The sequence below is a fragment of the Leifsonia tongyongensis genome (assembly GCF_010686705.1).
Classification (GTDB): domain Bacteria; phylum Actinomycetota; class Actinomycetes; order Actinomycetales; family Microbacteriaceae; genus Diaminobutyricibacter; species Diaminobutyricibacter tongyongensis.
Genome location: NZ_JAAGWY010000002.1, coordinates 686486 through 743084, shown reverse-complemented (window position 1 = coordinate 743084; position 56599 = coordinate 686486). Strand labels below are relative to the sequence as shown.

57 protein-coding genes and 2 tRNA genes (1 of these 59 only partly in view) are annotated in these 56599 nt (G+C 67.3%); 48 read left to right on the top strand and 11 right to left on the bottom strand.

All coding sequences use genetic code 11. From position 1 onward, the window contains the following. Nucleotides 1-1061, bottom strand: partial view of a hypothetical protein gene (locus tag G3T36_RS11505; protein WP_163289908.1) — the 5' portion only. Its footprint begins 55 nt before the window's first position; only the first 1061 of its 1116 coding nucleotides appear in the window; the start codon lies at nucleotides 1059-1061; its stop codon lies off the left edge, out of view. 161 nt (nucleotides 1062-1222) lie between these two features. Here G3T36_RS11505 and G3T36_RS11500 point away from each other — a divergent pair, with 161 nt between their 5' ends. Then, complete coding sequence (locus tag G3T36_RS11500; protein ID WP_163289907.1) at nucleotides 1223-1870, top strand: DUF1990 domain-containing protein; 648 nt, start codon at nucleotides 1223-1225, stop codon at nucleotides 1868-1870. Between the two features lie 3 nt (nucleotides 1871-1873). Next, nucleotides 1874-3103, top strand: coding sequence for a radical SAM family heme chaperone HemW (hemW, locus tag G3T36_RS11495; RefSeq protein ID WP_163289906.1), 1230 nt, complete (start codon nucleotides 1874-1876; stop codon nucleotides 3101-3103). On the opposite strand, the gene G3T36_RS11490 is transcribed toward hemW, so the two are convergent. After that, nucleotides 3100-3474 (bottom strand): DUF4870 domain-containing protein, encoded by a 375-nt coding sequence (locus tag G3T36_RS11490; protein WP_240148440.1) that lies wholly within the window; start codon nucleotides 3472-3474, stop codon nucleotides 3100-3102. The two genes, hemW and G3T36_RS11490, sit on opposite strands and share 4 nt — an antisense overlap. 9 nt (nucleotides 3475-3483) lie before the next feature. After that, complete coding sequence (locus G3T36_RS11485) at nucleotides 3484-4038, bottom strand: DUF4870 domain-containing protein (protein ID WP_163289905.1); 555 nt, start codon at nucleotides 4036-4038, stop codon at nucleotides 3484-3486. A 213-nt stretch (nucleotides 4039-4251) separates the two neighbouring features. On the opposite strand from G3T36_RS11485, the gene hrcA reads away from it, so the two are divergent. The 15 genes from hrcA (at nucleotide 4252) to leuA (ending at nucleotide 22116) form a co-directional block, all read left to right on the top strand. Then, the gene (hrcA, locus tag G3T36_RS11480) at nucleotides 4252-5274 is read left to right on the top strand and encodes a heat-inducible transcriptional repressor HrcA (protein WP_163289904.1); all 1023 of its coding nucleotides are present in this window, start codon (nucleotides 4252-4254) and stop codon (nucleotides 5272-5274) included. 26 nt (nucleotides 5275-5300) lie between these two features. Next, the gene (gene dnaJ / locus G3T36_RS11475) at nucleotides 5301-6404 is read left to right on the top strand and encodes a molecular chaperone DnaJ (protein ID WP_163289903.1); all 1104 of its coding nucleotides are present in this window, start codon (nucleotides 5301-5303) and stop codon (nucleotides 6402-6404) included. A 7-nt stretch (nucleotides 6405-6411) separates the two neighbouring features. Further along, nucleotides 6412-7140: a 16S rRNA (uracil(1498)-N(3))-methyltransferase gene (locus G3T36_RS11470; protein WP_163289902.1), complete on the top strand. Its 729-nt coding sequence runs from the start codon at nucleotides 6412-6414 to the stop codon at nucleotides 7138-7140. Nucleotides 7141-7178: 38 nt separating this feature from the next. After that, complete coding sequence (locus G3T36_RS11465; RefSeq protein ID WP_163289901.1) at nucleotides 7179-7532, top strand: HIT domain-containing protein; 354 nt, start codon at nucleotides 7179-7181, stop codon at nucleotides 7530-7532. Nucleotides 7533-7590: 58 nt separating this feature from the next. Further along, on the top strand, nucleotides 7591-8601 hold the full coding sequence (locus G3T36_RS11460; RefSeq protein ID WP_240148504.1) for a PhoH family protein: 1011 nt from the start codon (nucleotides 7591-7593) through the stop codon (nucleotides 8599-8601). A gap of 9 nt (nucleotides 8602-8610) precedes the next feature. Beyond that, entirely contained in the window at nucleotides 8611-9072 is a 462-nt protein-coding gene (ybeY, locus tag G3T36_RS11455; RefSeq protein ID WP_163289899.1) for an rRNA maturation RNase YbeY, read from the top strand. A gap of 8 nt (nucleotides 9073-9080) precedes the next feature. Beyond that, complete coding sequence (locus G3T36_RS11450) at nucleotides 9081-10379, top strand: hemolysin family protein (protein WP_163289898.1); 1299 nt, start codon at nucleotides 9081-9083, stop codon at nucleotides 10377-10379. Further along, nucleotides 10376-11266 (top strand): GTPase Era, encoded by an 891-nt coding sequence (gene era, locus G3T36_RS11445; RefSeq protein ID WP_163289897.1) that lies wholly within the window; start codon nucleotides 10376-10378, stop codon nucleotides 11264-11266. Before G3T36_RS11450 ends, era begins: the two co-directional genes overlap by 4 nt. A gap of 32 nt (nucleotides 11267-11298) precedes the next feature. Then, on the top strand, nucleotides 11299-13170 hold the full coding sequence (locus G3T36_RS11440; protein WP_163289896.1) for a sensor histidine kinase: 1872 nt from the start codon (nucleotides 11299-11301) through the stop codon (nucleotides 13168-13170). Beyond that, nucleotides 13167-13850: a response regulator gene (locus G3T36_RS11435; protein ID WP_420811041.1), complete on the top strand. Its 684-nt coding sequence runs from the start codon at nucleotides 13167-13169 to the stop codon at nucleotides 13848-13850. Before G3T36_RS11440 ends, G3T36_RS11435 begins: the two co-directional genes overlap by 4 nt. A gap of 64 nt (nucleotides 13851-13914) precedes the next feature. Beyond that, complete coding sequence (locus G3T36_RS11430; protein WP_163289895.1) at nucleotides 13915-14712, top strand: ABC transporter ATP-binding protein; 798 nt, start codon at nucleotides 13915-13917, stop codon at nucleotides 14710-14712. Further along, complete coding sequence (locus tag G3T36_RS11425) at nucleotides 14709-16124, top strand: ABC transporter permease (RefSeq protein WP_163289894.1); 1416 nt, start codon at nucleotides 14709-14711, stop codon at nucleotides 16122-16124. Before G3T36_RS11430 ends, G3T36_RS11425 begins: the two co-directional genes overlap by 4 nt. Before the next feature lie 249 nt (nucleotides 16125-16373). Then, entirely contained in the window at nucleotides 16374-17654 is a 1281-nt protein-coding gene (locus G3T36_RS20170) for an alpha/beta hydrolase-fold protein (RefSeq protein WP_163289893.1), read from the top strand. Continuing rightward, nucleotides 17651-20200 carry a bifunctional lysylphosphatidylglycerol flippase/synthetase MprF gene (locus tag G3T36_RS11415; RefSeq protein ID WP_338031557.1) on the top strand — a complete coding sequence of 850 codons (2550 nt, stop codon included), beginning with the start codon at nucleotides 17651-17653 and terminating at the stop codon, nucleotides 20198-20200. Before G3T36_RS20170 ends, G3T36_RS11415 begins: the two co-directional genes overlap by 4 nt. Before the next feature lie 140 nt (nucleotides 20201-20340). Next, the gene (leuA, locus tag G3T36_RS11410) at nucleotides 20341-22116 is read left to right on the top strand and encodes a 2-isopropylmalate synthase (RefSeq protein WP_163289892.1); all 1776 of its coding nucleotides are present in this window, start codon (nucleotides 20341-20343) and stop codon (nucleotides 22114-22116) included. A gap of 176 nt (nucleotides 22117-22292) precedes the next feature. On the opposite strand, the gene G3T36_RS11405 is transcribed toward leuA, so the two are convergent. Then, nucleotides 22293-22991: a trimeric intracellular cation channel family protein gene (locus G3T36_RS11405; protein WP_163289891.1), complete on the bottom strand. Its 699-nt coding sequence runs from the start codon at nucleotides 22989-22991 to the stop codon at nucleotides 22293-22295. A gap of 62 nt (nucleotides 22992-23053) precedes the next feature. Between G3T36_RS11405 and recO the strand changes: the two genes are divergently transcribed. The 4 genes from recO to G3T36_RS11385 all read left to right on the top strand — a co-directional run bounded on the left by recO (nucleotide 23054) and on the right by G3T36_RS11385 (nucleotide 25529). Further along, nucleotides 23054-23839, top strand: a complete 786-nt coding sequence (recO, locus tag G3T36_RS11400) for a DNA repair protein RecO (protein WP_163289890.1) — start codon at nucleotides 23054-23056, stop codon at nucleotides 23837-23839. After that, nucleotides 23836-24639, top strand: a complete 804-nt coding sequence (locus tag G3T36_RS11395) for an isoprenyl transferase (protein WP_163289889.1) — start codon at nucleotides 23836-23838, stop codon at nucleotides 24637-24639. Before recO ends, G3T36_RS11395 begins: the two co-directional genes overlap by 4 nt. A 66-nt stretch (nucleotides 24640-24705) precedes the next feature. After that, on the top strand, nucleotides 24706-25377 hold the full coding sequence (locus G3T36_RS11390) for a DsbA family protein (protein WP_163289888.1): 672 nt from the start codon (nucleotides 24706-24708) through the stop codon (nucleotides 25375-25377). Further along, on the top strand, nucleotides 25374-25529 hold the full coding sequence (locus tag G3T36_RS11385; protein ID WP_163289887.1) for a hypothetical protein: 156 nt from the start codon (nucleotides 25374-25376) through the stop codon (nucleotides 25527-25529). Before G3T36_RS11390 ends, G3T36_RS11385 begins: the two co-directional genes overlap by 4 nt. 53 nt (nucleotides 25530-25582) lie before the next feature. On the opposite strand, the gene G3T36_RS11380 is transcribed toward G3T36_RS11385, so the two are convergent. Both G3T36_RS11380 and G3T36_RS11375 read right to left on the bottom strand, forming a co-directional pair. Next, nucleotides 25583-25900 (bottom strand): DUF559 domain-containing protein, encoded by a 318-nt coding sequence (locus G3T36_RS11380; protein ID WP_163289886.1) that lies wholly within the window; start codon nucleotides 25898-25900, stop codon nucleotides 25583-25585. Between the two features lie 716 nt (nucleotides 25901-26616). After that, nucleotides 26617-27129 carry an aminoacyl-tRNA deacylase gene (locus G3T36_RS11375; protein ID WP_163289885.1) on the bottom strand — a complete coding sequence of 171 codons (513 nt, stop codon included), beginning with the start codon at nucleotides 27127-27129 and terminating at the stop codon, nucleotides 26617-26619. Nucleotides 27130-27162: 33 nt separating this feature from the next. Here G3T36_RS11375 and dusB point away from each other — a divergent pair, with 33 nt between their 5' ends. The 15 genes from dusB (at nucleotide 27163) to G3T36_RS11300 (ending at nucleotide 43969) form a co-directional block, all read left to right on the top strand. Next, entirely contained in the window at nucleotides 27163-28353 is a 1191-nt protein-coding gene (gene dusB / locus G3T36_RS11370) for a tRNA dihydrouridine synthase DusB (protein WP_163289884.1), read from the top strand. 3 nt (nucleotides 28354-28356) lie between these two features. After that, nucleotides 28357-29628 carry a deoxyguanosinetriphosphate triphosphohydrolase gene (locus G3T36_RS11365; RefSeq protein ID WP_163289883.1) on the top strand — a complete coding sequence of 424 codons (1272 nt, stop codon included), beginning with the start codon at nucleotides 28357-28359 and terminating at the stop codon, nucleotides 29626-29628. 97 nt (nucleotides 29629-29725) lie between these two features. Next, nucleotides 29726-30745, top strand: coding sequence for a DUF4282 domain-containing protein (locus G3T36_RS11360; RefSeq protein WP_163289882.1), 1020 nt, complete (start codon nucleotides 29726-29728; stop codon nucleotides 30743-30745). A gap of 60 nt (nucleotides 30746-30805) precedes the next feature. Next, nucleotides 30806-32728: a DNA primase gene (gene dnaG / locus G3T36_RS11355; protein WP_163289881.1), complete on the top strand. Its 1923-nt coding sequence runs from the start codon at nucleotides 30806-30808 to the stop codon at nucleotides 32726-32728. 150 nt (nucleotides 32729-32878) lie between these two features. Then, entirely contained in the window at nucleotides 32879-34513 is a 1635-nt protein-coding gene (locus G3T36_RS11350) for an ABC transporter substrate-binding protein (RefSeq protein WP_163289880.1), read from the top strand. 94 nt (nucleotides 34514-34607) lie between these two features. After that, complete coding sequence (locus G3T36_RS11345; RefSeq protein WP_163289879.1) at nucleotides 34608-35702, top strand: ABC transporter permease; 1095 nt, start codon at nucleotides 34608-34610, stop codon at nucleotides 35700-35702. 139 nt (nucleotides 35703-35841) lie between these two features. Then, nucleotides 35842-36816 carry an ABC transporter permease gene (locus G3T36_RS11340; RefSeq protein ID WP_420811048.1) on the top strand — a complete coding sequence of 325 codons (975 nt, stop codon included), beginning with the start codon at nucleotides 35842-35844 and terminating at the stop codon, nucleotides 36814-36816. Next, nucleotides 36813-38504 (top strand): dipeptide ABC transporter ATP-binding protein, encoded by a 1692-nt coding sequence (locus tag G3T36_RS11335; RefSeq protein WP_163289877.1) that lies wholly within the window; start codon nucleotides 36813-36815, stop codon nucleotides 38502-38504. The genes G3T36_RS11340 and G3T36_RS11335 overlap by 4 nt, the downstream gene beginning before the upstream one ends. A 9-nt stretch (nucleotides 38505-38513) precedes the next feature. Further along, nucleotides 38514-39392: an ATP-binding cassette domain-containing protein gene (locus G3T36_RS11330; RefSeq protein WP_163289876.1), complete on the top strand. Its 879-nt coding sequence runs from the start codon at nucleotides 38514-38516 to the stop codon at nucleotides 39390-39392. Beyond that, entirely contained in the window at nucleotides 39389-40399 is a 1011-nt protein-coding gene (locus tag G3T36_RS11325; protein ID WP_163289875.1) for a D-isomer specific 2-hydroxyacid dehydrogenase family protein, read from the top strand. The genes G3T36_RS11330 and G3T36_RS11325 overlap by 4 nt, the downstream gene beginning before the upstream one ends. 93 nt (nucleotides 40400-40492) lie before the next feature. Beyond that, nucleotides 40493-40565: transfer RNA gene (locus G3T36_RS11320), tRNA-Asn, on the top strand. Between the two features lie 116 nt (nucleotides 40566-40681). After that, nucleotides 40682-41902 carry a sensor histidine kinase gene (locus G3T36_RS11315; protein WP_163289874.1) on the top strand — a complete coding sequence of 407 codons (1221 nt, stop codon included), beginning with the start codon at nucleotides 40682-40684 and terminating at the stop codon, nucleotides 41900-41902. After that, entirely contained in the window at nucleotides 41899-42561 is a 663-nt protein-coding gene (locus G3T36_RS11310) for a response regulator (protein ID WP_163289873.1), read from the top strand. Before G3T36_RS11315 ends, G3T36_RS11310 begins: the two co-directional genes overlap by 4 nt. Before the next feature lie 156 nt (nucleotides 42562-42717). After that, nucleotides 42718-43020, top strand: a complete 303-nt coding sequence (locus tag G3T36_RS11305; RefSeq protein WP_163289872.1) for an SHOCT domain-containing protein — start codon at nucleotides 42718-42720, stop codon at nucleotides 43018-43020. Nucleotides 43021-43078: 58 nt separating this feature from the next. Continuing rightward, on the top strand, nucleotides 43079-43969 hold the full coding sequence (locus tag G3T36_RS11300; RefSeq protein ID WP_163289871.1) for a sensor histidine kinase: 891 nt from the start codon (nucleotides 43079-43081) through the stop codon (nucleotides 43967-43969). Between the two features lie 6 nt (nucleotides 43970-43975). Here G3T36_RS11300 and def read toward each other — a convergent pair whose 3' ends face one another. Continuing rightward, the gene (def, locus tag G3T36_RS11295) at nucleotides 43976-44542 is read right to left on the bottom strand and encodes a peptide deformylase (protein WP_163289870.1); all 567 of its coding nucleotides are present in this window, start codon (nucleotides 44540-44542) and stop codon (nucleotides 43976-43978) included. Between the two features lie 40 nt (nucleotides 44543-44582). On the opposite strand from def, the gene G3T36_RS11290 reads away from it, so the two are divergent. The 3 genes from G3T36_RS11290 to G3T36_RS11280 all read left to right on the top strand — a co-directional run bounded on the left by G3T36_RS11290 (nucleotide 44583) and on the right by G3T36_RS11280 (nucleotide 47003). Next, nucleotides 44583-45566: a DMT family protein gene (locus G3T36_RS11290; protein ID WP_338031556.1), complete on the top strand. Its 984-nt coding sequence runs from the start codon at nucleotides 44583-44585 to the stop codon at nucleotides 45564-45566. Between the two features lie 122 nt (nucleotides 45567-45688). Next, on the top strand, nucleotides 45689-46921 hold the full coding sequence (locus G3T36_RS11285) for a glycosyltransferase (RefSeq protein ID WP_338031555.1): 1233 nt from the start codon (nucleotides 45689-45691) through the stop codon (nucleotides 46919-46921). Nucleotides 46922-46929: 8 nt separating this feature from the next. Then, nucleotides 46930-47003 (top strand) — tRNA-Ile (locus G3T36_RS11280). A gap of 71 nt (nucleotides 47004-47074) precedes the next feature. Here G3T36_RS11280 and G3T36_RS19595 read toward each other — a convergent pair. Beyond that, complete coding sequence (locus G3T36_RS19595; protein ID WP_205245054.1) at nucleotides 47075-47548, bottom strand: hypothetical protein; 474 nt, start codon at nucleotides 47546-47548, stop codon at nucleotides 47075-47077. A 347-nt stretch (nucleotides 47549-47895) separates the two neighbouring features. Between G3T36_RS19595 and G3T36_RS11270 the strand changes: the two genes are divergently transcribed. The 3 genes from G3T36_RS11270 to G3T36_RS11260 all read left to right on the top strand — a co-directional run bounded on the left by G3T36_RS11270 (nucleotide 47896) and on the right by G3T36_RS11260 (nucleotide 49800). After that, nucleotides 47896-48363 carry a hypothetical protein gene (locus G3T36_RS11270; RefSeq protein WP_240148439.1) on the top strand — a complete coding sequence of 156 codons (468 nt, stop codon included), beginning with the start codon at nucleotides 47896-47898 and terminating at the stop codon, nucleotides 48361-48363. A 268-nt stretch (nucleotides 48364-48631) separates the two neighbouring features. Continuing rightward, the gene (locus G3T36_RS11265) at nucleotides 48632-49252 is read left to right on the top strand and encodes an RNA polymerase sigma factor (protein WP_240148438.1); all 621 of its coding nucleotides are present in this window, start codon (nucleotides 48632-48634) and stop codon (nucleotides 49250-49252) included. Further along, the gene (locus G3T36_RS11260) at nucleotides 49249-49800 is read left to right on the top strand and encodes a hypothetical protein (RefSeq protein WP_163289866.1); all 552 of its coding nucleotides are present in this window, start codon (nucleotides 49249-49251) and stop codon (nucleotides 49798-49800) included. The genes G3T36_RS11265 and G3T36_RS11260 overlap by 4 nt, the downstream gene beginning before the upstream one ends. A 175-nt stretch (nucleotides 49801-49975) precedes the next feature. Here G3T36_RS11260 and G3T36_RS11255 read toward each other — a convergent pair whose 3' ends face one another. Then, nucleotides 49976-50365: an MmcQ/YjbR family DNA-binding protein gene (locus G3T36_RS11255; protein WP_163289865.1), complete on the bottom strand. Its 390-nt coding sequence runs from the start codon at nucleotides 50363-50365 to the stop codon at nucleotides 49976-49978. A gap of 126 nt (nucleotides 50366-50491) precedes the next feature. Here G3T36_RS11255 and arfB point away from each other — a divergent pair, with 126 nt between their 5' ends. From arfB to G3T36_RS11225, 6 genes are all read left to right on the top strand, one after another. Further along, nucleotides 50492-50932: an alternative ribosome rescue aminoacyl-tRNA hydrolase ArfB gene (gene arfB, locus G3T36_RS11250; protein ID WP_163289864.1), complete on the top strand. Its 441-nt coding sequence runs from the start codon at nucleotides 50492-50494 to the stop codon at nucleotides 50930-50932. A gap of 273 nt (nucleotides 50933-51205) precedes the next feature. After that, nucleotides 51206-51652, top strand: coding sequence for a hypothetical protein (locus tag G3T36_RS11245; protein WP_163289863.1), 447 nt, complete (start codon nucleotides 51206-51208; stop codon nucleotides 51650-51652). A 315-nt stretch (nucleotides 51653-51967) separates the two neighbouring features. Then, entirely contained in the window at nucleotides 51968-52168 is a 201-nt protein-coding gene (locus G3T36_RS11240) for a hypothetical protein (RefSeq protein WP_163289862.1), read from the top strand. A gap of 280 nt (nucleotides 52169-52448) precedes the next feature. Further along, nucleotides 52449-53378 (top strand): LysR family transcriptional regulator, encoded by a 930-nt coding sequence (locus G3T36_RS11235; RefSeq protein WP_163289861.1) that lies wholly within the window; start codon nucleotides 52449-52451, stop codon nucleotides 53376-53378. Then, nucleotides 53375-53737 (top strand): hypothetical protein, encoded by a 363-nt coding sequence (locus G3T36_RS11230; RefSeq protein ID WP_205245053.1) that lies wholly within the window; start codon nucleotides 53375-53377, stop codon nucleotides 53735-53737. The genes G3T36_RS11235 and G3T36_RS11230 overlap by 4 nt, the downstream gene beginning before the upstream one ends. Nucleotides 53738-53867: 130 nt before the next feature. Continuing rightward, a complete protein-coding gene (locus tag G3T36_RS11225) occupies nucleotides 53868-54548 on the top strand; it encodes an SDR family NAD(P)-dependent oxidoreductase (protein WP_163289860.1) in 681 nt (226 codons plus the stop codon). Here the strand turns inward: G3T36_RS11225 and G3T36_RS11220 are convergent. Next, the gene (locus G3T36_RS11220; RefSeq protein ID WP_163289859.1) at nucleotides 54535-55626 is read right to left on the bottom strand and encodes a DUF3533 domain-containing protein; all 1092 of its coding nucleotides are present in this window, start codon (nucleotides 55624-55626) and stop codon (nucleotides 54535-54537) included. The two genes, G3T36_RS11225 and G3T36_RS11220, sit on opposite strands and share 14 nt — an antisense overlap. A gap of 13 nt (nucleotides 55627-55639) precedes the next feature. After that, entirely contained in the window at nucleotides 55640-56566 is a 927-nt protein-coding gene (locus G3T36_RS11215; RefSeq protein WP_163289858.1) for an aldo/keto reductase, read from the bottom strand. Nucleotides 56567-56599 lie beyond the last annotated feature (33 nt).

Genomic DNA, 56599 nt, shown 5'->3' with positions numbered 1-56599 from the left:
GTGAGGTCGCCCGCGATCGTGACGAGGGCATGATCGATGTAGCCCTCGGTCCAGCAGGCGGTCGCGTTGGATGCGTCGCAGAGGTCCCGGGCGCCTGCGACGCCGGGGATGCTGACGGCGACGGGCGTCGTCGAATCCGAGGTGTAGACGATGGGTGCGGTGTCGTCCGCACCGGGCACGATGGTCACCTGGGCCTCCGTGTCGACGCAGTCGAAGGCGCCGGACTGCGCCACGGCCGCGCGGAACACCGGATCGTACGCATCCGTGAAGTCGAGAGCCCGTTTCTCGGCGGTGCCGCCGGTCGACCCGGTGATCGACTGCACGGCCGTGTCGACGACAGTGCAGCCACCGGACTGCCAGCGTGACGGTGGCTGCTGCTGAGCGGCCACGAGCGGACCGGCAGCGTCCAGCGCCGCGAGGGTCGAATGGGTGATCGCCTCGAGGTGCGCCCTGATCGCCGGGGCCGTCGTGGCCGAGATGTCACCCTCGGATTCCGTGACGGTCACCCAGGTGGTGCCGGAAAGCGTGCTGATCTCGCAGGACGGACCGTCGCCGTTCATGCAGCCGCCGACAGACTTGTCAGCCTTACCGAGCCCGGCGAAGAGCGCCCACGACGCGATGTCGTAGTGGGTCGACCTCCAGTGCGCGTCGAACGCAGCGGAGCCGGCCGGCAGGACGGAGACCCGTACGTAGTTCGTTGACGGGGTGTCACGCCACTCGCAGTCGAAGTAGCCCGCCTGCAGTCCCGCGAGCACGGTGGTCGCCGAAGGCGGGTAGACGGCTGTCATGAATACGGCCCTGGCGCTCGGGGCCGCGTTCTCGGCCGGCGGTGCGATCGAGTAGTTTGTGGCGGGCTGCACCACGAGCTGCGGGGCGATGGCCGCGAGCGTCGAGGGCGGGGCCATCGTCGCGCAGGTCGGGTGGACGGCAGCGGGCGTCGGAGCGGTCGATGCCACAGGGTCGGCCGTGTGAGCGGGCGGCGGCGACGATGTGCATCCGCTCAAGAGCAGTGCGGCCGACAGCGCGCCGAGCGCGACGATCGTTCCCCCTCGACGTGACATCGTTCCCCCTGGCCCCGCGGTCGTGAGGCCCACGATCGCGGACCGGTGACCCCACGCTAGCGGTGGGCACCGATCCCATCCAGCTTTCATCTACCCCTAAAGGGAGATGTTATCGATTCGACGCCGACGCCGTGCACTGCAGACTCTCGTACAGTGGGATCATGCGCCGCACCACCTTCACCGATCAGCCCGTCACGTACGGCGCGGTCGGTGGAACGCAGGCAGCCGACCTGCTCTACTACCCGCCGAAGGGCTACCGGCCCGTGATTCGCGAGGCACGCCTCGGCAGCGGCGAGGAGCGATTCAAGACGGCCGCCGCCTCCCTGATGACGTGGGGCGTTCAGCGCGGCAGCGGGATCAGAGTGACGGAGGCGCGTGAAGGCACGGGCGTCCAGTACGCCGGTGTCATGTTCAATCCCGACGGCAGCCCCGCAAAGCTGCAGGAGCACCGCCAGTCGGAGGCGGTGTTCGCCGAGGACGGTTCGCCGTACATCGTCAACGGGATGACCGCTGTGCTGAAGATCCCGTTCTGGCCGTTCCGCGTTTCCGCCCCGCTTCGGGTCGTGTATGTGATCGACGAGCAGAACCGGGTCGGATTCGCGTACGGAACGCTTCACGGTCATCCGTTGAGCGGTGAGGAGGCGTTCCTGGTCGAGCACCGTGAGGACGGGTCGGTGTGGTTCGTCGTGCGGGCCTTCTCGCGCCCCTCGAACGGCTTCTACCGCGCGACGTCCCCGATCCTGCGTCTCGCACAGCGGCACTACACGAACAAATACCTGCGTTCGCTCCTGCCCGCCCGGGCGGCCTGAGGCATGCCGAGCGCTCTTCCCCTCGGCGACCCTGCGCCCGCCGACGGACTGCTTCCCGCAACCGCCGCGATCGACGCATCCTCCCGCAATTTCGGCGTGTACCTGCACGTTCCGTTCTGCCGGGTGCGGTGCGGCTACTGCGACTTCAACACCTACACGGCCGCCGAGATCCGCGGCGTCTCCCAGAGCGACTACGCGGGCCACGCTGTCCACGAGGTCGAATTCGCCCGACGTGCGCTCGAGCGGAGCGGGCTGCCGGCTCGGCCCGTGTCGACCGTGTTCTTCGGGGGCGGCACGCCGACCATGCTGCCGTCGAGCGACCTCACGACCATGCTCGGGGCGGTGCGCGATGCGTGGGGTCTCGCTCCCGGCGCCGAGATCACGACCGAGGCGAACCCCGACTCCGTGGATGCGGACTACCTGCGCCGGCTGGCCGACGGAGGCTTCACCCGCGTCTCGTTCGGGATGCAGTCAGCGGTGCCGCACGTGCTCGCCACGCTCGAGCGCACCCACGACCCCGAGCGCGTCCCGCTGGTCGTCGAGTGGGCTCGTGACGCCGGCCTCCAGGTGAGCCTGGACCTCATCTACGGCACACCGGGGGAGTCGCTCGACGACTGGAGCCGCTCGCTCGAGTCCGCCGTCGCGTGCCGCCCCGACCACCTGTCGGCGTATTCCCTGATCGTCGAACCCGGCACGAAGCTCGCGCGCCAGATCAGATCGGGGGTCGTCGCCGAGCCCGACGAGGACCTCCAGGCCGACATGTACGAGACGGCGGATGCGCGACTCTCCGCCGCCGGCTACGACTGGTACGAGGTGAGCAACTGGGCCACAGATGACAACCACCGCTCCCGGCACAACCTCGCGTACTGGCAGGGCCACGACTGGTGGGGAGTGGGACCGGGCGCCCACAGCCACGTCGGCGGCGTGCGCTGGTGGAACGTCAAGCATCCGGCCGCCTACGCGGCGCGGATCGTGGCGGATGAGTCTCCCGCCGCCGGCCGCGAGACCCTCGACGCCGAGACCAGGCGTGTCGAGCGCATCCTGCTGCTCACGCGCATCCGCGACGGTCTCGCGACGAGCGAACTCGACGCCGACGGCCGCCGTGAGGTCGCCGGCCTCATCGCGGATGAGCTCATCGACGCGAAAGCCGCCCTGCGCGGGTCGGTGGAACTGACCCTGCGAGGGCGGCTTCTGGCCGATGCTGTCGTGCGCCGGCTGCTCGCGTCGAACTAGCTGACGAACTTGATCGCGAGTGGGTAGACGTACGGCTGGCCCGCGTTGGCTTTCACGGCGGCGATGATGCTGAAGACGATGTTCACCACCCAGACCGCCAGGAGGATCAGCAGCCCGATGCCGACGACGATCAGCACCCAGCCGACTGCGTACGCGATCGCCAGGGTGATCTGGAAGTTCAGGGCGGTCGCGGTGTGTTCGCGAACGAACGGTCCGCGATCCTTGAGGACCAGGTAGCCGACCAGTGCGGGGATGAAGCTGAAGAAGATTCCGCCGATGTGGACGAGGGTCGCCCAGAGCCGCTCGTCGGCGGGGTTCATCTGCGGCGTGGGCTGGTATGGCTGAGAGGGAGGGGGTGTGGCGCCTGACATCGTGCCTGCCTATTTGATGAAGCGGAAGTTGAACGGATAGCGGTAGGTGCCTCCGCCATTGACCCTGACGAACCCGAGGATCGAGAACACGAGGTTCACGATGTAGAGCACCCAGGGGATCAGGAGCGAGAAGAGGAACGAGATCGCGAACGCCGGGGTGGCGAGCAGGATCGAGCCGAGGATCACCGAGATGAGCCACGCGAGGATCCAGGTGATCTGCCAGTTGAGCGCTTCCTTGCTCTCTTGCCGGGTGAGGGCGCCGCGGTCCTTGAAGACGAGATAGATGATCAGCGACGGCAGGAACCAGAGGATGCCGCCGAGGTGGGCGAACGAGGCCCACTGTTTGTCTTCGGCGGCGGTGAGCGGGGCGCCGGGCACCGGTGCCGCGTAGGGCTGTTGCGGTGGAACGCCCGGCTGCTGCGGCGGTACGCCGCCGTACGGCTGCTGCGGCGGGACGCTTCCGTAGGGCTGCTGCGGGGGGACCGGCTGCTGCGGCGGGACCGGCTGCTGAGGCGGGATGCCCGAGCCTGCCGGATCGACGGGGGGCTGGTTGGGGTCGGTCATGATCGGTGCCTTTCATTCCAGTGGAACTGACGGACCTGCTCGTAGGCGCGCTCACCTGTGGAAGGAGATCGATCCGGGCCATCGTGCGAACTCATGCATAAGTTATCGCTGTGAAACCGGCAGGTGCAATGATTCGATGGCGTGTCGACGCGATATGATTAGCACTCAGGCTAAACGAGTGCTAATAGTTCGGGGTCAGGAGGCGACGAGAAGATGGTGTCGGACCGGAGCCTTGAAGTTCTCCGCGTGATCGTGCAGGACTACGTCGCGTCGCGGGAGCCCGTCGGCTCGAAAAGCATCGTCGAGCGCCATGCGTTCGGCGTGTCCGCGGCCACGATCCGCAACGATATGGCGGCCCTCGAGGACGAAGAGCTGATCGTCGCACCGCACACGTCGTCGGGTCGTGTTCCGACCGACAAGGGGTACCGGGTCTTCGTCGATCAGCTCGCCGACCTGAAGCCGCTCAGCCACGCCCAGCGCCAGGCCATCGAGGTGTTCCTCGGCCAGTCCGTCGATCTCGACGACGTGCTCGCCCGCACCGTGCGCCTGCTCTCGCAGCTGACGCACCAGGTCGCCCTGGTGCAGTATCCGTCGGTGTCGCGGTCGCGCATCCGCCACGTGGAGTTCGTGAACCTAGCGCCCCAGCGGCTGCTGAGCGTCCTGATCACCGATTCGGGCGCCGTCGAGCAGCGGGTCATCGAGGTGCCGCAGGAACTCGACGAGGAACGCATCGCCGAGGTGCGAACGGCTGTGAACGCCGCGACCGCGGGGCTGACGCTGGCGGATGCCGCAGCCCGGCTGCGTGGGCTCGCCGACGACACGGCGGAACCCGGGCATGAGGTGATCCGCCCGGTGGCGCGAACCCTGGTCGAGCAGATCGAGGCGAACCGGCAGGAGAAGCTCCTCATGGCCGGTGCTGCGAATCTCGTGCGTACGGAGCACGATTTCACCGGGAGCATCTACCCTGTTCTCGAGGCGATCGAGGAGCAGGTCATCCTGCTGCGGCTTTTCGGAGAGATGGCGACGGACCAGCATGGCGTGTCCGTCTCGATCGGCCGCGAGAACGCGCCGTTCGGCCTCGCTGAGACGAGTGTTCTCACCAGCGGCTACACCTCGTCGGCATCCGGAATCGCCCGACTGGGGGTCCTCGGCCCCACACGCATGGACTACTCGAACAACATGGCGGCCGTCCGGGCCGTCGCCCGTTACCTCTCCCGGCTGCTCGGCGAGAACTAGCAATCGACAGTTAAGGAACTGCCTACGTGGCTGACCACTACGAAGTACTCGGCGTCACCCGTGACGCCAGCCCCGATGAGATCAAGAAGGCCTACCGCCGCCTGGCGCGCGAACTGCACCCCGATGTGAACCCCAGCGCGGAAGCGTCGGAGCGCTTCAAGCTCGTCACCCATGCATACGATGTGCTGAGCGACCCGCAGCAGCGCGAGCAGTACGATCTCGGGCCCCAGGCCGGGTTCCCTGGCGGTGCGGGCTTCGGCAACTTCGGCGACATCTTCGAGACGTTCTTCGGGGGCGGTGGCGGAGGTCGTGGTCCCAAGTCGCGCCGGGAGCGCGGCCAGGATGCGTTGCTCCGTGTCGAGGTCGACCTCGACGAGATCATCTTCGGCACCCATCGCGACCTCGAGGTCGACACGGCTATCGTCTGCGAGACCTGCAACGGCTCCTGCTGCCAGCCCGGTACAGCCCCGGTCACCTGCGACATCTGCCACGGGACCGGAAGCATCCAGCGCTCGGTTCGCTCGCTGCTCGGCAACGTGATGACCTCCAGCCCGTGCGGCACCTGCCGCGGCTTCGGCACCGTCATCGTGACGCCGTGCGTGACCTGCCAGGGCCAGGGCCGCGTACGTGCGCGGCGCACCGTCCCCGTCGACATCCCCGCCGGCGTCGACACCGGGCTCCGCCTGCAGATGCCCGGCAGCGGCGAGGCCGGCCCCGCCGGCGGCCCCAACGGCGACCTGTACCTCGAGATCAAGGTCAAGCACCACGACGTCTTCAGCCGCGACGGCGACGACCTGCTCTGCACGCTGGAGGTGGCGATGACGGATGCGATCCTCGGCACCCACGCGAAGGTCCGGGCTCTCGACGGCGACATCGACGTCGAACTGAAGCCCGGAATCCAGAGCGCGGACATCATCACCGTGAAGGACCGCGGCATCACGCACCTGCGCGGCAGCGGCCGGGGCGACCTCCGTGTCGGGATCCAGGTCGTCACCCCGACCAAGCTCGACCACCGGGAGCGCGAGCTGATCAAGCAGTTCGCGTCCACCCACAAGCAGGAGGCGCCCAGCCTGGCGCGATTCCAGCAGGGGCTGTTCGCGAAGCTCCGCGACCGGTTCCTCAACGTCTGAGCCCATCGTGAGCTCCCTCTACCTGCGCGAAGACCTCCTGGTCACGATCGTGGGCCAGCGCCTGTCCGTCGTCGGGGCGGAGGCGAAGCACGCGGCGACGGTGAACCGCACGCGCGTCGGAGAGGTGGTCGCGATCGGGAACGGTCGCGGCCTCGTGGCGACCGGCCCGGTCGTCTTGGCCACCCCATCCGAAGTGACCATCGACGTCGAGGCGGTCGACCGGGTCGCCCGGCCGGCGCCGCTGCTCACACTTGCGCAGGCGCTCGCCAAGGGGGACCGCGACGAGCTCGCCGTCCAGGCCTCGACCGAGCTGGGTGTCGACGCGGTCATCCCGTGGGCTGCCGAACGGTCGGTGTCCCGCTGGGAGGGCCCGAAGGTGGCGAAGGGCCGGGAACGCTGGGGCGCGATCGTGCGCGAAGCGGCCAAGCAGTCCATCCGGCCGTGGGTGCCGGAGGTCGGCGAGTTGATGTCGTCGAAGCAGCTTCCTGCGCTGGCCTCCGCGAACCGGATGCTCGTCCTGGAGCCGACCGCTGAGACGCCGCTCTCCTCGATCCGTCCCGACGGCCGCGACCTGGTTGTCGTCGTAGGCCCGGAGGGCGGGCTCTCCGACTCCGAACTCGCCCGCTTCGCCGACGCCGGCGCCGAACTCGTGCGGCTCGGCGGCACCGTGCTGCGGACCTCGACGGCGGGGCCGGCGGCGATCGCCGTCCTCAACGCCCTCATCGGCCGCTGGTGACCCGCCGGTCGTGCCCTCAGAGCCCTTAAGATAGACGTATGGCAACGGACGAGCGCTCGATCTTCTCGCGCATCATCGCGGGCGAGATCCCCGCCGACGTGGTGTTCGACAGTGAGCGCATCATCGCGTTCCGCGACATCGCACCGAAGGCTCCGGTCCACCTGCTCGTCGTGCCCAAGACGGAGCGGTACCGCGACGTCGTCGAACTGGCCGCCGGCGACCCCGGGCTCCTCGCCGAGCTGGTGGCGACCGCGAACACTCTCGCCGAGGAGCACGCCCACGGCGAGTTCCGGCTGGTGTTCAACACCGGTGCGAGCGCCGGCCAGACGATCTTCCACGTGCACGCACATGTGCTCGGTGGCGAACTCGAGGAAGGATCCCTTGCCCAGTAGCGACTTCCCGTCCCCCGAAGGCCAGGCCGAAGCGCGCCTGCACATCGACGGTGTCGCCATGGTGCGCCTTCTCGGCCCCCAGGACCGCCTGCTGACCACGATCGAACGGCAGTACCCGATGGTCAGCGTGCATGTGCGCGGCAACGAGATCACACTGTCGGGCGACCCGTCGCAGGTCGACGCCGCCCGCCGACTCATGGAGGAACTGCTCGTCATGGTGAAGAACGGCCAGGAGATCAGCCCGGCCGAGGTCACGAGCTCGGCCAAGATGCTGAGCTCCGACCTCAACCTGAGTCCGGCGGATGTGCTCAGCCAGGCCATCCTGACGGCGCGCGGCAAGAGCATCCGGCCGAAGACGCTCGGTCAGAAGCAGTACGTCGACGCGATCGACCACAACACGATCGTCTTCGGCATCGGACCCGCGGGCACCGGCAAGACCTACCTCGCGATGGCGAAGGCGGTGCAGGCGCTGCAGCGCAAAGAGGTCAACCGCATCATCCTGACCCGACCGGCCGTCGAAGCGGGGGAGCGCCTCGGCTACCTGCCCGGCACGCTCACCGACAAGATCGACCCGTACCTCAGGCCGCTATACGACGCCCTCAACGAGATGATGGACCCCGAACTCGTGCCCAAGCTGCTGGCGGCCGGCACCATCGAAGTCGCCCCGCTGGCCTACATGCGCGGCCGCACGCTCAACGACTCGTTCATCATCCTCGACGAGGCGCAGAACACGACGCCCGAGCAGATGAAGATGTTCCTCACCCGCCTGGGCTTCGGTTCGCGCATGGTCGTGACGGGCGACATCACCCAGGTCGACCTGCCGACGGCGGCAAGCGGACTGCGCCTCGTGACCCGCGTGCTCAAAGACATCGACGACATCCACTTCTCGCGGCTGACCAGCGACGACGTCGTGCGGCACACGCTCGTGGGCCGCATCGTCGACGCCTACACGGTCTACGACGAGCAGAAGCAGGCGCTGCACTACGAGCGTGAGCAGGCTGCCGAGTTCGCCAATCGGGCGGAGCGCCGTTCCGGCATTCCCCGTGACCGCCTACCCAAGAGACGATAAGGGCCCAGCGTGAGCATCGAAGTCAACAACGAATCCGCCATCGCCGTCGACGAGGCGGCCCTGCAGCGGCTCTCGGTGTACGCGCTCGAGGCGATGCACGTGCATCCGGATGCCGAGCTCGCGATCGTCCTCGTCGATGAGGCCGCGATGGAGCAGCTCCACGTCCAGTGGATGGACGAGCCCGGCCCCACGGATGTGCTCAGCTTCCCGATGGACGAGCTGCGGCCCGGCACCGAGGACCAGCCCACCCCGGCCGGTCTCCTCGGCGACATCGTGCTGTGCCCGCAGGTCGCCCAGGCCCAGGCGGAGACCGCCGGCCACAGCATGATGGAGGAGCTGCTGCTGCTCACCACGCACGGCATCCTCCACCTGCTCGGTTTCGATCATGCGGAGCCGGAAGAAGAGAAGGAGATGTTCGGCATCCAGCGCGACATCCTCGTCGGCTTCTCCATGCACGAACGACGACGATAGGGGCGCGGATGCTCGTCGCGGTCTTCTTCATCGTCGCCTTCCTGCTCGTGGCGTTCGGTGGTCTCATGGCTGCAGTCGACGCGGCGATCACCGTGCTGTCGCGCGCCGACATCGCCGACCTGGCCGAAGGCTCGCGTGCGAGGCGCTCCCTCCTGGCGATCGCCGCCGACCCTGGCGCGCACTTCAACGCGATCAACTTCATGCGCATCATCGCGGAGACGACAGCCGCGGTGCTCGTCACGCTGGGGTTCGCGATGATCTTCGAGCAGTGGTGGATCACGCTGCTGCTCGCCGCGCTGATCATGACCGGCGTCTCGTTCGTGCTGGTCGGCGCCAGTCCGCGCAGTGTCGGCCGGGCCAATTCGAAGTTCCTGCTCCGGCTGACGGCGCCATTGGTGCATTTCATCCGGGTGCTGCTCGGCCCGATCGCGAACGGCCTGGTCGCACTCGGCAACCGGGTGACGCCCTCCCGGGCGCGGTCGGCGACGGTCGGCTCGGAGGAGCAGCTGCTCAGCATCGTCGACGAGGCGACCGAACTGGATGTCCTCGAGGAGGACGACCGGGAGCTCATCCACTCGATCTTCGAGTTCAACGAGACGGTGGTCCGCGAGGTGATGATCCCGCGCACCGACATGGTCACCATCGACACCACGGCGGGACTCGGAACGGCGATGGGCCTGTTCCTCAGCAAGGGCGTCTCGCGCGTGCCGGTGATCGACGGTGACCCTGATGAGGTCGTAGGGGTCCTCTACCTGCGGGACGTCGCGAAGCTCAGCTTCGAGAGCCCGCTCGGTGTCGACGAGGTCACCATGGGTGACCTCGCCCGCCCTGCGCTGTTCGTCCCCGAGTCGAAGAAGGCCGACCAGCTGCTGCGCCAGATGCAGCTCGAGTCGAATCACCTCGCCATGGTCGTCGACGAGTACGGCGGCATCGCCGGTCTCGTCACGCTGGAAGATCTCATCGAGGAGCTGGTGGGCGACATCTCCGACGAATACGACCGCGAGGTCGAACTCGTCGAAGAGGTCGGGGAGGGCCGGTACCGCGTGAGCGCTCGTCTCCCGGTCGACGAACTGGGCGAGCTGTTCGGGCTCGACCTCGACGACGAGGACGTCGACACGGTCGGCGGCCTCTTCGCGAAAGCCCTTGGACGACTTCCCGGGCCGGGCTCCGTCGTGACGACCAGCGGCCTCCATTTCACCGCCGACCGCACCGAAGGCCGGCGCAGACGACTGAGCACGGTGCTCGTCGAACGCGACACCGCACTGATCGCTGCGCAGGATGCGCTCTTGAAGGAGAACGAATCGTGAATGACTACCATGCAGGGTTCGTCTCTTTTGTGGGGCGCCCCAACGTCGGCAAGTCGACGCTCACCAACGCTCTCGTCGGAGAGAAGGTGGCGATCACCAGCTCGAAGCCGCAGACGACTCGTCGCGCCATCCGCGGAATCGTCCACCAGAAGAACGGCCAGCTGATCCTGGTCGACACTCCGGGCATTCACCGCCCTCGCACGCTGCTCGGCGAGCGGCTCAACTCGCTCGTGCAGGCGACCCTCGGCGACGTCGACGTGATCGGGATGTGCGTGCCGGCGAACGAGAAGATCGGCCCGGGCGACCGTTTCATCAACGACCAGCTCGACGAGTACCCGCGCGCGAAGAAGGTGGCCATCGTCACCAAGATCGACGCGGCGAGCCGAACCGCCACTGCAGAGCAGCTCCTCGCGGTCTCGTCCCTGCGGGAGTGGGAGGCGATCGTCCCGATCTCGGCGACGAGCCGCATCCAGCTCGACACGCTGACCAGCGAGCTGGTCCGCCTGCTGCCGGTGTCGCCCGCGCTCTACCCCGACGACGCGATCACCGACGAGGGGCTCGAGGACCGCATCGCCGAGTACATCCGCGAGGCCGTGCTCGAAGGTGTCGAGGACGAGCTGCCGCACTCCCTGGCGGTGACGATCGACGACATCGTCGAACGCGACGACAAAGACCTCGTCGAGGTGTACGCGAACCTCTTCGTCGAGCGGGACAGCCAGAAGGCGATCGTCATCGGCAAGGGCGGCAGCCGGATCAGGGACATCGGCGCCGAGGCGCGGCCGGCGATCGAGAAGCTCCTCGGCAAGCACGTCTTCCTCTCCATCCGGGTGAAGGTCGCCAAGGACTGGCAGCGCGACCCGAAGCAGCTGGGCCGGCTCGGGTTCTGAGCGGCATACATCGCGAGGATGAAATCGGCGCCATGACGGGGCCAAGTGGCGCGGAGCAGGACACCGGCGGGCCGGTCGGGCCGTACGGTGGAAGGGTGCTTCGCCGACTCGTCACCTACCGCTGGGCGCTGGAGCCTGCGCTCGGAGTGCTGCTGCTGGTCTGCTGGCTGCTGTTCGGTTCGGTGGCGGATGCGCAGGGTGCGTCAGTGGTCTCGTTCTTCTGCGGCGCGCTGGCGCTCTCCCGCGTCGCGCCGGGTGTCGCGCTCGGCTTGACGTGGTGCGCCGCGTTCATCGCGCTGGTCGGTCCGCACGAACTGGGCTCGACGTTCGGCTGGATGGCGTACATCGCCGTACTGCTCACCCTGTTCGGGGTCGCGGCGCACGGAAGGCGGGCGGTCTTGTGGCTGGCCCTCGCGAGCGCGCCGCTGCTCGGGTTCGCCGGCGCCTTCGTGCTGGACACCCAGAACACCCTGGCATTCCCGCATTTCGGTCCGTCGTTCGGCGGCCTCTACGCCAGCTATGGCATCGCGCTGCTCCTGATGTGGCTCGTGCTGACCACCGGGCTCTGTGCCGGCTGGCTCCTCGGCTTCCTCGTCGCGCGACAGCGAGGCAGCCCGCAGACGGCGGGGGCCTCGGTTCTCGTCTGGCTCGCGCAGTCCGGCGGCGCCGCGGTCGACGGTTCGGGACAGGATTCCGGGATGCTCGTCCGGCGGCTCAGCCCGCGGCAGCTCATCGCCGATGTGTCGATCGCGGGCGCCTTCGCGCTCGGGTGCGCCATCACCGGGGTCAGCCCACGCCCGTGGATCCTCGTGACCGTCGGCTTCACCATCGCCGTCGCACTCCGCCGGATCTCGCCGGCGGTCGCCCTCGCGGTCGCGTGGTTCGCCGCGATCGTGCAGATGACGTCCGGTCTCGGGGTGCAGTTCAGCGATGTCGGCGTGCTCATCGTCCTCTACGCGACGGCCGCTTACGGCGACCGGATCGTGCGCTGGTCGGGCCTCGTCTCGGCCGGGGTGGGGGCAGTGGTCGCGGCCCTCTACCTGTCGGTGAGTTCCGCACTCGACAGCGGCTACTTCAATCTGGTCTCCAGCAGGATCGCCGCGCTCGCGCTGCAGTTCGCGTTCCTGTTCGTGGTCTCCGCGACCGTTCTGGGGCTGTCCTGGGTGCTCGGTCTCCTGATGCGCACCTGGCGTACGGCGATCGCAAGCCGTCGGGCCCAGGCCGAGGCCGAGGTGGAACGACTTCGTGCGCAGGAAGACGTCGTGGTCGAGCAGGAGCGCACCCGGATCGCCCGGGACATGCACGACGTCGTCGCGCACTCGCTCGCCGTCGTCATCGCACAGGCGGACGGTGCCCGCTATGCTCGGGCGACCGATCCGGATGCGGTCGACGAAGCGCTGACGACGATCGCGTCGACCGCCCGCGAAGCTCTCGGCGATGTGCGGCTGCTCCTCGGCGAACTGCGTCACGCCGAGTCGGAGGGGCCGCAACCGAGTCTCGCCGATCTCGATCGTCTGGTCGACCAGCTGCGTGCGGCCGGTCTGCCCATCGAACTCTCGCGGGAGGGCGCCGACATCGCACTCGGATCCGCCCACCAGATCGCCGCGTACCGCATCGTGCAGGAAGCGCTCACGAACGCCCTGCGGCACGGCGACACCACACGCACAGCGACCGTCGATCTCGACGGCGAACCGAACGGAGTGACCATCACCGTGACGAACGCACTGAAGGACCAGCCTGCCCCCGATGGCTCCGCCCAGCGCGTCGGCCACGGCCTGCCGGGCATGCGTGAACGCGCTGTGCTCTCCGGAGGCTGGCTGACCGCCGAGCCGCACGGCGACCGGTTCGTCGTCAGGGCGTTCCTCCCTGTGCCCGCAGCGGTGCGTCAGGGAGGGGGCGCGTGACCGGGGAACGCATCCGCGTCGCACTCGTCGACGACCAGGCGCTCTTCCGGGCGGGCATCCGGATGCTCGTGTCGTCGCAGCCCGACCTCGCGTTCGCTGGGGAGGCCGCCAACGGGCGTGAGGGAGTATCGCTGGTGCGCGACGCGAGGCCCGATGTCGTGCTCATGGACATCCGGATGCCCGTGATGGACGGAATCGCCTCCACCTCGGCGATCATCGAGGCGGCCGAGCAGGAGAACTTCTCCGCGCCGAGGATCATCGTGCTGACGACGTTCGACCTCGACGAGGCGGCCGCCCGCGCGATCCGGGTGGGCGCGAGCGGGTTCGTGCTCAAGGACGCCGAACCGGAGTTCCTGCTCGCCGCAATCCGCACGGTGCACGCCGGCAGCGCCGTGATCGCCGCCGGAGCGACGCGTGAGCTGTTCCAGTACTTCTCCGCTGCAGAGCCGGAGAAACGCAAGCCGGAGTCGTTCGGCTCCCTCACGGCCAGGGAGCGCGAGATCTTCCTCCTTGCGGCCCGTGGCCTGAGCAATTCGGAGATCGCGTCATCCGAGTACCTGAGCGAGGCCACCGTGAAGACGCACATCAGCCGGATCCTCGGAAAGCTCGGCCTCCGGGACCGCGTGCAGCTTGTCGTCTTCGCTTTCGAGCACGGGCTCACGTCGTGGGAATCATCCTGACGATGTAGCCGGTGTCGGTCCTGCGCCCGATCCGGCGGCGGATGCGCACCCGTAGCGTCGGAGAATGGACATCGACAGCACCCAGGACATCGACAACACGCTGGCCATCGACAGGTCAGGGGCCGGGCTGGTCGCGCGCGTCGCGAACGCCACCAAATCGTACGGGGCCGGAGCGGGAAGCGTGCATGCGCTCGACGATGTGTCCATCGGGATCCGGGCGGGCCAGTTCACGGCGATCATGGGCCCGAGCGGGTCGGGGAAGTCCACCCTTATGCACATCATGGCCGGCCTCGACTCGGTGACGGCCGGCAGGGTCTGGCTCGGCGACACCGAGATCACGGCGCTCGGGGATGCGCAGCTCACCATTCTGCGGCGGCGTCGCGTCGGGTTCGTCTTCCAGTCCTTCAACCTCGTGCCCACCCTGGACGTGTCGGGCAACATCCTGTTGCCGTTCGAGCTGGACGGCCGTAAGCCGTCCGCGGAGGAGCGGGAGTGGGTCGACCACCTGATCGATTCGCTCGGACTCGGCGACAGGCTCACCCACCGGCCGCACGAGCTCTCCGGCGGGCAACAGCAGCGGGTCGCGATCGCCCGTGCGCTCGGCACACGCCCCGACCTCATCTTCGCCGACGAGCCGACCGGCAACCTCGACTCCCGCACGGGCCGTGAAGTGCTCGCCCTCCTGGCTGCCGCGAGCGTCAGCTACGGGCAGAGCATCGCGATGGTCACGCACGATCCGATCGCGGCGGGCTATGCCGACCGGATCGTCTTCCTCGCCGACGGCCGCGTCGTACACGAGCGCGAGCGCTCGACGCCGGAGGAGATCTCCAGCTACATGCTCGGAATGGAGCAGCGCGCATGAGCGGGGCGATCACCGCGGTCCGCACGAACGCCCGCGAGCACCGGGCGAGCATCCTGGTGTCGGCGCTGAGTTCGGCGTTCGGGGTGTCCCTGCTCTCGGCGACCGGCGTGCTCGCGACCTACATCGCGCAGGACAGGGTGGGCGAGCACGGATCGGTCAAGCTCGCGCTGTCGATCGTCGCCGGTGTGTTCTTCGTCATCGCGGTGTACGTCGGCGCGATCGTGACCACGAACACCTTCGCGACCATCGTGGCGGGCCGGACCCGCACGATAGCCCTCCTTCGGCTGATCGGCTCGAGCTCGCGCGCGCAACGCAGGGCTGTCGCCGGAGAGGGCTTCGTCGTCGGAGTCGTCGGAGCCGTCGCCGGGGCGATCATCGGTATCACGCTGACGATCGTCGCCGTCAGGGCCTTCGTCGCCGTCGGCACTCTGCCCGACCTCGCCTACCCGCTCCTCGAACCCGTCAACCTGGTGCCGGTCGTCGTCGTCGTGCTGACGACCTGGCTGGCGTCCTGGGTCGGAAGCCGCCGCGTCCTCTCCGTGACCCCGATCCAGGCGATCGGCGCGGCACAGGAACCCACAAGGGACGAACTCCGGCGCAAGCCGGTCCGCAACGCGCTGGCGTTCGGCATGGTCGGCTTCGGAGCCGTGCTGCTGGCGGGCGGCATCGTCATCGGTCTCGTCTCGCCGCTGGGCGTGCTGGTCGGGCTGGTCGGCGGAATCCTGTCATTCACGGGCATCGTGCTCGCGGCCCACCTTTTCATGCCGTCCGTGCTGCGCGGCGTCGGCCGGCTCTTCGGCCGCTCCGCGCCCGCTCGCCTCGCAGCCGCCAACGCGGTGCGCAACCCGGAGCGCAGCACCCGGACGACGATCGGTCTCGTCATCGGGGTGACCTTGATCACGATGTTCGTCGTCGCCGCCTCCTCGTATCAGCGGATGATCCTGATCGCCCAGCAGTCGAACCCCGAGCTGTTCCAGGGCGTCGACAGCGTCATCGCCGTGACGACGGTGGTCTTCTCGGTCCTCATCGGCTTCTCGGCCGTCATCGCGGCGATCGGCGTCGTCAACAATCTCTCCCTCAGCGTCCTCCAGCGCACCAGGGAGCTCGGCCTGCTTCGCGCGCTCGGCTTCAGTGCGCGCCAGGTGCGCGCGCTGATCCTGTCCGAGAGCGCGCAGCTGACCATCGCCGCGGTGCTCGCCGGCCTGGTGCTCGGCGTGATCTACGGCTGGGCGGGTGCCCAGTCGCTTCTCGGATCGCTCCCCGGCGGCGCAGGATTCGTCCTCCCGGTGGTGCCGTGGCAGTTGCTCGCCATCGCCGCCGTAGTCGCTGCGGGCCTCGCCATCGTCGCTTCCGTAGCGCCGACACGCCGAGCGACCGGGGTCTCTCCGGTCGCGGCGCTCGCTATCGACTGAAGGATTTCTCAGACTCCGGCGGGGGCCGGCCGACGGGGGTTCGGCCGGGCCCCGCCGGGCCGTTGAAAGGCCCGGAAACCCGCGGTTTCGCGCGGGAGTCGGCCGCGTTCGTGCGTACATTCTTCTGCGAGCATTCCGATTGGCTCGGAGTTGCCTGACCGGGCCTTATGTACAGCCTTGCCACCAGCTGCAAGGCCGATAATTAGTCGGCACTGCGAAAAGAGGAGATTGTTGGGCTTGCACTGGATCATGACACTGCGGATCGATCAGCGACCGTTCCTGACGACGATCGACGTCGTCGCGGTGGCGCTCGCCGTCTATCTGGTCGTCCGCAGACCCACCGTTCGCTGGATCGTTACCACCCTCATCGCCATCGGCGCGGGCGTCGTGCTGGGCTTCGTGCTGTGCTGGCTGCTGGTCGACGTGCTCGACATTTTCGGCGTCGATCTGAGCGGGATCACGCGGATGTGGGTGGCTCTCGCGTTCGCGGGCCTCGCGCTGGTCATCGTCAACCTCTGGGGCTCGCGCTGGTGGCGGAAGGTGATAGCGGTCGCCGCCGTTCCCGTCATCCTCATCACCGCGGCTGCGGGGATCAACGTCGACTTCGGCGCCTACCGCAACCTCAATGACGCCGTCGGCGTGAACCCGTACAAGGCCGTCACCGTCGGCAGGGTGAGCAACCCCGCGCACACCTCATCGATTCCGACGCTCGCCACGTGGACGCCGCCGGCGACGATGCCGAAGGTGGGGCGCATCCGGTCGGTGGAGATCCCGCCGACGGTGTCGAACTTCGCGGCACGGCCGGGGACGATCTACCTGCCGCCGGCGGCTCTCACCGCGAATCCGCCCGCGCTTCCGGTGCTCGTCACGATGGCCGGGCAGCCCGGCCAGCCGTCGGACATGTTCACGGCAGGTCACCTCGGGACGATCATGGACACATACGCGGCGACGCATAAAGGGATCGCCCCAATCGTGGTCGAGCCCGACCAGCTCAGCAATCCGGGGCACAACCCGATGTGCGTCGACGGTCCGCTCGGCAACTCGGCGACGTACATGCTGACCGATGTCGTGCACTGGATCAAGACGCATTTCCGCGTGATGACCGCGCCGAACGCGTGGGCGATCAGCGGCTTCTCGGAGGGCGGGACGTGCACCGTCCAGTTCGCGGCCGGCCACCCGGAGATCTTCGGGACAGGCCTCGCGATCTCCAGCCAACTCGGTCCGACAGTGGGAGCCGACACGGTGCAGAAGGGTTTCGGAGGATCGGAGGCGCGTGCGGCAGCCGCCCAGCCCACTGCGCTGTTCGCAGCCCACGCGCCCTACAAGAACTCCTTCATCGTGTTCGCGGTCGGCGCCTACGACGTGAAGTACAACGGATTCGCCCGGGTGCTCCTGCAGCACGCCGACGCCGCCGGTGTCCAGACGAAGCTGCTCGAGTCACCCGGAACGGCGCATGACTGGAACACGGTGCGCTACTCGCTCCGGGTCGGCGTGCCGATGCTCTTCCCGCACATGGGGCTGGCACCGTGAGCGGCATCGCCCCCCAGACCACCCGGACCGGCGATACCGGACTCGGCAGGATCCCCGGCGCCCTGAACTGGATCGCGCGTCTCGTAGCGGGTCGTCCGTTCACGAGCTCCGTCGTCGTCGCCATCCTCACCCTCGCGCTCGTCATGGGGCCCCTGCATGGACCGAGCGCCCGGGTGCGCGCCTGGGCCGGGACCGGGTTCGAGCCCATCGTCGAGGGTGGCCGGTGGTGGACGCCGGTGACCAGCATCTTCTTCACCAACAGCCTCGTCGAACTCCTTACCGTGCTCTTCCTCGCGGTGCTTCTGCTCGGGTGGGCCGAACACCTCATGGGTTCTGCACGGACGGCGATCGCGTTCTTCGCGACCACGATCGTGGGCACGTTCGCCGGGGTGGGGCTGCAGGCCCTCGGTGCGCGCGGGGGCGAGATGTGGGCGCACGGCGTGATCGAACTCATCACATTCGACCCGCTCACCGCCATCGGCGGAGCCATCGCCGCCGGCAGTGCGTTCGCCGGGGCACTCTGGCGCCGTCGCATCCGCGTGCTGACGGTGCTCGTCTCGGTGATGTTCGTGCTCTACTCGGGCCAGCCCTCCGACCTGTACCGGCTGCTGGCCGTGCTCGCCGGCCTCGGGCTGGGCTCGCTGCTGCACGGAGCCCGGCTCAAGCACGTCGGGGCGCCGCGCACCTGGATCCGCAGCTCACACCACGAAGTGCGGGTGCTCCTGGCTTCCACCGTCGTGATCACCGCGCTGGGCCCGGTGATCGCACTGCTCTCGTCATCCCGGTTCGGACCGCTGGCGCCCATCGGCATGCTCTTCACCAACGATGTGCCGGCTCCGGGCGAGGTCGTCGACCGCTGCCAGGCGTTCGCGGTCACGCAGGCCTGCGTACGCGACATCACCCTGGAACGCATCAACGGGCTCGGGCCCATCCTCGTCTCCGTCCTGCCACTGCTCGTCCTGGTCGTCGCGGCCTACGGGCTCTTGCGGGGACGCCGTTTCGGCGTGTGGCTGGCCGTCGCCGTCAACCTTCTCCTGTCCGCGCTGTCGGCCGTCTACTTCGGGCTCCTTCCGCTTCCCGGCTCGGCGGCGTCCCCCCGGCTGTCGGGGCGATACGCCGAGCTGACCGTCGATCTCGCGATCTCCGCCGTCCTGCCGTTGGTGATCGCCGTCGTGCTCATCGCGATGCGGCGCCACTTCCCGGTGCAGGCCGACCCAGCGCGCGTGCGGCGGTATGTGTTCACCGTCGTGATCGCAGGACTCTCCCTCGCCGCCCTCTACGTGCTCGTGGGCTGGCTCCTGCGGGAGACCGGATTCACCCGGCCGGTCGGTCTCGACGACCTGCTCAACGACGTCTTCGAGCGGTTCATCCCCGTGAGCTTCCTGCGCCGCGAACCGGCAGGTTACCTGCCGACTTCACCGCTCGGAACGATCGTCTACCACAACGTCGGCACCGTCTTCTGGCTGATCGTGATCGGGGCCGCCATCCCGGTGATGCGCGACGATGCGACACGCAACCGCGGGGGAGACGCCGCCCGGGCGCGGAGACTGCTGGGCGGCGGAGGCGACGCCATCTCGTTCATGTCGACCTGGCCCGGCAACTCGTACTGGTTCGACCCGGTCGACGACGTCGCTGTGGCGTACCGGGTGATCGGGCGGATCGCGCTGACGACGGGAGGCCCGTTCGGCGGAGCATCCGGACACGACACGCTCGGGCGATTCGCGCGGTTCTGCGACGACAACGGCTGGGTGCCGGTCTTCTACAGCATCGACGATGACACGACCGCGCGGTTCCAGTCGATGGGCTGGGAGACCATGGTCGTTGCGGAGGAGACCGTGCTCCGACCGCAGGAATGGCAGATGACCGGCAAGAAATGGCAGGACGTCCGCTCGTCGATCAACCGGGCACAACGGGCCGGGATCCGCGCAGAATGGACTACGTACGCCGACTTGTCGCTCGCCACGGCCATCCAGCTCTCCGACATCTCCGAGCAATGGATCGCCGAGAAGGACCTGCCCGAGATGGGCTTCACGCTCGGCGGGATCGACGAGCTGCGCGACCCGTCGGTTCGACTGATGCTCGCCATCGGCGAGGACGGCCGTGTCGAAGGGGTCACCAGCTGGCTTCCGCGCTACCGCGACGGTGCCGTCGTCGGGTGGACCCTCGACTTCATGCGGCGCAGGCCCGGCAGCATCAACGGAGTGATGGAGTTCCTGATCGCCGAGGCGGCCATCCGGATGCGGGACGACGGGATCGAGACGATGAGTCTGTCCGCGGCGCCGCTCGCGCACACCTCACGCGCCGGCGTCGGGGACCGGTCGGCGATGGATCGCGTACTCGGTTTCATCAGCTCCTCGCTCGAGCCCGTCTACGGCTTCCGCTCCCTGCTCGCGTTCAAGCGAAAGTTCCAGCCCGAATATCACCCGCTGATCATGGCTTTCCCTGATCCGGTGGCTCTTCCCGCCATCGGGGTCGCACTGGTGCGCGCCTACCTTCCCGGTATCTCGATGCGCCAGGCGGCGAGCCTCGCACGCGGCCGCGGATGACGCCGGCCCTCCCAGGTGGTAGCGTTGGTTCTGTGTATGGTCTGCTCCTCCTTAGCTGCCGCGACGAGTCCTAATCTGAGGCCTCACTCGTCGCGGAGTCTGTCGTTGGCTCACTTTCATTCGCGAGGAGATCAGAGACCATGAAGAACAATCAGGCGCCGAGCGCCATGCCGATCCACAAATACGTGCCGTACCACCAGCAGTTCGGGGTGAAACTGCCCGACCGCACCTGGCCGGATGCGACCATCACGAAAGCCCCCCGCTGGTGCGCCGTCGACCTGCGCGACGGCAACCAGGCGCTCATCGACCCGATGAGCCCCGAACGCAAGCGCATCATGTTCGACCTGCTGGTGCGGATGGGCTATAAAGAGATCGAGGTCGGGTTCCCGAGCGCGAGCCAGACGGACTTCGATTTCGTGCGGAGCCTCATCGAAGAGAACGTCATTCCCGACGACGTGACCATCCAGGTCCTGACGCAAGCCCGTGACCACCTGATCAAGCGCACCTATGAATCGCTGGTCGGTGCGAAGCAGGCCATCGTGCACCTCTACAACTCGACCAGCGTCCTGCAGCGGGACGTCGTCTTCCGCACCGACAAGCAGGGCATCATCGACATCGCCCTGCACGGCGCGAGGGTGTGCCGCGAGATGGAGTCGCTGGCGCCCGGTACCACGATCTTCTACGAGTACTCGCCCGAGAGCTACACGGGGACCGAACTCGAATTCGCCGTCGACATCTGCAACCAGGTGCTCGAGGTCTTCGAGCCGACGCCCGAGCGCAAGGTGATCATCAACCTGCCCTCCACCGTCGAGATGGCCACCCCGAATGTGTACGCGGACTCGATCGAGTGGATGTCGCGCCACCTCGCGCACCGTGAGAACGTCATCCTGTCGCTGCACCCGCACAACGACCGCGGCACGGCGATCGCGTCTGCCGAACTGGGCTACATGGCCGGCGCGGACCGCATCGAGGGGTGCCTGTTCGGCAACGGTGAGCGCACCGGCAACGTCGACCTCGTCGCCCTGGGCATCAACCTGTTCACCCAGGGCATCGACCCCCAGATCGACTTCAGCGACATCGACGCCGTGAAGCGCACGGCCGAGCACTGCAACCAGCTGCCCGTGCACGAGCGCAGCCCGTGGGCCGGCGATCTCGTGTTCACCGCCTTCAGCGGTTCGCACCAGGACGCCATCAAGAAGGGCTTCGAAGCCATGGCGGCCGACGCCGAAGCGCAGGGCAAGAGTGTGGATGAGCTGCTGTGGGCGATTCCGTACCTGCCGGTCGACCCGAAAGACCTGGGTCGCAGCTACGAAGCGGTCATCCGGGTCAACTCGCAGTCGGGCAAGGGTGGGGTCGCCTACCTGCTGAAGACGGACCACGCTCTCGACCTGCCGCGCAAACTGCAGATCGAGTTCTCGGGCGTCGTCCAGGCCAAGACCGACGCTGAAGGCGGAGAGGTCACCAGCGAGCAGATCTGGGAGATCTTCAAAGACGAGTACCTGCCTGCGCCCGTCGAAGACGCCGAGCACAAGTGGGGTCGGTTCGAGCTGGCCGGCGTGAGCACGTCGAGCGATCTGAGCGGAACCGTCGAGCTGACCGTCACGCTGCGTGACGGCGACACCGTCGGCAAGGCGGTGGGCACCGGCAACGGTCCGATCGCGGCTTTCCTCGACATCCTCAACAGTCGTGGCGTCGACGTCCACCTCTACGACTACTCGCAGCACACGCTGTCAGCGAGCGAGTCCGCATCCGCTGCAGCATATGTCGAGCTCGAGGTCGAAGGCCGTCGCCTGTGGGGCGTCGGAATCGACGCGGACACGTCGACCGCATCCCTCCGTGCTGTCGTCTCGGCCGTGAACCGCGCCTTGCGGTTCCACGTCCCCGAGTTCGCGCCCGAAGAGCCGGTACACGCGTAGGCGTTCGCCGCGGGTCGTGCCCGCCTCGGGGCGTGCCTGCCGCGGGGCGTGTCCGGCTCGGGGTGTCCCCGCCACTTCGGTGCGTCCCCGCCCGCTCGAGCTGGCGGGGACGGCCCGAACGGGCGGGCGCATGCGCTGAGGCGACGGCGCGCGCTCGGCCGGCTGCGCCGGCGCGGCTACTGCTCCGGGTTCGAGATGCGGTAGCGGGTCGAGCGTCGCGGCCAGCGCGGGCGCGGGATGCGGCTGAGGGTGCGTTGCTCGGGCAGGCTCCAGCCGAATCGCACGGCCAGCAGGCGGATGACCGTCGTCACGATCACACAGACGATCGCCGCGACGCCGATCGGCACGTGCAGGTCGACCAGGATGACCAGGGTCGCCGTACCCGCACCGGCCGCCACGGCGTAGAGCGATCCGACGTGCATCAACGCGATCGGCAGCGTGAGCAGCACATCGCGCAGAATCGAGCCCCCGACAGCCGACACGACCCCGACGAAGACAGCGGGCACCTCCGGCAGGCCGAGCGACAGCGCCTTGGTCGCACCGATCGCCCCGAACAGGCCGATGGTCAGGGCGTCGAGGAACGTGATCAGCGGGTCCAGGCGGTGGAACACCCGCGCGAGCAGCATGCCGAGCAGCGCTGCGACGACCGTCATCGGCAGGTACCAGTTGGTCGCGAGCGCCACCGGTGGGGTGACCAGCAGGATGTCGCGCAGCAGGCCGCCGCCGACCCCGGTCGCCACCCCGATGATCGCGATACCCAGCAGGTCGAGCCGCCTGTCACGGAAACCGGATGCGAACATCGCCCCCTGCAGGGCGCCGACACCGACGGCCACCAGGTCCGCCCACAGGGGGATCGTGAAGACCGTTGCGCTCATACGTCACTTTGTAGCATGCGCGGCACCCACGCACTGTCAGGCGGGCGGGGGATACTGGGAGGGTGCCCGTTTACCGTGATGAAGCCGTCGTGCTCCGCACCCACAAGCTGGGCGAAGCCGACCGCATCGTCACGATGCTGACCCGCCAGCACGGCAAGGTGCGGGCTGTCGCCAAGGGCGTCAGGCGCACGGCGTCGAAGTTCGGTGCGCGGCTCGAACCGTTCATGGTCGCGGATGTCCAGCTGTACGAAGGCCGCAGCCTCGACGTGGTCACCCAGGCGGAATCGATCGGCTCGTACGGGGCCGCGATCGCGGACGACTACGCCAGCTACACGGCGGCCAACGCCATGGTCGAGACGGCCGACCGCGTCACCGAGGCCGAAGGATCCCTTCAGCAATACCTGCTGCTCGTCGGCGCCCTGCGCTCGCTCGCCCGCAAAGAGCACGGCGCGGCCCTCACCCTCGACTCCTATCTCCTGAGGGCACTGTCGATGGCGGGCTGGGCGCCCAGCTTCCTCGACTGCTCCCGCTGCGGCGCACCCGGGCCGCACTCCGCACTCGTCGTGCAGCTCGGAGGGGTGGTGTGCGACGACTGCGCGCCCCAGGGCGCTCCGCGACTCGACGTCGAGACCGTGGCGCTGCTCGGTGCGCTCCTCACCGGCGACTGGGATCAGGCCGAGGCCGCCGGTGACGCCACCCGGTCGAAGGCGAGCGGTGTGGTCGCCGCCTACACCCAGTGGCACCTGGAGCGTGGCCTGCGCTCCCTGCAGCACGTGTCCCGTGAGCGGCGAGAGCCCGAACAGCCGGCCGGCGCGGCCGACACGGTCGAACCGCAGGGGAGACGATGACACCGAAGCCGTACACGCACAAGGACGCCGTCGAGTTCCGGCCGCTCGACTGGACCGGCCTCTACCCGCCCGACCTCCCGAAAGCGGCTGTACCCGATCATGTCGCGATCGTGATGGACGGGAACGGACGCTGGGCCAACGCTCGAGGCCTCACACGCATCGAAGGTCACCGCGCGGGAGAGGCGTCGCTGCTCGATGTCGTGGCCGGCGCCATCCAGATCGGTGTCAAGCACCTCAGCGTGTACGCCTTCTCGACCGAGAACTGGAAACGTTCTCCCGACGAGGTGCGCTTCCTCATGGGGTTCAACCGCGAGGTCCTCCACCGCAGGCGCGACCAGCTCAACGAGTGGGGCGTGCGCGTGAAGTGGGCGGGACGCAAACCGCGGCTCTGGTCATCCGTCATCAAGGAGCTGCAGTTCGCCGAACGGCTCACAGCCGGCAACGACGTGCTCACGCTGACGATGTGCGTGAACTACGGCGGGCGCACGGAGGTGGCGGATGCGGTGCGTACGATCGCCGAGGAGGTGTCGGCCGGCCGACTCAAACCATCCGCCATCACCGAGCGCACCATCCAACGCCACCTCTACACGCCCGACCTGCCCGACGTCGACCTGTTCGTTCGGAGTTCGGGGGAGCAGCGCACCAGCAACTTCATGCTCTGGCAGAGCGCCTACGCCGAGATGGTCTTCCTCGACACCCTGTGGCCCGACTTCAGCCGCGCCGACCTGTGGCAGGCGATCGAGCTGTATGCCGGCCGCAATCGCAGGTTCGGGGGCGCGGTGGATGCTCCATCCGTGTAGGTGCTGGTATTTTGCGGACCTGAATTGTGCGGGAATGAAGATTTCGCTCGTCCGGTTGTCATCTGCGTGAGTGAACCCATCAAAGTAGACATCTGGTCCGACATCGCCTGCCCCTGGTGCTATATCGGGAAGCGCAAGTTCGAGGCGGGGAGCGGGCTGTTCTCGGGTGCGGGCGACGACCGCGGTGTGGTCGTCGAGTACCACAGCTATGAGCTCTCGCCCGATACGCCCGTCGATTTCGACGGAAGCGAAATCGACTACCTCTCGGGCCACAAAGGTATTCCGGCGTCGCAGGTGCAGCCCATGCTCGAGCGGGTCCGCGGCATCGCCGGAGCGGTCGGCCTCGATTACGACTTCGACGCGCTCAAGCACACCAATACGGTGAAAGCGCACGAGCTGCTCCACTACGCCAAGGCGCACGGCCGGCAGCTCGAGATGGCGGAGCGCCTGTTCAGCGCCTACTTCGTTGAGGGGCGCCACGTCGGGCGTGTCGCCGACCTCGCCGACCTGGCCGCCGAGATCGGTCTCGACCGGGACGACGTCGTGAAGGCGCTCGAGGCGGACGAATACCTTTCGGATGTGCGCACTGACCAGTCGGTAGCGGTCGAGTATGGCATCCAGGGCGTGCCGTTCTTCGTGATCGACGGACGCTACGGGGTCTCCGGTGCGCAGGAGGCGGCCACCTTCGCTCAGGTCCTCGAGCAGGTCTGGTCCGAGAAGGCTGAGGTGACGGCGTGACCGCCGCGTCCGATGCGACTGCGGCGCCTGCGCCTGCGCTCGTGGACGCGGCGCCTGCGCCCCTCACGCTCGTGCCCCTCGCGCTGATCCCCCTCGGCGACGCAGCCGCAGCCGCCTGCGACGGCGACGCCTGCACCATCCCCCTCCCGTAACCTCGGCGCGGCGGTTTGTCAGAAATTGCTCGTGCTGCTCGAGAGCACTAGCACTATTTGCAGGCTCGAGCGTCGAGCGCAGCAGCGACGCGAGCCTTCGCGACGGCGGCGCGGTTGCGAAGATGCGACTTGTTGAGTCGGATCAGCTCCCACCCGACGGACCGAATCTTGTACTCGCGGTCGATGTCGCGGTTGTACTGGTCTTCGATCGTGCGGTGATGACCGCCGTCGTACTCGACGACGACCCGGTGTTCGGGGTAGACGAGGTCGCCGAGCGCCACAAATTCGCCGTACAAGTCCTCGATCGGCGCGTTGACCTGCGGCTCGGGAAGTCGCGCGTCGCGCAGATGAAGTCGCAGTCTCGTTTCCATCGGGGAGTCGACTCCCTGTCGGACCCACCGGAGCGCCCGCGCGAGTCGCGGCCTTCCCGGTCGACCGGACGCGGATACGGTCGCGAGGTGCAATTCTTCGAGCGTGGCCAGTGGGTTGCGACGGCGGACGAGCGCATCGCCGAGTACCACCAGGTCGTCGACTGCAAGACGAGCCCCTAGCTCGCACCACACTTCCAGGGGTCGGGCGACCCGAAGCCCGAGCACCTCGGCGATGGCTGTGCGCGAAACGGCGAGTTGGTGTCCGATCACGCCCTGTCTGCGAAGGATCGGATGCGGTGCGAGAGCGGTTACTTGGAGAGAGGCGGAGCGGTGCTCGTCTCGCGACAGCGGCAGGTCCAGCAGTCGAGCAGCCGTCGCATGACTGAAGAAGTGGTGATCGCGCATCCGGGTCTGCAATGCCTGGCATCGTCCCACGAAACCGAGCTCCGCGTCAGGGTCCTGCCGCACCCGCGTCCCGTGGAACGGCCGATGGAGGTCGGCGGCGCGCAGACGGGACGCTCGCACTCCTGCGGACCGGGCCGCCATCGTCGAGAACGGTTCAGACGACAAGAGTGCTGGCAGTGGATCTCGCGCGTTCACCCGATCAATACTGCCGAGATCTGCCCGCGGACGACGGAATCCATCCACAGGCCCGCCGGTTGCGCAAATTGTGTGGGTGTACAACGGCAGCGACCCACATTACGTGCCGAATAGCGCTACTCGGGGTCGGTGATGTCGGCGACCGTGGCGTCGAACGAGGCGATGAGGGCGTCGGCGTCGACGAAGAGGGAGAGGCCATGGGCCCCGGCGCCCATCGCGATCTCGTGGCCGACGATCGAGCTGTCCGCGTAGACCGGCCAGGCGTTCGTGCTGCCGAAGGGCGTGATCGTGCCCCGCTCGAAGCCGGTCGCCTCCAGGGCCACGGCGGCGTCGGGGAGCTGCAGCTTGTTCACGCCCACGAGCGCGCGGAGCTTCGGCCACGAGATCTTCCGGCCGCCCGGGATCAGTGCGAATAGGAACGTTCCGTCGCTGCGCTTGACGACGAGGGTCTTGACGATCCCGGACGGCTCGAGGCCGAGAAGGGCGGCGGCCTCCTCGAGGCTGCGTGCGGCGGGGCGCTCGATGATCCGGATGGGGACACCCCGCGAGGCCGCGTCGGCCTCCGCTCTGGCGCGCCCGCTGATGGCCGTCTCGTCCGATCCATCCACTGCCTGAGGGTCCTGAGTCATTTACGCAGCCGCTTTCTGGGACAATTGCATGAGATGTCTGCCACAGCAACGATAAGCCCAGCACCCCAGTTGACCATCGGTCCGCTGGCCCTCGACGTACCCGTCGTGCTCGCGCCGATGGCGGGGATCACGAATACCGCCTTCCGCCGGCTGTGCCGCGAATTCGGCGCCGGGCTCTACGTCAGCGAGATGATCACGTCGCGCGCCCTGGTCGAGCGCACTCCCGAGTCGATGCGCCTGATCACCCACCACGAGTCGGAGACGCCTCGTTCGATCCAGCTGTACGGGGTCGACCCGAAGACGGTGTCCGAGGCGGTCACCATGCTGGTCGCCGAAGATCGGGCCGACCATATCGACCTCAACTTCGGGTGCCCCGTTCCGAAGGTCACCCGCAAAGGCGGTGGCGCAGCACTTCCCTGGAAGCTCGGTCTCTTCCGCGACATCGTCGAAGGTGCAGTCCGGGCGGCCGGCCCCATTCCGCTCACCGTGAAGATGCGCAAGGGCATCGACAGCGATCATCTGACCTACCTCGAAGCCGCGAAGGCGGCGGAAGGCGCGGGGGTCGCCTCGATCGCCCTGCACGCCAGAACGGCGGCCGAGTTCTACTCCGGGCACGCGGACTGGTCTGCGATCGCCCGGCTGAAGGAGACGATCACCGGCACGCCGGTGCTCGGCAACGGCGACATCTGGTCGTCGGCCGACGCGATCCGGATGGTCGACGAGACAGGCTGCGACGGCGTCGTCGTCGGTCGCGGCTGCCTCGGGCGTCCCTGGCTGTTCGGCGACCTCGCTGCGGCCTTCCGCGCTCGATCCGGCGAACTCGACCCCGAGATCGCCGCGGCCGCCCAGGCGCATCCGACTCTCGGCCAGGTGGCGGCGACCTTCCGCAGGCACGCCGAGCTCCTCGTGGAGTTCTTCGAAAGCGAAGAGCGCGGCTGCCGCGACATCCGCAAGCACGTCGCGTGGTATTTCAAGGGCTACCCGGTCGGAGGAGACCTTCGCGCGAGCCTCGCCACCGTCGAGAGCCTCCAGCAGCTCGACGACCTGCTCGCCACGCTCGACGGGAATCAGCCCTACCCTGGCGAAGGGGCCGAAGGGCCGCGAGGGCGCGCAGGCACCCCCAAGAACCCGGCGCTGCCCGACGGGTGGCTCGCCAGCCGCGAGCTCCACGGGTACCAGAAGGTCGAACTTGCTGAAGCAGAACTGAACAACAGTGGAGGGTAGTCGTTGACCGAGACTCGTCGGCCCGAACCCGGATCACCGGCCTACGCGCCGGAGGATCGCGAGCGTTGGCTCCCCGAGCAGCATTCGAGCCGTCGAAGCGACTTCGCGCGTGACCGCGCCCGACTCCTCCATTCATCCGCATTGCGACGCCTGGCCGCGAAGACACAGGTGCTAAGCCCCACTGCGGGGCTCGACTTCGCCCGCAACCGCCTCACGCACTCGCTTGAGGTCGCCCAGGTCGGCCGCGAACTCGCCACGAGCCTCGATCTCGATCCCGACATCGTCGACACCGCGTGCCTGGCCCACGACATCGGGCATCCGCCGTTCGGGCACAACGGCGAGCGTGCGCTCAACCACTGGGCGAGCGACATCGGAGGGTTCGAGGGCAACGCGCAGACGCTCCGCCTCCTCACCCGCCTCGAACCGAAGGTCTTCGGCGACGATGGGCGGGCGTATGGTCTCAACCTGACCCGTGCGAGCCTCGATGCCAGCTGCAAATACCCGTGGCCGGCATCCTCGTCCGTGTCCGATCCGAGCGGGCGTGCCAAATTCGGCTTCTACGCCGACGACCGCCCCGTCTTCGAATGGATGCGTGCGGGCGCGCCGGAGCGGGTCCGCTGCATCGAGGCGCAAGTCATGGACCTCTCCGACGACATCGCCTACAGCGTGCACGACTTCGAGGATGCCGTGGTCAACGGGTACATCGACGTCCAGGCCCTGGGTCGTCGCGTCGAGCACGACGAACTCGTCGCGTCCATGTACGAATGGATCGGAGGCGAGTTCAGCAACGACGAACTCATCGCAGCGTTCGATCGTCTCGACACGCTCGATGTGTGGCTCGACGGATGGGACTCCAGCCGCCGCGCACAGGCCCGGCTGAAGAACCTGACGAGCCAGCTGATCGGGCGGTTCGCGGGCGCCGCAACGCGAGCCACCCGCGAAGCAGCCGCAAAGGAGAGCCTCATCAGGTTCGGGGCGGGCGTCGTGGTTCCGAGAGAGATCCAGGCCGAGATCGCCGTGCTGAAAGGCATCGTCGCGACGTTCGTCATGTCGCGCAACACACGCCAGCCCATCTACGCCCAGCAGCGCCAGGTGCTCTCGACGCTCGCCGATGTGCTGCTTGCGAGCGGGCCGCTCGAACTCGATGCCGGGTTCGCCGAAGACTGGAACGCCGCACCGGACGACGCTGCACGGAAGCGTGTCGTCGTCGACCAGGTCGCGAGCCTGACCGACCAGTCCGCGCTTGCATGGTACGAACGCCTGGTACAGCATTAGCGAACGGCCCCGAGGCCTGGGGCCTTGTGCCCCCGGGCACTCTGCTGGATGCTGAGACGATGCTCGACGCTGAGAATGACGGTCAACAGGAGGAACGATGAGCGCGCCACAACCGCCGACGAGTGGCGACGAACCCGCAACGGGCGCCGACGCCGCGAACGGCAGCGCGGCCGCCCCGGCACCGACGCCGCCCAAGGCCGCACCACGCAAGGCCGCGCCCCGCAAGCCCGCCGCGGGCAAGCCGGCCGTGGGGACGCCGGCAGCGGGCACGCCGGCAGCGGGCACGCCGGCAGCGGGTAAGGCGGCTGCGGGTAAGGCGGCTGCGGGTAAGGCGGCCGGGACCACGGCGGCCGCGAGCGCAGGCGCCCCTCGGCAGAGGGCACCGCGAACGCCTCCGACGGCCACCCCAGCGAGTGCCGGAACGGGCGAAACAGCCGAGACCAAAGTGCTGCCGACCGTCGACGATACAGAGATCCTTGCCACGACCCCGGCAGCGTCGGCTCAGGCGACGGCTGTAACGGAGGCCGCTCCCGCGGTAACCCCCGTCCAGCAGGCACCTGAGCAGCCGGCAGAGCCAGCGGTTGAGCAGTCCGTCGCCGAGCAGCCGGCGCAGCCGGCGTCCGCGCAGCCGGTCGCCGCGCAGCCGGCGCAGCCCGCGTCCGCGCAGCCGGTCGCCGAGCAGCCGGCGGAGGCCGCCCCCGAGAAGCCGGCGGAGCCCGCCCCCGAGCGTCCGTTCACCACCGAGCCACCGGCCGCCCACCAGGCCGCGCCGCCCGCGAGAACGATAACTGAAGTGTTCGCAGAACGTCTGGACAATGACGGTTTCTTCTCCGCACTCTTCGACTTCACCTTCACCCGCTACGTGACGCGCAAACTGGCGGGCCCGGCGTACGTCGTCGGCCTCGTCCTGATCGGGCTGAGCACGATCCTCTCCCTCATCTACTGGCTCGGCCAGGGGATCGCCACGCACTCGTTCCTCGGAGCGTTCGTCTTCCTGTTCGGCCTGATTCTCACGGTCGTCGGATGCGCGCTGGCCATCCTCCTGCTCCGGGTCGCGATCGAGGTCTTCGTGGCCGTCGTCGCCATCGCCGAGAACACGCGTCCACGACGGAAGTAGGACCTCTGACCACGCCACACGCGAGACCGTCGATGTCGGTCCGCTCAGTAGAATCAGACTATGGCCGGCCGAATTCGACAGAGTGACATCGAAGAGGTCAAAGCCCGCACCAACATCGCCGACATCGTGGGCGACTATGTCAGCCTCCGTCCTGCAGGTGTCGGCTCCCTCAAAGGCCTGTGCCCGTTCCACGACGAACGCAGCCCCAGCTTCCATGTGCGCCCGCAGGTCGGCATGTACCACTGCTTCGGCTGCGGTGAGAGCGGCGACGTGTACTCGTTCCTCCAGAAGATGGATCACGTCAGCTTCACCGAAGCCGTCGAACGCCTCGCAGGCAAGGTCGGCCTCACCCTCCACTACGAAGACGGCGGCGCCACACCGGAGCTCGGCAACCGCGCGCGCATCCTCGCCGCGAACACCGCAGCAGAGGAGTTCTTCGCCGACAGGCTCGCCGCACCCGAAGCCGATGTCGGGCGCCGCTTCCTCGGCGAGCGAGGGTTCGACGCGGCCGCGGCAGCACACTTCGGCATCGGGTTCGCGCCGAAGAGCTGGGATGAGCTCACGAAACACCTTCGCGGGCGCGGGTTCAGCCAGGATGAACTGGCGTCCGCCGGACTGGTCTCCGCCGGCGATCGCGGCGTCTACGACCGGTTCCGCGGCAGGCTCGTCTGGCCCATCCGCGACGTCACCGGCCAGACGATCGGGTTCGGCGCGCGCAAACTCCTCGACGATGACAACGGACCCAAATACCTGAACACCCCCGAGACACCCGTCTACCACAAAGCCCAGGTGCTCTACGGCCTCGACCTCGCCAAGCGCGAGATCTCCCGAAGCCGCCAGGTCGTCGTCGTCGAGGGGTACACCGATGTCATGGCCTGCCACCTCGCGGGCATCACCACTGCCGTGGCGACCTGCGGCACCTCGTTCGGCGTCGACCACATCAAGGTGCTGCGGCGAGTCCTGGGCGACGACTCCGGTCTCGGCGAGGTCGTCTTCACATTCGACCCGGATGCCGCCGGCCAGAAGGCGGCGATGCGCGCCTTCACCGAGGAGCAGCGGTTCGCCGCGCAGACCTACGTCGCCGTCGGGCCTGACGGCCTCGATCCCTGCGACCTGCGCCTCGCGAAAGGCGACGACGCGGTCCGGCGGATGATCGACTCGAAGAAGCCCATGTTCGAGTTCATGATCAAACAGGTGCTGTCGAACTACAACCTGGACACCGTCGAGGGCCGGGTCGCCGCATTGCGGGCGGCAGCCCCGGTCGTCTCCGATATCCGCGATCCGTCGTTGCGCCCCGGCTACACCCGTGAGCTCGCGCGGATGCTCGGATTAGAGCTGTCCGAGGTGAGCAGGGCCGTGTCCGCTGCTCGTTCGAGCAGCACGCCGGCCCCGGCACATTCGAGCGGCGGCAGCTCCCAGGCCCAATTGACCGGGCAGGCACGTTCGAGCGGGCAGCGGTCGGGGGCCGATGCAACCCCGGCGACACCCGGACGACCTCCGGTCGCCGACGGGCCGTCCCTCGTCACCCTCCCGACCGACCACGCGACGCGGCTCGAACGCGATGCGCTGATGGCCATGCTCCAGTACCCCGCGATGGTCGGCGTCGACCTCACCCGCAGGGCGACCCAGACGGCCTTCGCGAACCAGAGCCTCGCTGTCGTGCGCGACGGCATCGCGACGACGCTGGACACCATGGATTCGCCCGACTGGCTCGCTCGCGTCGCCCACGAGGTGCCTGCGCCGTTCTCGACGCTGGTCACTGAACTGGGTGTCGCGCCCATTCCCGAGCGTTCCGAAAAGGAGCTGACCGCCTACGTGCGCGGTGTCACCAGTTCGCTGATCGAGCGCGACCTCCTGCGACGAAAAGCCGACCTTCTCGGGCGACTCCAGCGCGCCGACCCGGAGCAGCGTGACGCCTATACCGCACTCCAGCGCGAACTCGTGCAGATCGAAGCGGACCGGCGCAAGCTGCGCGACGAATAAATGCGTCAGAGTAAAGATCTCGCTACGAATCGCCGAAACGGTTCGATGGCACGCTGATTCTGTGTTATCAAGAATCAACGCAGTCCGGCGGTGCGCACAGCGCTGCCCACCGGGCTGGCTGACCCCACACCAGGAAGAGGTAATCGGAAAATGAGATCCGCCCACACGAGCGGCAGACGCGCTCTAGCCGTTACCGCCGCATTCGCGGCGACGGCCATCGTGCTCGCAGGTTGCTCCGGCAACGCCAACAACTCGAGCTCCGGCAGTTCCGGCACGCTCACCGTCGGAACCACCGACAAGATCACCTCGATCGACCCCGCCGGTTCGTACGACAACGGTTCGTTCGCCGTGATGAACCAGGTGTACCCGTTCCTCATGAACACGCCGTACGGCTCCTCCGACGTGAAGCCGGACATCGCAGAGTCGGCGTCGTTCACGTCGCCGACCGAGTACACCGTGAAGCTCAAGCCGGGCCTCAAGTTCGCGAACGGCCACGACCTGACGTCATCCGACGTGAAGTTCTCGTTCGACCGCCAGACGAAGATCAACGACGCCAATGGGCCGTCCTACCTGCTTGCCAACCTCGCGTCGACCGACGCTCCCGACCCGACTACCGTCGTGTTCCACCTCAAGGTGCCGAACGACCAGACCTTCGCCCAGGTGCTCTCGAGCCCCGCCGGCCCGATCGTCGACGAGCAGGTCTTCTCTCCGGACAAGGTCACTTCTGACACCGACATCGTCAAGGGTGACGCGTTCGCCGGCCAGTACACCATCACGAGCTACAACTTCAACAGCCTCGTGGCGTACAAAGCGTTCCCAGGCTACAAGGGTCTCCTCGGCAAGCCGGCGACCGACAAGGTCGACGTCAAGTACTACACGGACCCGTCGAACATGAAGCTCGACATCCAGAAGGGTGGCATCGACGTCGCGTACCGCAGCCTCTCCGCTACGGACATCGCGAGCCTTCGCACCGATAAGAACGTCAAGGTCGTCGACGGTCCCGGTGGCGAGATCCGCTACATCGTGTTCAACTTCAACACGATGCCGTTTGGAGCAGCTACACCGCAGGCCGACCCGAAGAAGGCACTCGCCGTTCGTCAGGCAGCGGCCGACCTCGTCGACCGCGCGGCCATCGCCAAGCAGGTTTACAAGGACACGTACACCCCGCTGTACTCGTACGTCCCGTCCGGCCTGACGGGCGCGATCACACCGCTCAAGGATCAGTACGGCGACGGCAACGGTGGCCCGAGCCTCGACAAGGCGAAGGCCGCCCTCCAGGCCGCCGGTGTCACCACCCCGGTCACACTGAACATCCAGTACACGCCCTCGCACTACGGGCCCTCGTCGAGCGACGAGTACGCGATGGTCAAGGACCAGCTGGAGCAGGGTGGCCTGTTCAAGGTGAACATCCAGTCGACCGAGTACGTCCAGTACAGCAAGGACCGGGTCAAGGACACCTATCCCCAGTACCAGCTCGGCTGGTTCCCGGACTACTCCGACGCCGACAACTACCTGACGCCGTTCTTCTCCGCTGACAGCTTCCTCGTGAACCACTACAGCAACAAGGAGGTCCAGGATCTGATCACCAAGCAGATCGGAACGACGGACAAGGCGGCTCGTACGCAGCTGATCGAGCAGATCCAGACCAAGGTCGCGGCCGACCTGCCGACACTGCCACTGCTCCAGGGTGCACAGGTCGCGATCACGGGCAAGAATGTCTCCGGCACCCAGAAGACGCTGGACGCCTCCTTCAAGTTCCGGTACGGAGCGATGTCGAAGGGCTGAGCCTGACGACCGGTAGAATCGCCTAACGAAGCTGGGGGGCGACTCGCGAAAGCGGGCCGCCCCCTCGCTATCGGTTCCCTCACGATTGGCAAGAATGACAGCGACTGTCACCGGCCCCGCCCCTGCGGAGGCCGCCCCTTCTCCCACGAAGAGATCCAAAGGCTCGGGGGGTGGTCTGGGGCGCTACATCGTAATCCGTGCCCTCCTGATCATTCCCACGATCTTCATCCTCGTCACCGTGGTGTTCTTCATCATGCGTGCGACAGGCGACCCGATCACCGCCGCCCTGGGCGGCAAACTTACGCCGAGCCAGCTCGCCGAGCGCATCCACCAGGCCGGCTACGACCGCCCGCTGATCGTCCAGTACTTCGAGTACATCGGGCACGTCTTCACGGGTGACTTCGGCACGACGCTGAGCGACAACCAGCCGGTCGTCCACGTGCTGCTCACCTATGGTGCTGCCACCCTGGAGCTCGCCTTCTATGCGCTCATCGTCGCGTTCATCGTCGGCATCCCGCTCGGAATGGTCGCCGCCTACTACCGCGACAAGGGTCGGGATGCGTCACTGCGGATCTTCGCGATCCTCTGCTACGCGACACCAGTGTTCTTCGCGGGCCTCATGCTGAAACTGATCTTCTCGATCTGGCTCAACTGGCTGCCGGTCGCCGGCCGCGCATCCACGAGCTCAGAACTCGAGATGCAGACGCTCCCGAACAAGACGGGCATCTACCTCATCGACTCGTTCCTGACCGGTGATCCAGCTGTCACCACCGACGTCCTCCAGCATGCCATCCTTCCGGCGATCACACTGGGTCTGCTGACGGCGGGCGTGTTCCTCCGCCTGGTGCGGACGAACGTCATCGGCACGCTCTCCACCGACTACGTCGACGCGGCCCGCTCCCGCGGTGTCAGCGAGTACCGCCTCGTGCGCCGTCACGCGTACAAGCCTGCCCTCATCCCGATCATCACCGTGATCGGCCTCCAGATCGCCATCCTGTTGAGCGGCGCAGTCCTCACCGAGACCACGTTCGAGTGGCGGGGCCTCGGGTTCCAGCTGGTGCAGTACCTGCTGTCGCGCGACTACGTGGCCGTGCAGGGCATGGTGGTCCTGCTCGCCGTGATCGTCGCGCTGACGAACTTCATCGTCGACGTCATAGCCGCCCTCATCGACCCGAGAGTGAGGTACTGACATGTCGGAGCAGTCGATTCAGCCCGAAACCGAAACCGAAGCCGCAGCCGCAGTCGTTGCCGCACCGCCCAAGCGCAGTCTTCTCGACCGCATCCCGGTCATCCACCAGTTCCGCCAGAGCGTCGGCCTGCAGCGTGGCATGCTCGTCGTCGGCCTCGTCATCACGGCGATCTTCATCTTCGTCGCGATCTTCGCACCGGTCATCGCCCCGTACGGTTTCGCGCAGCTGCGCGATGCCAGCGGGCCGTTCGGGTCGCAGCAGCCGCCGAGCCCCGCTCACATCTGGGGCACCACTGTGGGCGGCTACGACGTCTATTCGCGTGTGCTCTGGGGCGCCCAGACCGCGATCCTCGTGATCATCGTCGCGGTCGTCCTGTCGATCTTCGCCGGGATCTTCCTCGGTCTCATCAGCGGCTACTTCGGTGGCTGGCTCGACCGGGTCCTGGTCGTGATCCTTGATGCGGTCTTCGCCTTCCCGTCCCTGCTGCTGGCGATCGTCGTCGCGATCGCGATCAGCGGCGGCCAGTCGAACCTGTGGGGTGGAATCATGGCGGCCGCGATCTCGATCACGGTGGTCTATATTCCGCAGTACTTCCGTGTCATCCGTTCGGAGGCGGTGAGGATCAAGGCCGAGGCGTACGTCGAGTCGGCGAAGGTGATCGGCGCCAGCAACTCGCGCATCATGTTCCGCCACGTGTTCCGCAATTCCACGCGCACGCTTCCGCTGATCTTCACCCTGAACTCCTCAGAGGCGGTCCTGACCCTCGCTGGCCTCGGCTTCCTCGGCTTCGGCATCGAGCCGACGTCCGCTGCCGAGTGGGGCTACGACCTGAACAAGTCGCTCGCGGATGTGACCAGCGGCATCTGGTGGACGGCCGTCTACCCCGGTGTCGCGATCGTCCTCGCCGTCCTCGGCATCACCCTCGTCGGCGAGAGCCTGAACGACCTCGCCGACCCGCGTCTGCGCGGTCGCCGCGCGGTCGCGATGGCGGCTGGTGAGGTCGCCGAGACCTCGGTGGTTCCCGGTGGCACCCTCACGGCGGGCCCCGGCGGTCTGGACGGTCTCGAAGGCGGAGAGAGTTTCGACGAACACGGAATCGGGGTTCGGCCATGACCGACATCGTGGACATCAACAATCTGGCCGTCTCCTTCTCGACGGACGCCGGTGCGGTCAAGGCCGTCGATGGCGTGACCCTTCATGTCGGGCCCGGTGAAGTGCTGGCGATCGTCGGCGAGAGCGGCAGTGGCAAGACCGTCACCGCGAAGACGATTCTCGGGCTCCTTCCGGAGACGGCGACGGCGTCGGGTGCGGTGATCCTGCGCAGTCGTGACGGAGGTACGGAAGCCGACATCGTTCGCCTCACGAAGCGCCACCTGCGCGAGGTGCGCGGCACCGATGTCGCAATGGTGTTCCAGGAGCCGTCGACGGCGCTCAATCCCGTCTACACCGTCGGATGGCAGATCGAGGAGGGCCTGCGGGCCCACGGCAAGCTGTCGAAGGCCGCGGCTCGCAAGAAGGCGATCGAGATCCTGGGCCGGGTCGGCATCCCCGATCCCGAGCTGCGGTACAAGTACTATCCGCACCAATTCTCGGGCGGCCAGAAGCAGCGCGTCGTCATCGCGATGGCCCTGGTCCTGAATCCGGGTCTCATCGTGGCCGACGAGCCGACGACGGCGCTCGATGTCACCGTCCAGGCCGAGATCCTCGACTTGCTGCGCCGGTGCCGCGACGAATTCGGTGCCGCGATCGTCCTGATCACGCACAACATGGGGGTCGTCGCCGACCTCGCCGACCGTGTCGCGGTCATGTACCAGGGGAAGGTCGTCGAGGAGGCGGATGCGAAGACCCTGTTCGCTTCGCCGCAGGATCCGTACACCAAGCGACTGCTCGCGTCCGTCCCGCACATCGGTCAGGGAGCGCTGCAGACGCGCGAACGCGCCGAGACGCGCCACGAGGGCTGGGATGACGTGAAGCCGGTCGTCAAGGCGACCGATCTGCGCATCCAGTACCCCGGGCGGATGGGCCGGCCGGGCTTCGTCGCCGTCGACGGGGTGAGCCTCCAGATCCGTGCGGGCGAAGTGCTCGGCCTCGTGGGGGAGAGCGGTTCGGGCAAGACGACCATCGGACGGGCGATCGGCGGTCTCACCAAGGTGACCGGTGGCTCGCTCGATGTCCTGGGCATCGAGATGAACGGGGTGTCGGAGCGCCGTTTCAAGAAGGTGCGCAGCGACATCGGGTTCGTCTTCCAGGATCCGGCCTCGAGCTTCAACCCGCTGCTGACCATCGCCGAGTGCGTGGCCGAGCCGCTCGTTGTGCACGGCCGCGCGCAGAGCCCCGCAGCCGCGCGGGGACGAGTGGACGATCTGCTCGAGGCGGTCCAGCTCCCACGTGCGTACGGCGACCGCTTCCCGCACGAGCTGAGCGGCGGGCAGCGCCAGCGGGCGAGTCTCGCGCGGGCGCTCGCGCTCGAGCCGACCCTGCTCATCGCGGACGAGCCGACCTCGGCACTCGACGTCTCGGTGCAGGCTCGGGTTCTCGAACTCTTCGCGGAACTGCAGAAGGAATTCGGGTTTGCATCGCTGTTCATCAGCCACGACCTCGCCGTCGTCGACCTGCTGGCCGATCGCATCGCGGTGCTTCACCGGGGCAAGCTCGTGGAGGAGGGCACCGGGGAACAGGTGCTCGGTGCGCCACAGGATCCGTACACGCAACGGCTCCTGGCGTCGCTTCCGGTGCCGAACCCCGTGGAACAGGCCGAACGCCGGGCCGCCCTGCGCGCGTTGAAGGAGCAAAGCGCCTAGGGTCGAAGTGTGAGTCCAGTTCCCGCGATCGTCGTCAGTGACCTCTCGGTCGAATATCCCGCGCGGGGGGCGAGTGCAGCCCACGTCGCCCTCCGCGGTGTCAGCCTCCGAGTGGAGCCGGGTGAGATCCTGGGCCTGCTCGGCGAGACCGGGTCGGGCAAGTCGACGCTCGCGCGTGTGCTGTCCGGCCGTGGGATCCCGAAGCGCGCGACCGACCCCGGCCCCCGGATCACGGGCGGGGATGCGACGGTGCTCGGCCATTCGCTCCGGCGCGCCAGGAAACGCGACATCTCCGAGATCACCTTCCACGTCGGCTTCCTCGAGCAGGAGGCCGCGAACACACTCGAACCGACGTTGACCATCGCCGAGAACGTCTCGCTGCCCATTTTCGAACGCGATCACGGCTACAGCCGGCGGGCCGCGGGGGAGCGAGCAGCCACGATGCTCGACACCGTCCACCTGCCGCTGAGCGTGCTCACCAAGTACCCGTACGAGCTGAGCTCGGGCCAGCGCCAACGTGTCGCCCTGGCCCGGGCGCTCGTTCTCGGACCGTCGGTTCTCGTCGCCGACGAGCCGACGGCCGGGATCGACGCGACGGTCCGTGACGCGGTCATCGACCTCCTGGGGCAGCTTCGCGAGCATCGCGGGTTCTCCGCGATCATCGTCAGTCACGACCTCGCCGTTCTGCGCCGGGTCACCACGAACGCCGCCGTCCTGCACGAGGGGCGGGTCGTCGGCTACGGGCCGATCGACGACGTGCTGGCCGCTCCCGAGCACCCGTTCGTCAGCGGACTCGCGACGGCACTCAAGCCACCCCAGAAGCGCAAGGAAAGTCGCCCGCAGTCGGCGACCGGCGACCGCACCAGAACGATGGAGGGCCAGGCATGACACCCCACCCGCGCAGGCCGGGCCAGCATCGCGCCGTCGTAGCCGAGGAGGGCACGTCGCTTCCGGAGGCCGACCGGCCGGAGCCGGGCCCGATCGCCGTGCTTCCCCGTCCGAGCCGGTTGTTCGTGGAAGCGGTGAACGACGGGGGCGGCACGGTGGCGGAGCTCGACGACGACACCCGCGGGCTGATCTGGCTCTCGTACACGGCGGAAGCCGAACTGCGCGAGGCGCTCAACGCGCATCCGAAGATCGGATGGGTCCAGCTCCCGTACGCGGGCGTCGACGCGTTTGCGGATGTGCTCGCGACGGAGAATCTACGGAGCCTCGTCTGGACGAGCGCCAAGGGCGCGTATGCCGAACCGGTCGCCGAGCACGCCCTCGCTCTGACCCTCGCGCTCCTGCGGGTGCTGCCGAAGCGTGTGGTCGCGACGAGCTGGAGCACGGTGCCCGAGGGTCGCTCGCTGTACGGCCTGAGTGTCGTGATCATCGGCGCGGGCGGGATCGCACTCGAGCTCATGCGCCTGCTCGAGCCGTTCGACGTCGACATCACGATCGTGCGCCGGTCCGCCGAACCGGTGGCCGGGGCCCTCAGGACGGTGCAGGCGGATCAGCTGGATGCGGTGCTCCCGGATGCCGACGTCGTGATCGTGGCTGCCGCCCTCACCGGCGGAACGCGACACCTGATCGGCGCGCCGGAACTGCAGGCGATGAAAGAGACGGCGTACCTGGTCAACATCGCCCGTGGCGGGCTCGTCGACACCGACGCGCTGGTGGATGCATTGGCCTCCGCCCGGATCGCCGGTGCGGGTATCGACGTCACGGATCCCGAGCCACTGCCGGACGGTCATCCGCTCTGGGACGAACCGCGGTGCCTGATCACGCCCCATTCGGCGGACACGCCGGAGATGACGGCGCCGCTGCTGGCCGAGCGCATCCGCATCAATGTCGGGGCCTTCCTCGGCGGCGGGCGCTTCGTCGGCCTGGTCGACCCGGCGGCCGGCTACTGAAACGGCAGGTGAACGGCGCCCGACGCGCGCGGAGGTCGTGGTCGATTTTGCGGACCCGAAACCTTTGATAAAGTAGCTACGCTGTTCAAGCATTCCTCGATAGCTCAATTGGCAGAGCAGCCGGCTGTTAACCGGCAGGTTCTTGGTTCGAGTCCAAGTCGGGGAGCTGAGGCCCGGAGACTCCACTCTCCGGGCCTTCTTTGTCGACTACTCCCGCGGGAGTATCCGAGGTTGGGCTCGCGGGCCGATTACACGCTCAGGCTCGCTGGCTACCATGGGGAGATGCCACCCAGCCAGCCCGACGAGCGCTGGTCGAGCCATGCCGGGGAGCGGCCGAGCTGGGGTGGCCCGCCGAACTGGCAGGGCAGGCGGCCGCCTGGTGCCCGGTGGTTCCCCGTCCTCGTGGCCCTGATCTTCCAGCTGCCGGGCGTGGCGATCGTGCTCCAGGAGTGGCCGAGCACCCTGCTGGTGATCGCGATGCTCGCTGCGTTCGCGTCGTCGTTCCTGTTGCTTCTCGCCCGCTCACAGCCCGGCCGCGTGGTCGTCGCGATCGGCGTCCTGTGCACGCCGGCCATCGCGCTGGGCGCAGGCCCGCCGTTCGCCGCCGTCCCCCTCGCTTTCGCCGTGGTGAGTGCGGTCGTGCGCGGCGCTCGCACGTGGGCGTGGGGGACTGTCGCCGGCCTCGCCGTGCTCGGCCCCCTCACCGCCTACCTGGTCACGGGCACGACGCTCGCCCTCATCCGACCGCTCATCACCGCCCTCGTCCTCACCTTGCTCGTCGGCGTCGGCGAAGCGATCCGCAACCGGCGCGAACGGTACCGCGAGCTCTCTCGGCAGGTTGCCGCCCGCCGCGTGTCGGCCGCCGAGGCGGAGCGGGTGCGCATCGCCCGCGAACTCCACGATGTCCTCGCGCATTCGCTCTCGCAGATCAGCGTGCAGGCGGGCGTCGGCCTCCATCTGTTCGACACCCAGCCCGACAAGGCGAAGGAGGCGCTGGCCGCGATCAGGACGACCAGCGGGCAGGCGCTCGAGGAGGTCAGGGGGGTCCTCGGCTTCCTTCGCACCGAGGGGGAGCAGGCCGCCCGTTCGCCGGAGCCCGATCTGGCGCGGATCCCGGTCCTCGTCACCACGTACGAGCGCGCCGGCCTCGACGTGACCTTCGACAACGCCATCACGACGACGCCCGCCCCCGCGGTGCAGCTGGCCCTCTACCGCGTCGTGCAGGAGTCGCTCACCAATGTGGGCCGGCACGCGCAGGCGACGACGGTGCGTATCCGACTCGCCGAGGAGGGTCAGGACTACGTGCTCACTGTGACCGACGACGGGCGCGGCGTCGACACCTCGGCCGACCACGAGGGCGGCGGGCTGCTCGGCATGCGCGAACGAGCCGAACTCCTCGGCGGGCGGTTCGACGCGGTCAACCTGCCCGACGGCGGATTCCGCGTGAGCGCGCGCATCCCCATCCGAACGCTCGCCCAGCCGGCCGAAGGCGGAACCCGGTGATCCGCGTCCTGCTGGCCGACGACCAGCATCTCGTGCGTGCCGGCTTCCATGCGCTTCTCGACGCCGAGCCGGACATCGACGTCGTCGCGGAGGCATCGACGGGGCGCGAAGCCGTGGAACAGGCTCGCGTCACCCGGCCGGATGTCGTGCTCATGGACATCCGGATGCCCGACGGTGACGGCCTCTGGGCGACGGAGCAGATCGTGGGGGACCCGGCGCTGAAGGCGACGCACATCGTCATCGTCACCACCTTCGAGCTCGACGAGTACGTCGCGCAGGCGATCCGCGCGGGCGCGAGCGGCTTCCTCGTGAAAGACACCGAGCCCGTCGACCTGATCCGCGCAGTGCGCGTGGCGGCGGCCGGGGATGCGCTGCTCTCGCCCGGCGTCACCAAGCGCCTGCTCGAACGTGTGGCCGGCGGCCTGAAGACCGCCCCTGCGACGACCACGCTCGACGCGCTCACCGACCGCGAGCGGGAGGTGCTCGCCCTGGTCGGGCGCGGCCTCACCAACAGCGAGATCGGCGGAGAGCTCTTCCTCAGCCCGCTCACGGCGAAGACGCATGTCTCGCGCATCATGACGAAACTGGATGCCCGCGATCGCGTTCACCTCGTGGTCGTCGCCTACGAGACCGGGCTCGTCCAGCCCGGCTGGCAGTAGGCCGGGCGACGCGTGCTCCCGCTGATCGGTCGGATGCTCCCGGGGGAGTAGCCGGATTCACTCCGGCCGGCGGATTCGCGAACGCGGGCGCCCGGCGAGGCTGGAGGCATCGATTCGCACACCGCGGATCCCCACCCACCGATTGGATGCCTCATCATGTTCACCTCACTCGCCACTGCGACCGTCGTCTGCGCGACACCCTGGGTCGGGTTCGGATTCCCCTGGTTCTTCCTGCTCATCCCGCTCTTCTGGATCGGCTTCTTCTTCCTGATCTTCGGGCTCTTCGGACGCCGCTGGCGCCGCGCCGCAGCAGCCGGGTACGGACCCCGCGGGTGGAACTCGGGCACCCGGGCGGCCGAGCAGACGCTGGCCGAACGCTACGCCCAGGGCGACATCGACGAGACCGAGTACCGGGCGCGCCTCGAAGTGCTGAGGGCGAACCGCCAGAACGGTTCCTGAGCGCGCTGGGTAGACTCCTCTGGGCCGCACGCTCCCCGCGCGGCCCAGAGGGAGTTTCATGTTAGGGCTGTCGAACGGCTTGTCGGCGATCATCACGATCGCCGCATTGGTCGCTGCTGTCGTGTTCCTGGTGCTCTGGCTGCTGGCACGGTCGTCGAGCCGCAGGCGCAGCGATGAGCGCATCGAAACGGAGTGGACGCGCATCGATCGTGAGCTCGAACTCGCCGAACAGGCGGGGCGGATGCGCATCATCAGGGAGCTTCAGGATGTCGCCATCGAGTCGGTGTCGCGCCTCGTGACCCAGGCCGGAGGCATCCGCTACGCCGCCGAGTCCGACCCTGGCTCGGCGATGCGGTCGACGGCGGCACTCGAATCGCATGCGAGGGATGCCCTGGCCGACATGCGGCGGGTGCAGTCCGTGGTGCGCGAAGGCGAAGCGGTCTCCGTGCCGCAGCCGAGCCTGCACTCGGCTCGTGACCTGTTCCGGGTGATGCGTGAGGCCGGTCTCCAGGTGACGTTCACAGAGACGGGTGACCGTTTCGAGTTGCGTCCCGGCGCCGAGCTGGCCGTGTTCCGCATCCTTCAGGGAACGCTGGAGAATGCGCTCAAGCACGGCGGGGCGGGAACGGATGTGCGGGTCGGGTTCGGCTGGACCGGCGAAGGCCTGCAGGTCACGGTCGACGACGACGGCATCCGGGCTGCGGCGCGGCGCGCTGGGCTCGACGATGCGCAGGTCTCGGAGGCGACGCAGTACACGATCGACGACGACCTCAAGGCGCTCACCGAGTCGATCTCAGGCGCAGGCATCACCGAGATGCGCGAGCGCGCGGAGCTCTTCGGCGGAATCCTGTCGGCGAAGACGGTGCCCGGCGTCGGATTCTCGGTCTCCGTGGTGTTCCCCGCGCTCCGGTACCACAACGGGGTCCACGGAGTGAACCTGGGCCGCTGACGGCGGTCAGTCTTCGAGGTGGTCGACGCCCGGCGTCCAGCTGAGGCCGGGCACGCCCCAGCTGTTGCGGCGGGATGCCTTCGCCGCCGCCTTCCCGTGCGGGTGCTGGAGACGATCGACGTAGATGACGCCGTTCAGGTGGTCGAACTCGTGCTGGAAGATGCGCGCCAGCCAGCCGTCCGCCCGCACCTCGAACGGTGTGCCGTCGAGGCCGACGGCCTCCAGGATGGCGCTGTACGAGCGGATGAGCGGGAAGCGCTCTCCCGGAAACGAGAGGCACCCCTCCGAGTCGGCGTCTTCGTCAGGCTCGCCGGTGGGCGCCGGGCTGATCCACAGCACCGGGTTGATCGCGACGCCGCGGTGCAGCACGTTCTCGTCGTCCGTCCACCCGTAGACGAAGAGCCGAAGCGGCAGACCCACCTGCGGCGCCGCCAGTCCGACTCCCGGCGCCTCATCCATCGTCTCGAACATGTCGTCGACGAGAGTCCGGAGGTCATCGCCGAAATCGGTGACGGGAGCTGCGGGGGAGTGGAGCACGGGGTCTCCGGAGATCCGGATCGGAAGGACGGCCATTCAGCAAGAATATCGGCACGAAACTAGGTATGGTCGTGGGGTGAGTGTGGACTTGGCGGATGCGATGGGGCAGCTCGCCCTCGAACCCAAACAGTTCCTCGGCATCCCCATCGCACTGGTCGGCGCGTGCTTCCTCTCGGTGGGCGCACAACTCCAGCACCACGGCGTCGCGAAGGTGGAAGCGACCACTCCCGACATGGCCGGAGGCGGCCTGAGCGGGCAGCAGCTTCTCCTGCTCCTCCGGCGCCCGTCGTGGGTGATCGGCACCCTCATGCTCGGTCTCGCGATCGTCTTCCAGCTGGTCAGCCTGTTCCTGTCGCCGCTGATCGTCGTGCAGCCGCTCGGCGCTGTCGCACTCGTGATCACGGCCATCCTGAACGCCCGCGTCAGCCACGTCAGCCTGAATCGCAGCTCGATCATCGCGATCTGCCTCTGCGTCGGCGGAGTCGGAGCCTTCGTGCTGATCGCCGCGTTCTTCGCACGCGAGCTGCCCGTGACGGACAGGGACCTCATCCTCATCCTGATCATCCTGGCGGTCGTGCTGATCGTGTTCGGCGGGCTCTTCTTCTTCCTCCGTTCGCGGTTCAAGGCGCTCATGTACATCGTCGGAGCCGGCGTGCTGTACGGCTTCGTCGCCACCCTCGCGAAAGTGACGATCGCGCGGCTGGTCCAGCAACAGGTCGACTGGCTGCTCGTCCTGTGCATCCTCTCCCTCCTGACGGCCGCCGCGCTCGGCGCCTACTTCGTGCAGAACGCCTACTCGGCAGGTCCGCCCGACCTCGTCATCGCAGGCCTCACCGTGATCGACCCCGTCGTCGCCGTGACCATCGGCATCGTCATCCTGGGAGAAGCGTCGCAGGCGCCGCTGTGGGCGGGAATCGGGTTCGTCGTCACAGGGGCGATCGCGATCTACGGCGTCTTCCTGCTCGCGAAATACCATCCGCAATCCGTCGACGCGACGCCGACACTGGAAGCTGTCGCGACGAAGGCTGCCGACACAGTGCGTCCGTCCGGCTTAGACTAAGCCATTGAATCAGCCAGCCGGAAAGCGGTCGTCCGGTGGCGAAATAGGCGCCGGATCCTCCTTCCCGGCCACAAACGTAGGGATCACTCCACTTGTCCGATTCGAACGGTTCGCATAACTCCGTGCCCACCGGTTCACCTTCGGGAACGAAGAAACCCCTGAAGGTCCTTATCGGCGCCGACACCTTCGCGCCCGACGTCAACGGGGCGGCGCGCTTCGCTGAGCGCCTCGCGTCGGGCCTCGTAGCGCGTGGTCACGAGGTGCACATCGTCGCGCCGGCGGCATCGAGCAAGCATGGAACGTGGACCGAAGAATACGAAGGCCAGACAGTCACGGCGCACCGCCTGTACAGCTGGCGCTGGTACCCGCACGACTGGCTGCGTTTCGCGATCCCGTGGCGCATCAAGCAGAACAGCGCGCGCATCCTCGATGACGTGAAGCCGGACGTCGTCCACTTCCAGTCGCACATCGTGGTGGGGCGCGGCCTGTCCGTCGAAGCCGAGAAGCGGGGGATCCGCATCATCGGCACCAACCATTTCATGCCCGAGAACATGCTCGAGTTCACGCTCCTGCCCAAGTGGATCCAGGAGTGGGCGATCGGGCTGGCGTGGAAAGCCGCCCGCCGCACGTTCGGGCGGGCCGAAGCCGTCACCACCCCGACCCGCAAGGCCGCGGACTTCCTCGAGAAGTTCACCGGGCTCCGCGGCGTGCACGCGATCTCCTGCGGCATCGACGCCCACAACTACACGCCCGACTTCTCCCCGCGCACCGAGAACCGCATCCTCTTCGTCGGCCGCGTAACCGGCGAAAAGCAGATCGACGTCCTCCTGAAGGCGATCGCGCTCCTGCCTGCCTCGCTGGATGCGAAACTCGAAATCGTCGGAGGCGGCGACCAGTTCAAGAATCTGCAGCACCTGGCCGACCAACTCGGCATCGCGGACCGCGTCACATTCTCCGGTTACGTGACGGATGAACAACTGCGCCAGGCGTACACGCGGGCCACGATCTTCGCGATGCCCTCGATCGCCGAACTGCAGTCCATCGCCACCATGGAGGCCATGGCGTCGGCACTGCCCGTCGTCGCTGCGAACGCGATGGCGCTCCCGCACCTGGTGCACGACGGCGAGAACGGCTACCTCTTCGAGCCGGGCAACGCCCATGCTCTCGCAGACCGCATCGAGCGCATCCTGCTGATGCCGCAGGAAGAGCTGGATGTGCTCAAGAACGCGTCACTCGGAATCGTCGCGGCACACGACATCCAGCGCACACTCACCACATTCGAAAGCCTGTATCGTGGTGAGGCGGTGGCCGACCCGGTGACGGAGGCGGCCCCGCCGGTGACGACGAAAGAGTAGTCGTCCTAGGGGCGGTAGCTCAGCTGGTTAGAGCATCGGACTCATAATCCGCCGGTCACGGGTTCAAGTCCCGTCCGCCCTACCGTACGGCGCCTCTCATCACGAGAAATGGCGTACCTTCGCCTGGCCGCCGCGCTGTGCCCCCACTACAGGTCAACGGGAGGCAAGTCCTAGGACGCTTTCGGCGGTGGTCCAGTTGGACGCGACGGCGTTCTGGGCGGCGAGCAGTTGCACTTCGTGGGCGCAAACGGCCTTCTTCAGTGCGGTTTCCACGGCGTCCTTAGGGTTGTTGACGCCTTTTGCGGTGCTCGTATTGGGCTCCGGCCACAGGTTGGAAACGCTTGACGCGCCGCCGAGCTCCAGCGGCACGAGGTGGTCGTATTCGGTCGTTGGGCTCGGTGCCATTCCGTAATCAGCGAGGGAGGCGACTTTCGCTGGTCCCGTGACGGATGTCGGTGGGCGGACGCTCGCGGTGTATCCGGAGACGCAGATCGTCGTCCCGATCGTCGCCTCCGTGACGGCGGGGTCGACGGCGCCGGGTGTGCAGGCCGGGTCGGGAAGGAAGTCCCCGGCGACTGCGTTGACGGTTCGGATGCGACATTGCCCTGCTGTGAGGTTGATGTCCATAGGTTCAGTTCGGACGGTGTGGACCTGCCGAAGCCCGGTTTGCGCTGGGTGCGTGGCAGGGGACCGTGTCGGCTTGGGAGCCGGGGCCGGGGTCAGCGCGATTGCTGCTGTCGGCTTGGCGCTCAGCGCAGCGGCGGGTGAGGAACTGCCGTGCGTTGGCTCAGCTCCATTCGAGGCGACACCCACGATGACGAGGAGTACAACGACCACGCTGACCGCGCCCAACGTGATGAGAGGCCATCGCTTCGGAGTGGGATTGGTCATGGCGAAAGAGTAGCTGTCCGTGGAGCCTCAGCCCTCGAGTGGGGCTTGAGGAACGGCCAAGATCTGTCACGATGGAGTCACCTATGAATAAACTGACTACATCCTTTGCCATTGCTGTGTCCCTCTCTGCCGGTCTCGCGCTGACCGGTTGCGGCGCCACTACATCGTCTTCCTCGGACTCGAACACCAACTCCGCCTCGCCGACCAAGGAAGCCGCGCAGGCTCCCGACCTGACCGGCACCTGGAAGCAGACCAACTCGGCCAGCAAAGACAGTTACCAGGAGGCCGAGATCACCGGCGACGTCATCACCATCAACTGGGTGAGCAACGGCGGCGATACGAAGTCGATCTACTGGGTCGGGACGTTCACTGCGCCGACCGACGCGTCGACTCCGTATGTATGGACCTCGACGCGTGACAAGGAGGCGACCAAGTCAGCCCTCCTGTCCTCGCAAGATGACACCAAGAAGCTCACATTCCAGGACGACACAATCAGTTACTCGGCCAGCATGCTCGGTACCACAACAATCATGAGGCTCAAGAAGGACTGAGCCTGCTTGGTTGCCTGAACCTTCCTCACGCCCCCGGCGAGCATCATGTTCGTCGGGGTTCTTCTCGTAGGAGGGTAAGAGGGGCAGTAGACACAGCGAAGGTGCACCGCTGGCCTCAAGCGCAACTGAGCAGAGGGCAGCCCCATTACCATCTCGCGCAAGGCTCCCACGTCTGTTCTCGCAGCACAGCACTCGCCGCCATCATCCTTACGTGTGCACCTCTTGCGGCGGGCGCAGCGGCTCCCGCACCTTCAGCTCCGTTTAGGAGTTGCATGGAACCGAATCGGGAGTCCGGACAATACAGGGTATGGACGAAAGCGCTGACGGCACGTTGCTTGCTGCGGCGATCAACGGCGATGGCCAGGCTTTCGGCCGACTGTATGACCGGCATCGCGACCGCGTCTTCCGGCATGTGCTGCGTCTCAGTGACTCGCGTTCCGATGCAGAAGACCTTGTCGCGCTGGTCTTCGTCGAAGCTTGGCGCCGTCAAGGGAGTGTTCGAGTGGTTGAAGGCTCGGTGCTCCCGTGGCTTCTGGTCACCGCGAACAACCTCGCGCGTAACGAGCGGCGGGCCCGACGGCGCTACCGGGCGGTGCTGCCACGTATCGCACCGCCCGTGCCTGAGCCCGACCACGCGGATGAGATCGCCGAACGCCTTGGCGCGGTCGAACGGGCGACAGCGGTCAGATCAGCCTTCGATCGTCTTGGCCCCAGGGACCAGGAGATCCTCGCCCCGTGCGTCCTGGATGAGTTGAGCACGTCCGAGGTCGCGGCCACCCTGGGTGTCCCTGTCGGCACCGTGAAGTCTCGTCTGTCGCGAGCGAAGCAACGACTGGCGGCTGGAATTGACGGGGACATTCGACTCGACAGCGTCTGGAGTTCACTGTGAACAACGACATCCCGTTCTCGGCGTCGCATAGCGACATGATCCGGTCCTTCCTCGTTGAGATGGTCGAACACCGAGTGGTCGTGCCTGTGAAGCAACGCCGACGTCGGCGCTGGCTTGTCATCGGAGTCATCGGGCTCGGAGCGGTCGCCAGCGTCGGTGCGGCTGCTGTTGCCGCCGAGCATGCAGGCTGGATCGCGCTCCCGTCCGGCGATGCCTCCGCTTCGCCGTCCTACGCTCGCATTCCGCATTGGCCGGTCAACGCCCGCGGCCAAACCTATGGCAATCAGGGCGATAGTCCGGTCGCGCCCGACCTCATCGAAGTGGACGGCACCGACAACGCCGGAGCCACCGTGCGCGGGTATGTACTCAGTACGGAACTGATTGAAGCCGAGTTCGGCGGCCCCATGCCGACCTCCCCAGCCCAGGCTCTCAAGCAGCAGGCCGACTGGCTGAAGCGATACCCGAATGGACAGAGGATCAAGGTCTACAAGAGCGACGGCATGACCGTGGTCGGGCACTTTACGGTAGGCAGCGGTCCAGGGACCTGAGCTCTGCGGTACCCAGAAGGAAGACCTTCGGCGGATCCGGGGTGCCTTCGGCCGGATTGGTTTGGCCGCAGCGTACGGTGACCTAGGTGCGAACCAGGAGCTTGGTCTTCCTCACGATGTGGCGCTCGTGAGCCTTCCGCTGATGTCGAACAAGTGCCGGTCCCTAGCCAATCCTCTATGGGCTGACGTCGTCGAGTTCTCGCCGCAGATACTTCGGCGCCTGCACACGCCAGGCGTCCGTGACGAGCTCGGCGAGATGGTCCTCGTCGATGCCGGCCATGCGGAATGCGACCTTCGGCTCACCCCAGGTGGTCGTGGTGCGCAGGAACACGTTGGGCGCCATTTCGACAAGGGCGAGCGCGTCCAGGCGGTCGGCGACCTTCACTCCGACGACGAGCTCGGCCGCGATTGTCTCGCGTATGTCTGCGGGGATGCTCGGCCAAGGATGACACTCCCACGCATACAGCTTGCCGCGAACGAACCATGCGGCACCGCCCGCCGTCGCGCGCTCCTCGCTACCGGGCAACCGAACAGCGGTCCGGCGCAGGTCGTCGAGAGTGGCCACGGTGTGAGCCTAGGCTGCACTACCGACAGGGATGCACGAGGCTTCAGTTGACGATCAGCTAACGTGCGTCGTCGTCACTGCACTTCGGCGCAAGGTGGAGAGTGAGCGGAAGAGGATGATGGACGCATGCCCGCTGCTCACCGTCCCGGCCTTCGGGTCGACTCCGGACTCACGATCCCCGAGTCTGAGCTGTCTTGGCGGTTTTCGCGGTCATCCGGACCTGGCGGGCAAGGTGTGAACACTGCCGACTCCCGGGCGGAACTCGTGTGGGATGTTGCAGGGTCCGCCGTTCTCTCGCCGTTGCAGCGGGAGCGACTCCTCGAGCGTCTGAGCAGTCGCCTTGTCGACGGAATGCTGACGATCGCGGCATCCGAGCACCGCGCGCAATTGCGCAACAGGGAAGCTGCGCGCGTCCGGCTGGCCGAAATCGTGGCTGACGCCCTCCTGCCGCCAGCACCGTCGCGAAGACCGACGAGGCCAAGTCGAGGTGCCAAGCAACGGCGTTTGGAAGCGAAGAAGCGGCGCACCGACGTCAAGCGACTGCGTCGTCCTCCTCACGACGCGTGAGCGTCATTCGATCTGCCGGCAGCTGTTCAGTCAAATCCGGGTACGACTCGTGCTCCTAGCGTGATGGGAACCGCACGGAGCTAGACACAGCGAAGGTGCTCCGCTAGCCTCGAGCGCAACTGAGCAGAGGGCAGCCCCATGACCATCTCGCGCAAGGCTTCCACGTCTGTTCTCGCAGGCACAGCACTCGCCGCCATCATCCTTACGTGCGCACCTCTTGCGGCGGGCGCAGCGGCTCCGGCACCTTCACCATCGCGGACCGCGAATCCGGCTGTGACCAACCAGTCGACTGACCGCGCCCTCGACGCGGTGATTCCTGCAGATGAAACCCCGACGTGGAACATGGTGAACGCGGTGGGCAGATTGCTTGCAACCGAGCCCGGTACGCCCGTGAGCGTGGTTCGAGCGCCTGGTAGAGCTGTCTGGGACGCAGTGTCGCCGGATGTGACAACCCTGGACACCACGCCCGAGGCGATGTCGCACGATTTCCTCCTGGTCACGTGCACGGAGAATGTTCAGCAGGCAGGGTTCAAGGGTGCACCGGGCGCCCCAATTCCCGTGATCGGGGAAGTCCAGGTGGTCATAGACACCGCTACCGGCAAGGTGCTTGAAATCACTCGCGTTGCTCAGGGCCACACGAACTCGATTTCTCGTGTCAGGGCGGTGGAACGACTCGGCGCGGCCACCACAGTAGTTCTATCGCCTGCATCGTTCAGGTGAGAAGCCCTCATATAGTGTTGCGGGTATGCAAGGCGAGCTGACCAAAGGGAGCATGTTTCGGCGCCCGACCGGCTGGCTACCCATCGCGTTGCCGACGGCCCTCATGGCTTTCATGGTCACGTATCTGGTCACTGTCGGAGCCGGCGACAACCGCCATCCCCATCCTCACCGTCTTCACACTCGGCCTTTAGGCCGGCCGGCGCGCACCATCTGGATCTGCCCAACGCCTTGTTCTGCGACGCGGTAGCGCGCCGCACGGCAGACCGCTAACCTTCTTGGCACGGAGGTCAGGGCGACCTCGAGGGCGGTGATCCTATGAGTTCGGACAGTCGGGCGCGGGTGATCGTGCGGGACGGTCCCTGGGGGTTCTTCTTCCTGCTTGCCTACATTGGAGCAGCGGTCTACTTCGTGTCGGTGTCGAACGGTTCCTTCTGGGGTGTCGTCCTCGGGCTGCTCGAGGCGATCGTCTGGCCGGCCTACGTCGTCTACCACGCACTGCTGCTGCTCGGCGCCTGAGCGCGCCGTTACGACGCCGGATACCGGAGCGCGCGGTGTGCCCGCCCACTAGGGGCGTCCCCGCCACCTCGAGCTGGACGGCATGTCCCGACGTGGCGGGCACGGCCTGCACCCCGTGGTTCAGGCGGCTTCGAGAGCGCGCTGCTTGTGGAGGTAGTGGCGCGCGCCTGTCCAAGACCCTGCTTCGACCGACCGATAACCGCGGTGAATCGACCGCTAGGTTTGCGGTTTGGTTCGCGGGAAAATGACTGTCAGTCACAGGCAGCAAAGGAGCGCACCGATGCTCTTCCGTCAGCTCGAATACTTCGTCGCCATTGCTCGGGAGCAGCATTTCGGCCGGGCCGCGGAGGCCAGTTATGTCTCGCAGCCGGCGCTGTCGTCGGCGATCCACAAACTCGAGCAGGAGCTCAATGTCACGCTGATCAACCGCGGTCATGCGTTCGAAGGGCTGACGCCCGAGGGCGAACGTCTGGTCATCTGGGCCAAGCGCATCCTGGCCGAGCACGACGCCTTCAAGGCCGAGGTGCGGGCGGTCCAGTCCGGGCTCACCGGAACCCTTCGCGTCGGCGCGACCCCGACAGCGTCGACTACCGTCTCGTTGCCTGTGGAGGCGTTCGCGGCCATCCATCCCCTCGCGAAGGTTCGCGTTCAGACCCGCCTGTCGGCTGACGACCTGGTTCGGATGCTGTCGGAGTTCGAACTGGACGCGGCGGTCATGGCGGCCGGGCCGGCGGACGAGGCCGGATTGGAGACCGTGCCTCTCTACGACGAGGACTACGTCCTCATCGTCCCGCGCGAGCTACTGCCCGACAGGGGTACGTCGATGCCGTGGGTCGAGGCGCATCGCCTTCCGCTGGCGATGCTGGATCAACGGATGCACAGCCGGAAGCTGATCGATCAGGCATTCGCCGACCAGGGTCTCGTCCTCGATCCGCAGGTCGAGACCGATTCGATCGCGTCGTTGTATGCACTGGTCAGGACCGGACGGTGGGCGAGCATCGTGCCGAGCAACTGGTTGTTCCCCAGGGGCGGCCCGACGGGGCCCGACGTCGTGACGATGGCCGAGCCGGTGGCGCGACAGCGGATCGTGGTGGCGATCGGTTCACGTGAACCAGGCTCGCTCATCGCCCGGTCGTTCGCGAAGACCGCAGCCGCGCTCTCGCTGAACGAGCTCTTCGCCATCGGCCCCTCTGCAACCCGGACCCCGTGAGCGGATATCCTCCCGTCTACGCCCGGGACAGCATCCCGGCGCTCCGCCGGTACCCGGACGGCCAGTCGCTGCCCACGCCGTCGGCGATCGACTTCACGCCGGGGGAACTGCTCGGGTCAGTCTCAGGCGAGCTCGGGCTGCGGGCGTTTGTGGAAGCGGCCGGGCATGAGCTCGTGGTCACCTCCGACAAGGAAGGGTCCGACTCGGTCTTCAACCGCGAACTCGCGGATGCGGACATCGTCATCTCCCAGCCCTTCTGGCCCGCCTACCTGACCGCAGAGCGCATCGCGAACGCGCCGAGATTGAAACTGGCGATCGCCGCGCCTCGAAGACTGGTTTGCCGGTCGCCCCATCCGTGAGGAGTACCTCATCGTCGACGGCGGCCGACTCGCCGGTACCGGTGCTGCGTCGTACACGGCCACTGGAGCATCGAGCTATCGCCATGATGCGGTTGCGGGTGCGACTGAGCCCCGGTAATAGGGTTGAGGAATGGATCTACAGCTCCAGAATCGTGTTGTGCTCGTCGTGGGAGGAAGTGGCCTGATCGGCACGGCCGTTGTCGCCCGGCTGGAAGCCGAAGGCGCGACCGTCGTTTCGGCGTCGCGTCGGGGCGAGGGCGGGATCGTTCTCGACGCGCGCGACGACTCCTCGGTCTCTGCTGCGATTGCGGATGTGCATGCTCGTCACGGTCGTCTGGACGGCGTCGTCGTCACTGCGGCACCGAGCGCTCGAACCCTTGATCCGGCGCGAAACTCCGACCCGGCACAGGTGCTCGAAGCCGTCGATGCGAAGGCCCTCGCATTCCTTCGGGTCGCGAAAGCGTCGATGGATGTGATGACGGGGTCGGGATATGGCCGGATCGTCGGTATCAGCGGTCAAAACGCCTTCACGACCGGCAATATCACTGGCAGTGTGCGGAACGCCGCCTTGATCATCGTGGCGAAGAATCTTGCGGATTCCGTCGCCGGTACAGGGGTGACCGTGAATGTCGTCAATCCCGGTACAGTTCGTGACGACCCCACTTCGGAGGTCGAGTACGGCAAGGCAGGCGAGTCGAGTCCCTCCGACGTTGCCAACCTGGTGGCGTTCCTCGCCTCACCGATCTCCGGTGCCATCTCCGGTGAGTCCATCGCAATCGGGCACCGCATGCGGGGCTTCATTTCGATGTGACGATCGGGTTCGGCGTCGTGTCTGATGTCGGGCCGTCCTCAGCGACCGCCGGCCGGTGCACGAACCCGTTCACGGCGTCTCCAGGGACACCGGGGCCGAAACGATACAGGCGCAGTGCCACGAACAGGGTGGTGGTGACGACGAGCCATGCGCCGAGAACGATGTACGGTTCGGCATGCAGGTTGCCCGGAAAGTACGCCAGGTCGCGGATGGCGTTGACCGCTGCTCCGGTAGGCATCCACCTGCCTATGAACTCGTAGAACGGCGGCAGGAGACTGGGAGCGACCGCCCCGCCGGACGCCGGGTTGCTGATCAGCACGAAAACGACCCACGTCGGAAGAAGGGCCCACCGTGCCCCGATCAGCATTCGGAACACGTTGTACGTCATCCCGGCGACGAGCATCGTCAGTGCGGGAACACCCCAGGCGGGCAAGAACGGCATCGGCATGATCCGCAGGATGACGCCGATGCTGAGAACGATGGCGAACGCGGCGAGCACCGACCGGACCAGGTCCCAGGAGAGTTCGCCGCGGATCGTCAGTTTCGCTGCGTTGGTGCGGGTCTGCACGGCTCCGAGGAATCCGATGATCACAGCGACCAGCGGCACATAGAAGAGGACAAGCCCGGAGGGGTCGCCCGGACTCAGCGGGTGGGTGTCTTCGACGGTGACCGGATGCCCGAACGCTGTTTCGAGTGCGGGGGCGTCCGCCTCGAGCAGGCGGGCCACCGAATCCCCCGAAGCGCTCGAGACGTAGAGGCGCCCCGATGTTCCGTCGTCGGCGAGAGCACCGTAGATCCGTTGGTCCTGGATGGCGGCGAGTGCGTCGGCGGTGGTCGGAAACGTCGTGATGCGAAAGGTGGTGGTCGTCGTCGGCTCGGCGAGTGCCGCGCGGAGCTGGGTCGGCGTGACCGCACTCGACACGAGACCGATGGGCACGTCGTGTGGCTTGGGATCGGCCATGGCCAGGCTGTACGAAGCGGCGAAAAGGGCCGCGACGGCTGCGATGATGAGGGTCACCACAAGTGCCGGCAGGTGCGAGCCCGGCGCAAGTCGACGGATGCGTGATCGCCTGGTCATGCTGCTTCGGCATCTAGGGGAGGATGTGCCCGGCTGCGGTGAAGAGTCGGTACCATTCCTCGCGCGTCAGCTGCACATCCGACCCCGCAGCGGATTCCGCGACTCGCTCCGGTTTGGTCGTGCCGAGCACCACCTGCATGTTGGCCGGATGCCGGAGAATCCAGGCGACGGCGATGCCGGTCGGTGTCACGCCGTGTGCGGCAGCGATCTCGTCGAGCGCATCGTTCAGCGGTCCGAAGTTCTCGCGGTCACCGATGAAGACACCGTTGAAGAAGCCCTTCTGGAACGGCGACCACGCTTGCAGCGTGATGCTGTTGAGGCGGCTGTAATCGAGGATGCCGTTGTCGCGGTCGACCGACTGGTCCAGTCCGGCCATGTTGGATGTGATTCCGGCCGCGATGAGTGGTGAGTGCGTGATGCTGAGCTGGACCTGGTTGAAGGCGAGTGGTTGCCTCACAGAGCGCTTGAGAAGTTCGACCTGGCCGGGAGTCTGGTTCGACACACCGAAGTTGCGGACCTTCCCCGAGCTGTGCAGGAGATCGAACGCTGAGGCGACTTCGTCCGGTTCGACCAGAGTGTCGGGACGGTGGAGCAGGAGGATGTCGAGGTAGTCCGTCCGCAAAGCGGACAACGTCCGGTCGACGGAGCTGAGGATGTGCTCTTTCGAGAAGTCCCAGAATCCGTTCCTGATCCCGACCTTGGACTGGAGGAAGACCGACTCGCGGTGTGCGGGTGTGAACGTGACCGCGTCCCCGAAGCGCCTCTCGCATTCGTGGTCGCCGCCATAGACATCGGCGTGGTCGAAGAAATTGATACCGGCATCACCGGCTGCACCGACCAGGGCTCGGATCTCCTTGTCGTCGAGTGCGGAGATCCGCATCAGCCCGAGAACGACCCGGGGTGCCAGAAACGTTGTCTGTGGCGGGGTGAAGGTTTTCATGTGTTCGTCCTGTTCTTTTGTCGTTGGTTCGTG

Bases quoted from the DNA above. Each gene is read 5' to 3' on its own strand.
- G3T36_RS11460 (WP_240148504.1), top strand. From the start codon at position 7,591: ATGGTGCGCCTTCTCGGCCCCCAGGACCGCCTGCTGACCACGATCGAA.
- G3T36_RS11380 (WP_163289886.1), bottom strand. From the start codon at position 25,900: ATGGAAACGAGACTGCGACTTCATCTGCGCGACGCGCGACTTCCCGAG.
- G3T36_RS11450 (WP_163289898.1), top strand. From the start codon at position 9,081: ATGCTCGTCGCGGTCTTCTTCATCGTCGCCTTCCTGCTCGTGGCGTTC.
- G3T36_RS11340 (WP_420811048.1), top strand. From the start codon at position 35,842: ATGCTCGTCGTCGGCCTCGTCATCACGGCGATCTTCATCTTCGTCGCG.
- G3T36_RS11485 (WP_163289905.1), bottom strand. From the start codon at position 4,038: ATGACCGACCCCAACCAGCCCCCCGTCGATCCGGCAGGCTCGGGCATC.
- dnaG (WP_163289881.1), top strand. From the start codon at position 30,806: ATGGCCGGCCGAATTCGACAGAGTGACATCGAAGAGGTCAAAGCCCGC.
- G3T36_RS19595 (WP_205245054.1), bottom strand. From the start codon at position 47,548: ATGGACATCAACCTCACAGCAGGGCAATGTCGCATCCGAACCGTCAAC.
- G3T36_RS11465 (WP_163289901.1), top strand. From the start codon at position 7,179: ATGGCAACGGACGAGCGCTCGATCTTCTCGCGCATCATCGCGGGCGAG.
- G3T36_RS11500 (WP_163289907.1), top strand. From the start codon at position 1,223: ATGCGCCGCACCACCTTCACCGATCAGCCCGTCACGTACGGCGCGGTC.
- dusB (WP_163289884.1), top strand. From the start codon at position 27,163: ATGTCTGCCACAGCAACGATAAGCCCAGCACCCCAGTTGACCATCGGT.
- G3T36_RS11405 (WP_163289891.1), bottom strand. From the start codon at position 22,991: ATGAGCGCAACGGTCTTCACGATCCCCCTGTGGGCGGACCTGGTGGCC.
- G3T36_RS11300 (WP_163289871.1), top strand. From the start codon at position 43,079: ATGTTAGGGCTGTCGAACGGCTTGTCGGCGATCATCACGATCGCCGCA.
- G3T36_RS11235 (WP_163289861.1), top strand. From the start codon at position 52,449: ATGCTCTTCCGTCAGCTCGAATACTTCGTCGCCATTGCTCGGGAGCAG.
- G3T36_RS11315 (WP_163289874.1), top strand. From the start codon at position 40,682: ATGCCACCCAGCCAGCCCGACGAGCGCTGGTCGAGCCATGCCGGGGAG.
- G3T36_RS20170 (WP_163289893.1), top strand. From the start codon at position 16,374: ATGACACTGCGGATCGATCAGCGACCGTTCCTGACGACGATCGACGTC.
- G3T36_RS11335 (WP_163289877.1), top strand. From the start codon at position 36,813: ATGACCGACATCGTGGACATCAACAATCTGGCCGTCTCCTTCTCGACG.
- G3T36_RS11425 (WP_163289894.1), top strand. From the start codon at position 14,709: ATGAGCGGGGCGATCACCGCGGTCCGCACGAACGCCCGCGAGCACCGG.
- leuA (WP_163289892.1), top strand. From the start codon at position 20,341: ATGAAGAACAATCAGGCGCCGAGCGCCATGCCGATCCACAAATACGTG.
- def (WP_163289870.1), bottom strand. From the start codon at position 44,542: ATGGCCGTCCTTCCGATCCGGATCTCCGGAGACCCCGTGCTCCACTCC.
- G3T36_RS11375 (WP_163289885.1), bottom strand. From the start codon at position 27,129: ATGACTCAGGACCCTCAGGCAGTGGATGGATCGGACGAGACGGCCATC.
- G3T36_RS11305 (WP_163289872.1), top strand. From the start codon at position 42,718: ATGTTCACCTCACTCGCCACTGCGACCGTCGTCTGCGCGACACCCTGG.
- hrcA (WP_163289904.1), top strand. From the start codon at position 4,252: ATGGTGTCGGACCGGAGCCTTGAAGTTCTCCGCGTGATCGTGCAGGAC.
- G3T36_RS11490 (WP_240148440.1), bottom strand. From the start codon at position 3,474: ATGTCAGGCGCCACACCCCCTCCCTCTCAGCCATACCAGCCCACGCCG.
- G3T36_RS11240 (WP_163289862.1), top strand. From the start codon at position 51,968: ATGAGTTCGGACAGTCGGGCGCGGGTGATCGTGCGGGACGGTCCCTGG.
- G3T36_RS11440 (WP_163289896.1), top strand. From the start codon at position 11,299: ATGACGGGGCCAAGTGGCGCGGAGCAGGACACCGGCGGGCCGGTCGGG.
- G3T36_RS11270 (WP_240148439.1), top strand. From the start codon at position 47,896: ATGAATAAACTGACTACATCCTTTGCCATTGCTGTGTCCCTCTCTGCC.
- G3T36_RS11395 (WP_163289889.1), top strand. From the start codon at position 23,836: ATGACACCGAAGCCGTACACGCACAAGGACGCCGTCGAGTTCCGGCCG.
- arfB (WP_163289864.1), top strand. From the start codon at position 50,492: ATGCCCGCTGCTCACCGTCCCGGCCTTCGGGTCGACTCCGGACTCACG.
- G3T36_RS11220 (WP_163289859.1), bottom strand. From the start codon at position 55,626: ATGACCAGGCGATCACGCATCCGTCGACTTGCGCCGGGCTCGCACCTG.
- G3T36_RS11430 (WP_163289895.1), top strand. From the start codon at position 13,915: ATGGACATCGACAGCACCCAGGACATCGACAACACGCTGGCCATCGAC.
- G3T36_RS11225 (WP_163289860.1), top strand. From the start codon at position 53,868: ATGGATCTACAGCTCCAGAATCGTGTTGTGCTCGTCGTGGGAGGAAGT.
- G3T36_RS11350 (WP_163289880.1), top strand. From the start codon at position 32,879: ATGAGATCCGCCCACACGAGCGGCAGACGCGCTCTAGCCGTTACCGCC.
- G3T36_RS11345 (WP_163289879.1), top strand. From the start codon at position 34,608: ATGACAGCGACTGTCACCGGCCCCGCCCCTGCGGAGGCCGCCCCTTCT.
- G3T36_RS11215 (WP_163289858.1), bottom strand. From the start codon at position 56,566: ATGAAAACCTTCACCCCGCCACAGACAACGTTTCTGGCACCCCGGGTC.
- hemW (WP_163289906.1), top strand. From the start codon at position 1,874: ATGCCGAGCGCTCTTCCCCTCGGCGACCCTGCGCCCGCCGACGGACTG.
- G3T36_RS11360 (WP_163289882.1), top strand. From the start codon at position 29,726: ATGAGCGCGCCACAACCGCCGACGAGTGGCGACGAACCCGCAACGGGC.
- G3T36_RS11325 (WP_163289875.1), top strand. From the start codon at position 39,389: ATGACACCCCACCCGCGCAGGCCGGGCCAGCATCGCGCCGTCGTAGCC.